Here is a 57,671-nt window from a genome sequence, read left to right on the forward strand (position 1 = left end):
CGCGGCCTGAAAAGCGCGCCGCACGTTGCGGCGCCGTTGGGCGGCGGCAAGTCCGGCCTGGGGAGGCGCGGGTTTGACGCGGTGCAACAGCTCCGGGCGCAGGGGCAGGCCCGTCAGGCGGTGCAGGGCCTTGGCCAGCTCGTGGGCTTGGTTGAAGCCCCGGCGGCGCAGGTGGGCCGGATGCTGCGGCACGGCCAGCAAGGCGTCGGGGCGGGGCAGACAGCGGGAGGCTTCCAGCAGGCAGGCCCCGAGCAGCGGGGCCAGGGAAAGCTCGCCCCCGAATTTCAACCGCAGCAGGGCGTCGCGCAACGCGCCTTCGTAAAGGCCGTAACAGGCCAGGCCGTCCCAGGGCGGGTCTTCCTGGAGACATTGGCCGCAACGGCTGAGCGGGGCGGGCCGGGACGACGCATCCGCCGTCTGTTTGCCCGTCCCTATCTCCACCGGGGGCAGGCCGCACCGGGGGCAGCGTGGGCCGTTATACGGCAGGAAAAGCAAACAGCATTCCGGGCAGAGCGGCGCGGCGGCCCCGCCGGGGCCGGTGGCCGGGCTTGCGCCGGAAGCGGTTTCAAGGGGCGAGAAGGGGCGCAGGCAATGCGCGCAACGGGTCTGGCTCAGCCCGAGGGCCCGGCACCAGCGCCGCAGAAAACCGGGAATCACGCACTTTGCCCGTCATCTGTCCGGGCTTCGAGCCGTTGCGCCCAGTGACGGCCCCAGGCGCGCAACGCGTCGCAGACAGCCGGGCGTGCCGCCAGGTCTTCCGGCGTGTCCAGGCCGCGCAGCAGGCGTTTTTCCTGAATTCGGGCGTCCTGCGGGGCCAGAAAATATTTGAGGGTCAGCAGCGCGCCCGTGAACAACTGCCCGCCGCGCGGCCTGCCGGCCGACAAAGCCGCCAGCACCGGTTTGACCGGGGGCCGGGGCAGCCCTGCCCTGGGGCCGTGATCGTAGGCCCGCGCGGCCCAGAAGCGTTGGCTTCGGTCGATGAAGCCCTTGAAAAAAGCGGGCAGAGCGTAAAAATAGATGGGTGCGGCCAGCAGCACCAGGGGTGCGGCCTGGAACAGGGCAAAGAGTTCCTCGGCCTGATCGTCGCCCCTGGCCAGCACGCAGGCATGGGGCGGCCTGGCGCAGGCCCCGCAGCCGATACAGGGCGCGATTTTGTACCGGCGCAAAGGCTCTAGGCGTACTTCGGCCCCGGCCTCGGCCGCGCCTTCGGCAAAAAGGCGGGCCAAGCTGTCGGAAACGCCGCCGGGCCGGGGGCTGCACAGGAGCGCCAGAATCTGGTTCACGCCCGGAACTCGCCGCAGAAGGGATTGTTTTTGCGTTCGTCGCCGATGCTGGTGGCCGGGCCATGGCCCGGATAGACAGTGGTGTCTTCCGGCAGGGTGAAAAGCACATCCTTGATGGAGCGCAGCAGGGTGGCCTGGTCGCCGCCGGGGAAGTCCGTGCGGCCCATGGAGCGGTAAAAGAGGGCGTCGCCGGTAAAGACCAGCTTTTCCGCCGGGAAGTACAGGGATACCCCGCCCGGCGTGTGGCCCGGCGTCTCAAGCACCCGGCACTCCATGCCGCCGAAGCTGGCCGATCCCGTGGGCATGGGCAGGCTGTCGAAAGGCGGCACCGGCGGGAAACCCCATATGCCGCCCTTGCCGGATTCGGTCTCGGCCAGGCTGTCGTCGCCCGTGGGGGCGTAAACCACTGCCTTGGTGACTCCGGCCAGTTCGGCCACGCCGTAGAGGTGGTCGAAATGTCGGTGGGTGAGGCAGATGGCGGCCAGGGTAAGTTTGTGTTCCGTCAGATATTCAAGCATGGGCGCGGGCTCGCCGCCCACGTCCACAGCCACGGCCTGACCGGCGGCGTTGTGGATAAGGTAACTGTTGGTCTGCAAGGGCCCCAGAGGGAAGGTGGCTACAGGCATGTGATGTCCTCTGCAAAATAATATAGTATGGCCGCAATGCTATACCACGGGGGCAACGCGGGCAAGAGGCGGAACAACGGGAGAAACAACGGGGGAATGCGGGAGCGCGGCCCGGCGGGAGGCGAGGGTTTCAAGATATTCTCTAGACAATCGGCCACCCCCCGGACTACACTGAAAAGATGAAGCAAATTCCGCAGGATCTGAATCTCGCGCGCGGCGATCTGATGGACATGGAAGGCCTGTTGTGCAGCGGCTTGGCCGCCTTTTTTACATTCAAAGGGCACGCCCTGTATTTTCCCACGCAAAACCCGCCGGACGCGCCGCAGTTTTTGCCGCGCGAGCGTCGTCTTCTGCTGCCGCTGGTCTGGCGGGAGGAATTGTTGGGCGTGCTCATGCTTCACGGAGTACGCGCGCGCGAAGTACGGCCGCTTCTGCCCGCGCTGCCGTCCGTGGTCGCGCTCTGCCTGGAAAACCTGGCCCGCTCCAGGGCCGCGCGCACGGACGCGGTTACCGGCCTGGCGACGGAAGACGCCCTGTATGCGCGCATGGAAGATGAGGCCGCGCGGGTGCGCGCTCACCTGGATGATCCGGCCCAGCCCGACGGCAGGCCCGCGCCCCTGCACCGCCTGTGCATGGGACTTGTGGTGCTGCGTCTGCGCAACGGCGAGGAGATGGCCCGCCAGATCGGTTTTGCCTTCAGTGAAAAATTTCTGCGGCATGTGGCCGAGGCCTGCCGCGCCGGTCTGCCTTCGGATGTACTGGCCGCGCGCGTGGGCCGGTACGAATATGCTCTGCTGTTGTCCGCCAGCGGACGCGGGGCCTGCCACAAGCTGGCCCGCGCCGTTCTGGGCCGCATGGAAGCCGTGAGCCTGCCCGGTCCCCTGACCCGGCAGCCGGTGCGCCCCCTGCTCTGCGCCGGACACGCGCTCTATCCCCAGGACATGCAGGGGCCGGAACTGGTCTTGCCCATGTTCGAGCAGGCCCGCCAGCTTATGGCCCGGGCCCGCCTGGCCGCCGACGTGGCCGCCCAGGGGCAGAGCGGGGCCGGTCTGGGCGGCGAAAGCCGGATCATGCCCTTTGCCCGCATCCTTCAGGACGGCGGCGTGGTGCTGGAAAATCTGCCTCTGGGCCGTCTGCGGATCAGCTTGGGCAGGCAGGCCAAGGCCCGTGAGGGTCTGCGTTTCGCGGTCTGGTCCGGCGGCGCGCGGGACGCGGCCTGCTATAAAGGCGAAATCGTACTGCTGCATGTCCGGGAACTGGATGCCGTGGCTGAAATCCTGCATCTGGAGGACGCGGCCGTGATTCCGGAGCCGGGCGACAGCTTGGCCCTGCTGGACGGACTGCCTGTTCTGAGTCCTTCGGATATGGAAAATGCTCTGGAAGGCATTTCGGATGTTCCCGGCCTTGGCTCTGAGGAAAAAACGCCGGGCAGCGAACCCCGGACGGAGCAGGCCGCCATGGCCCCGGCACAGCCTGCCGCGCCGGGGAAGAATGCGTCGGCGGACGCCCCGTCCCGTGCCGCAACGGAGCGGGAGGAGCAGGGCGCGCAGGGCGATTTACACGGTCACGGCGACTTTTTGAAAAGATTCGCGCGTGAGCGGGAGCAATGCGCGCGTTTTGCCTTGGTCATCGCGCGCCTGGCTCCCAGCGGCGCGCGCGCCGGTAGTGAGCCCGAACGCGGCATGCGCAAGGCGCTGGAGCTCTGGCGGGCCCTGCTCGCGCCGGTCCGGGCCACGGCGGCGGAAGACGCCGGGCGTGCCGAGCCCTTTGGCGGGCGCTACGGCAGCAACAGCCTGATTTTCTTTCATCCCGGCCGCGCGGCTGAGGATCTGCTGCCTGTGTACGCCCAGCTCTGCGAAGGTTTGAAAAAGCACGGTCTGGCGACGGCCGCCGGACTGGCCGGATATCCTTTTTTGCAGTTCCGCAAGGCGGAAATGCAGGATTGCGCGCTCAAGGCTCTGGAATACGCGCTGCTCCTGCCCGAGCCCAAGGCGGGCCTTTGCAATTCCCTGGCCCTGAACATCAGCGCGGACAGGCGCTACAGCCTGGGCGACGTCTTCGGCGCGGTGGAGGAATACAAACTGGCTCTGCTGGCTGACGAGGGCAACGCCATGGCCTGGAACTCACTGGGCGTGTGCATGGCAGCCCTGGGCCGCCAGCATGAAGCGCGCCGTCATTTCCTGGAAGCTCTCAAACACAGCCCGGACGAGGCCCGCGCCGCGCAGATCTGCTACAATCTGGGCACGGTCTGCCAGAATCTGGGCGAACGGCGCGCCGCCGCCCGCTATTACCGCCAATGCGTCAAAATTGCGCCGGACCATCTCTTTGCCCATATCCGCCTGGGCCAGCTCTGCGAGCAGGGCGGCCGACGCGGCGAGGCGCGCCGCTTTTACGAGCGGGCCGCCGCCATTGAGGACGCCCGGCCCGGCACGCCGAGTCCGGCCCGGCGGCATCTGGCCCGGGTGGCCGCGCGCCAGAAACGGGGCGGCGAGGCGCGGGAGCTCCTGCACGAAGCCCTGCTGCGCAATCCCAATGACGCGGCGGCCATGTTGTTGTTGGCTAAAATCTATCTGGACGGCAATGAAGACCCGGCCATGGCCGAGCTGCTGGCGCGCAAGAGCGCGGGCCTGCACGACCGGCCGGAAGCCTGGCAGACCCTGGCCCGCGCCCTGCGCGCGCTGGATCGTGAGGATGAGGCGCGTGTGGCCGACGCGCGGGCGTTGCTGGCCTGAAACCACAAACGGGATATGGATTGCTTCTTTTGTAAATCCAGCACCTTGTTGAACCATGCGGCGACGGGGAATGGTTGGAGCCCAGAGCGTTTTTTCCGTGAAAATCCGCACCGCGAAATTATCGCAAGGCGAATTTACTTCGCCGTTAAGCGATAATTTCAAGCGTAAAATACTCTCCCGACGGCGCGCCGCCTTCCCGGCTTGTGTCGACGTTCCGGTGAACGGCTGTGATCCGGCGGCCCGCGCGGTGTTTCCTCTTGACAGAACCGTGCGGGCCGTCTATGTAAAAAGTGCATGGTGAAAGCATACGCACCAAAAACGTGTCTTCAGCCATAGCGCGAGCCGCCCCGTGGGTTCGCCCGTCTTGCCTTTCCGGGCGTATTCCTTACGCCTCTTAAAGAGATTCCCGCAATATACCGTTCCTGTCGGCACCGCGTTGCCGCAGTGATCGCGTGTTTGCGGCCTCAACGAAATTGTCCGCCGGATTTTCCGCGCCGGACGCGTTTTTCAGGCGCGTTTCGGCCGTAGCCGCGGATGTTTCCCCTCTCTCTTTCTGCCGCTTCCCTTACCGATTGCGCGGCGCTGATGCCGTTGCGCTCCGCATTTTTTGCGCGGGCGCGGCGGTGCCGGTTTTCCGGCGGCGCGCGTTTTGCATACCGGAACAAATCGCCAAGCACTGACGGGACGGCCTCTGGGCCTTTCCCCGCGAACCAACGAGGCAAATACAATGGCAGATATCATCCTTACCCGTCCGCAAGCGGGACAGCATACAGTTCTGGAAAGTGTGGCCGATTCCCGCCTGGTCCTGCAATTCCCTACGGATCAGGCTACCATGGAGCGCGCGGGAGACAACCTCGTCTTCAGTTTTGACGACGGCTCCAGCATTCAGCTTACCAATTTCTACACCCAGTATTCCCAGGAAAGCATGCCGGACTTTGAAGTGGACGGCACCCTGGTGGCCGGGGCGGACTTTTTCAGCGCCTTCGGTCCAGACCTGATGCCCGCCGCCGGTCCGGCGGCGGGAGCCGCCGCCCGCGCCGCCCGCTATAGCGACTTGGGCAACAGCGACCTGCTCGACGGCATCAACCATTTGAACGAGCTGGACTGGGGCATGAATCTGGACCGGCCCTCTGCCGAGGACGTGGACGCCCTGGGCGTGGTCAGCCCGGACGCCGGGGAGACCAACGCCGCGCCCGTGATTTCCATCAGCGGCACGGTGAGCGTGGTGGAAGCCGGTGTATTTGTGGGCGGCAACGATGCCAAGGAGGGCGTTCCCACGGCGAGCGGCCAGGTCAATGCCTATGATCCCGACGGCGACGCGCTGCATTTTGCTTTCGTGGCTCCCGACGGCAGCCTGGTTACCAGCATCACCACGGCCTACGGAACCATCACCATCAATCCCGACGGCACCTATACCTACGTACTGGATAACGACAAGGCCAACGGCCTGGCCGAGGGCGATGTGGTGAACGAGAACTTCACCGTCCAGGTCAGCGACGGGCGCGGCGGCACGGCCACCACGACCGTTACTGTGAACGTGGTGGGCAGCAATGACGTGCCCACTCTGGAACTGGGCAAGGACCACCTTACCGTCACCGACGACGGCGCGAACGCGGCGGAAGGCGCCATCACCGACGGCGGCACGGCCCTGGGCGACGACCCGGACGCGGGCCATGACCTGCACTACAGCTTCGGCACGGACGGCGACGGCAATCCCATTACCAGCATTACGGACGAATACGGCACCCTGACCATTGATCCGGATACCGGCGAATACACCTATACCCTGGACAAGAACAGCGAAGCCGTTCAGAAGCTCAGCGGCGACGGCGACGACGTGACCCAGCGCGTGACCGTGGTGGTTACGGACGAACACGGCGCGCATGCCGAAGTCCCGCTGGACATCACCATCAAGGGCGCCAACGACGTGCCCGTCATCACGGCCGTGACCGAGCACGTCAAGGATATGGGCGTGTTCGGCGAAGACGCCGCGTCAGCCAATAGCGCCACCAAGGATTACACCGGCGGTGAAGGCCATATTCCCGGCGGCGAGCATCGTCTCGGCTTTGAGGGACAGCTTCAGGGCTTTGACCACGAAGGGTCGGACCTGACCTACGGCGTGGTCACCTCCGGCATCGTCGCGGGCGGCGAGCTGACCCTGACCAATCCCGACAATGCCGATGAAACGACGACGCTCAAGGTTCTCAGCGTCAGCACCGACGACGCGGGCACGACCACCATCGTCACCGAAGCGGGCACTTTTACGCTGGACGCCGACGGCCATTACAGTTTTGAGCTCAATACCGACGCGGGCGGCTTTGTGGACGCCATGGGCCAGGGCGACAAGTGGAACCTGACCTTTGATGTCAGCGCCTCGGACGGCGAACTGACCGGCAACAGCAGCCTGACCATCTGCATTGAAGGCACCAACGAGGCCCCGACCATCAGCTGGAGCAAGGTGCATGTGCGCGAGGACGGCGTGGCTCCGGGCGGCAACGAATCCACCACGCCCGACGGCAAGGACAACGGTTTTGTGTTTCCGGATCACCATCGCGTCGAGGTGGAAGGCACTCTTCAGGGCAGCGACCGGGATAATGACGCCCGGCTGACCTACGGCATCGACGTGAACGGCAGGGAAGGCGGCATCAACGAGTCCGGCATTACAGTCAATATGTATACCGGCTCCGGCGGTAACCGCCAGCCTGTTGTCGGGGCCGACGGCAAGCAGGTGACGGAATCCCTGCTCATCAACAGCAGCACCATGTCCACCGACCCGGCGACCGGCCATGCCGTCCAGACCATCGAAACCAACTACGGCACCCTGACCCTGGACACCGTGACCGGGGACTATACCTTTGTTCTGAATACCGAAGCCGCGAATCATCTGGCCCAGGGCGAGAAGTTCGACTTTCACTTCACCACGACAGTGACGGACCAATACGGCGCGCAGGGCCATCACATGCTGGGCGTGACCGTGGAGGGCACCAACGATCAGCCTACCCTCACGGTGGACAATGCCAAGCTGGAAGTGACGGAACATGGCGCGAATTCCGGCAATGAGTATACCAATACCGACGGCGGCCAGGCCACGGGCGCGGATGTCGACCACGGCGCCGAACTCCATTACAGCTTCGGCAACGACGCGGACGGCAATCCGATCACCTCGGTTCCCGACCAGTACGGCACCATGCACATTGATCCGAATACCGGCCGCTACTGGTACGAGCTGGACAACAAGTCGCCGGAAACCCAGAAGCTGGCCGAAGGCCAGAAGGTGGACCCCACGGGCGGCAACGGCTACACGATCCGGGTGACTGACGAGCACGGCGCGTATTCCGAAGAACATGTCGAGGTGGAGATCACCGGAAGCAACGACAATCCCTATCTGGTGAACGGCAGCCAGGTGAACGTGGTGGAAGCCGGCGTGGTGCCGGGCGGCAACACCGCCACGGACGGCAAGGAACGGAGCGAGACCGGCCAGAACGTCATCAAGGATTGGGAAGGCGACGAGCTGACCTATTCTCTCAACGCAAACGCGTCCGACACGCATAATCCCGGCGCCTGGCAGGGCGAAACCGGCACGGACGATCAGGGCTGGCTGACCTACAAGACCGACATCGGCGTCTTCCATCTCGATCCCGCCACGGGCAAGTACTATTTTGTGCTGGATAATGACGCGCAGACGGTTCAGGAACTGAACGCCGGGGAAACCATTCAGCGTTACATCCACTTCACCGTTTCCGACGGCAAGGGCGGCACGCTGGAAACCTGGGCCACGGCCAACATCAAGGGCACTAACGACCAGCCCGAGCTGACGCTGAACCAGCCGGACCTGGGCGTGACGGAAGACGGCACGTTGACCGCCTCCGGCACGGTCGGCGTGACCGACCCGGACCAGGGCGGCGCGAGGGGCGAGAGCTTCACCTTCGGCATCACGGCCAATGATATGGAACATACGGATCAGGGCCACACGCCCGGCATGTCTTCCACTATGGACGGAACCTACGGCACGTTGAGCATTGACCCGAAGACGGGCGAGTATACCTATACGCTGAACAACGGCAGCGAGGCCGTGCAGGAGCTGCGCACGGGCGAAACGCGCACCGAAACCTTCCACGTGGTGGTCAAGGACTCGCAGGGCGCGTTCGACATCAAGGAGGTCACCGTCACCATCCACGGCCAGGACGACGCCATCCGTCTTGATTCCACCGACGCTCAAGTCGTCCAGGTCACCGAAGACGGGGTGAACTTCAATACCAACGTGGACAACCACGCGTCCCAGACGGCGGGCGGCACGTTTGAAGTCACGCCGGTGGACAATCCCGTGGACGAAAACGGCGTCAACCATCTGGTCTACGGCTTCACCGACCCTGACGGCACGTTCCACGCGGGCTCCGTCGACGTGATACAGGACGGCAAGCTCTACGGCACCCTGACCATCGATGCCGAGGGCCACTATACCTTTACCCTGGCGGACAACGCCGACGTCAACGCCCTCAACGCGGGCGAACTGCTCAAGCTGGCCGGTTACGATCTGGCCGTGCGCGACGACCGGCATGCCGACGACATGGTCACCAGCCAGAAGCTGGATCTCTATATCCACGGCACCAACGACCGGCCCTATTTCACCGTCGATGGGGTGGAGAGCAGCGAAATCACGGCGGACGGGCTGGTGGAAAACGGCAACACGGTCATCTCCGGCCAACTGGTTGCCGACGACCCGGATGCCGAGCACAACCCCGGCGACCTCAGCTTCAGCATCGAACATGACGGCAAGCTGGTGCAGGTCGTGGAGGGCAAGTACGGCGTGCTGGAACTGAACCAGGACGGCTCGTACAAGTACACCCTGACCCATCCCGAATTGCTGGAATCCCTGAACGCGGGGCAGAAGCTCTCCGAGCAGGATATTCTGGCTCAGGAAGACTTCAACATTCGCGTCACCGACCCGCAGAACGCCTCTACCTCGGGCAAGCTGGTCATCGACGTCACCGGCTCGGCGGACAATCCGGTCATCACCGTCAGCGGCGAGACCTCCATCCGGGAAGACAGTGGTGAGGACGTCAACCACGCCGCCCAAGATCCGGCCATCCACGGCCAGCTCGGCCTCGACCATATCGTGGATGCCGAGGATACGGGCCATGCGACCTGGAGCAATGAAGGCCAGACCGCTTTCGCGGACGGGGCTGACGGTCAGCCGCTGGGCACGCTCACGGTCAACCCCGACGGCAGCTACACCTATACCCTGAGCGAAAACGGCTCGGCTCTCGTCCAGGCCATGAACGACGGCGAGTCCAAGTACGAAACCTTCAAGGTCCAGGCGGTGATTGAGGGCGGCAAGACCGTTGAACGGGAAATCACCATCGAGATCAAGGGCACCAATGACAAGCCGGTCCTGACCGTGGGTGAGAATCACGAGGCGGCCTTCATCGGCAAGGTGCAGCAGGACGTCTTTGAAGACGACGGCCAGACCTCCGACACGGACCATCCGGGCGTAATCTTTACCGGCACCCTGCCCAAGGACGCCATGAGCGACGTGGATGACCAGACCGGCCTCCGTTACATGCTGGTGGGCGAGGACGGCAATCCCGTCACCGAGCTCAAGACCGACTACGGCACCATCACCCTGACCTATGAAACGGCGGCGGACGGTACCATCATCACCCACTACAAGTATACGCTGGATAACGAAAGCACGGATCTCGACACCGCGCTCAAGGCCGCGCAGGAAGCGGGAAAGGATTTGCTCGACCACGCTCAGGTCGTGGTGGTGGACCCGCACGGCGCCATGTCCGAGAGCGGCCATGATATCACCATCACCATTGATCCGGCTGATCCCGGCCAGGGCGGCGGCGAATATCCCGGCCACAGCCTGGAATTCGACGACAGCAGCATTCTGCACGGCTCCGTGTCGGAAGACGGCAGGGATATAAGCGCCACCGATCATGTGGAGACGACGACCTTTGAAGGCAGGCTTGAGGCCAAGTGGGATGATGGAACGGATGCTCCGGACCGCGTCTTCGGCATCCAGGGCTCGAACGGCCAGCAGGTCCAGAGCAGCGCCGCGGACGGTGGCGCCATCCATGTGGACGGCCAGTACGGCTATCTGATCATTGATCCGGTCACCGGCAAGTACACTTACACCCTGTATAACGGCGAGGACGGCAAGCCCGGCCTGGTGCAGAGTCTGGCCGACGGCGAAAAGGTCACCGAGGACTTCACCCTGATGCTCAACGGCCAGGTGGTGAGAGTCGGCGGCTCGGACGCCAAGATCACGATCGACATCTACGGCACCAATGACGCCCCGGTCATCACCGGCGCAACAGATGCGTCCATCGGTGAGACGGGCCACGACGGCCTGACCAGCGACATGACGGCCACGGGCACGGTGACGGCCACGGACATTGACCACGCGCTGGACGCGGACGGCAAGCCCACCGGCGGCACGGAATCGGTGACGTATTACTTCGTTGACCAGGACGGCAACCATGTCACGTCCATGCCGACCGAGTACGGCACCATTGAAATCAACCCCGACGGCACGTACACTTTCCATCTGGATACGAACAAGCTGCCGCAGGATCTGGTACAGAACTATCCCGGCGGCATCGTGCATCTCACCGCCGGTACGCATCTGAGCGAGACCTTCCAGGTGGTGGCTTACGACGGCAAGGACTACAGCGAGCCGCAGGATGTGACCGTCACCATCGACGGAACCAACTATGGTCCGGAAGTAACGGCGACCGACGTGACCCTGGCTGTGACCGAGGACGGAACCCTGACGGACAGCGGCATGTTGCGCGGCCTGTTCCATGACGACGAGGGCATGGGCAACCTGACCTTTACCGCCACTGCCGAGGACGGCAGGAGCGGCACGGTGGTGCAGGGTACGTACGGCACCCTGCAACTGGTGAACGGCGAGTATGTCTACACCCTGAACAACGCCGATCCGGCCGTGCAGGGCCTGGACGCCGACCATCCGGGCACGGACACTTTCCATATCACGGCCACGGACGAACACGGCAAGACCAGCACCGTGGAGATCACGGTGAACGTCACCGGCAAGGATGACGCGCCGGTGCTCTCCGTGGACAAGGTGCTGACCGTGCGCGAGGGCGACAGTGACAGGGCCGGCGACAGCGGCCAGGCCACAGCCTATGATGCGGACAGCGTGGATCAGTCTGACGGCGCGCTGCGCTACGGCCTGAAGGTGCCCACGGACGCCGACGGCAAGCCCCTGCACAATGCGGTGCTCAATGACGACGGCAGCATTACCAATGACTTCGGTACATTCAGGGTCAACCAGGACGGTACGTACTCCTTCGACCTGAATAACGAGTCCGATGCCGTGCGCGCCCTGACCTCGGGCAGCCTCACGGAAACCTCGGTGATTCTGACGGTGACGGACAGCCAGGACAATGAGACCAGCCTGAACGTCAAGGTGGACATTACCGGCACCAATACCGCGCCGGACCTGACCATTGATCTGGAGCCCAACGTCGACAGCCCGGTGGTGGAAAACGGCGCGGACAGCGCGGATTCGTTGTCCGGCTCATTCATTGCCAAGGATGTGGACGGCACGGTGACGTCCGTCACCGCTACTGACGGCAGCTACGGCAAGGTGGAACTGGTTCGTGGTGAAGACGGCCAATGGACCTACAAGTACACTCTGGACGAGCGGGCCGAAGTCCTGGGCGAAGGTGAAACGAGAACCGACACCTTCACCGTGACGGTGACGGACGCGGAAGGCGCGACCACGGAAAAGACCGTGACCGTGCATATTGAAGGCACCAACGACGCGCCGGTCATTGATACGGCCACGGCGGCCAATAATGCCGGTTCCCTGAACTTCCACGACGTGGATGCCAACGACAGCCACACCCTGTCCGTGGTGATCGGCGACCAGGAATACCCGGTTGGGGAGGGCGGCGTCGTGACCATCGACGGCAAGGGCACGTTCAGCTTTACCGAAAACGCTGACGGCAATTGGACATACAGGTTCGAGGCCGACCCCGCCGTGCAGGCCGGTATGAAGGAAGGCGACAAGGAGAACCTGAGCTTCCAGATCAAGGTCAGCGACGGGCATGACAGCGCCACGTCCAAGAATCTGACTGTGACCATCGACGGCACCAACAAGGCTCCGCAGATCGGCCAGGCGGCCCTGGTGCTGGGCCTGACCGGCCTGGTGCCGGACGCGGACTTCAGCATCACGTCCAACGACACTAACGCCGACCAGCACGACAACAGCCTGCCGACGCATGACGTGCCGGTTCACGGCCAGGAGCAGGGCGACGCGCTGCACTATGACTTTGCGGATATGAACGCCCAGGGCGACGTGCAGGGGACGTTCGGCACACTGCACTTTGACGCGAATACCGGCCAGTACAGCTATACGCTGGATACCTCGGCGGATAACCTCAAGGATCTGGCCGCTGCTCACGCCGAAGGCCATGACCTGACCGAACACTTTGATTACACGGTGTCCGACAACCTTAACGATCCCGTCTCGGGCCATGTGGACGTCAGCCTTGCCACACCTTCACCCAGCGCCGGCGGCAACCTCGGTGACGCGCATGCCGACGCCGCTCAGGTGCTGTTCGGCGGCGAAGGGGCGGAAACCCTGCACGGCGGCGAGGGCGACGACATCCTCTCCGGCGGTCAGGGCGACGACATCCTGTATGGCGGAGCGGGCAGCGACTACCTCTACGGCGGAGCCGGAAACGACTTTCTGGACGGCGGCGACGACACGGCTGTGGACCACCTATACGGCGGCGACGGCAACGACATCATGATGTATCACCCCAATGACGTCATTGACGGCGGTTCCGGCATGGACGTGCTCCTGGTAGGCAGCGACAATATGGATTCGCTCTTCCAGGGCGGGCAGCTTGATTCCAACGTCACCGATGTGGAAGTGATCATCAGCGGCGAAGACGTTTCGAATCTGACCAATATGGACGCCTTGAGCAACATCGGCATCACTGTGAACGATAGCTCGCTGTCGCTGGGCGACGGCTGGACCAAGGCGGACGATGCCCCTGACGGCTACCACGCCTATACCAACGGCGACGTGACTGTGACCGTGGGCTCGGACGTGCATGTGGATACGATGCAGGCGCAGACCGAGCAGGCTATGACCCAGGTGCAGATGGAAAACAGCTAAAAAACATACAGCCGGACAGCGTCCGGTATAAACAAGGCCCGTGCCGGGATTCCCGGCACGGGCCTTTTGCATAAGGGGCTTTAGCCAGTTGAGCGAGCGTTTGCGAGCGAAACAGAAATCCACCCGCTATGCGGGTGGAAATAATTTGTTATACAAAAAACACCTTTCCCATACGATAGAGTTGTTCAAGCCCATCGTAATTTTTAAGGGAAAGGTGTTTTTATATGGGAACTCGAGTTCAAAGTTTAGCCCACACAAAATGGTTGTGCAAGTATCACATTGTCTTTTCTCCAAAATACAGGCGGAAAATAATATTTGCCAACATTCGAGAAAGTATCGGAGAAATTCTTAAGGACTTATGCAAATATAAAGGTGTTGAAATTATCGAGGGCCATCTCATGCCGGATCATGTGCACATGCTGGTGAGTATTCCTCCAAAAATCAGTGTATCAAGTTTCATGGGGTACCTGAAAGGAAAAAGCTCATTGATGATTTTCGATAAGCATGCAAACCTGAAGTACAAATTTGGCAATAGGAAATTCTGGGCGGAAGGATATTTCGTCAGTACGGTAGGACTCAATGAGGTAACGGTCAAAAAATACATTCAGCAGCAAGAGAAGCATGATATTCTGCAAGATCGAGTAAGTACCCGAGAATACCAAAACCCCTTCCAGGGGTAAGCCAAAGCGGCAAGGGCACTGGGCTTGAACAAAGTGAAAGCCAGCGCCTTTAGACGCTGGCCGGTAACAAGCCCTTATAGGGCTGGAGCAAACCACCCGCTATGCGGGTGGTTTTGATTTTGCGGCCTGAGGGCAGCGTCAGCCTTACAAATGTCGACCTGCTGACAGCGTTTTTCAGAGTCGGCTCCTAAACTTCGAAGAGCATTTCCAGATCTTCCCTGGTCAGCGACTTCCAGGTGTCCTGGCCCGGAATAATGGCTTCGGCCACGCCGCGCTTGGCTTCCTGCAGCTTGAGGATCTTTTCCTCCACCGTGTTCTGGCAGATCAGCTTGTAGGAAAAGACCTGGCGGGTCTGGCCGATGCGGTGGGTGCGGTCCGTGGCCTGGCTTTCCACGGCCGGGTTCCACCACGGGTCGTAGTGGATGACGTAGTCGGCGGAGGTCAGGTTCAGGCCCGTGCCGCCCGCCTTGAGCGAGATCAGGAAAATGGGAATGTCCGGGCTGTTGTTGAAGCGGTCCACCTGATCAAAGCGGTCCTTGCTGGCTCCGTCCAGGTAGCAGAAGGGCACCTGGGAGAATTCCAGCCACTGCTTGATGATTTGCAGCATCTGCACGAACTGGGAGAAGACCAGCACCTTGTGCCCGCCTTCCACTATTTCCAGGACCATGTCCTTGAAGGCGTCGAACTTGCCCGAGGGCAGATTATTGGAAAAGCCGGGCAGGTCCATCTTGAGCAGGCGCGGGTGGCAGCAGATCTGGCGCAGCTTGAGCAGGGCGTCCAGAATGGACATCTGGCTTTTGGCCAGGCCTTTCTGGTCCACATCGGCCAGCACCTGGGCGCGCAGCTTGCGGGCCAGGGCTGCGTAGAGCTCGGCCTGGGCTTCTTCCAGGGCGCAGCAGGTGACGCTTTCCACCTTGGGCGGCAGGTCTTTGGCCACCTCGGCCTTGGTGCGGCGCAGGATAAAGGGCCGCACGCGGGTGCGCAGATAATCCAGGGTTTCGGCGTCGCCGTCCTTGATGGGCTTGACGATGCCGCGCTGGAAGGCGTGCTGCGAGCCCAGGAAGCCGGGCATCAGGAACTCGAACAGGGACCAGAGCTCGAAGAGATTGTTCTCAATGGGCGTGCCCGAGAGGCACAACCGCATGCGGGCGTTGATCCGGCGCACGGCGCGGGCCGTGATGGTGTTGGGATTTTTGATGTTCTGGGCTTCGTCCAGAATCACGGTGTTGAACTCGTACTTTTCCATCTCCTCCAGGTCGCGCCGCAGCAGCGCGTAGGTGGTGATGACCAGGTCCGAGCCCGCGATGTGCTTGAACATGCCCTCGCGCCGCGTGCCGTAGATGGTCAGGCGCTTGAGGCCGGGCACGAATTTCTCCGCTTCGCGCTCCCAGTTGGGCAGCACCGAGGTGGGCACCACGATGAGGTTGGGGCCTTCGTAATGGCTTTCCACCATGTACTGGATAAAGGCCAGGGTCTGCACGGTCTTGCCCAGGCCCATTTCGTCGGCCAGGATGCCGCCGAAGCCGTATTCCGAAAGGAAGTTCAGGTAAGACAGGCCCTGCGCCTGGTAGGCGCGCAGATTGGCGTCGAGGCCCTTGGGCGGGTCGATGGGCCGCACCTCGCGGAAGGAGCGGATTTTCTCGCGCAAATTGTTCCAGAAGGAATCCGTGGCCGCGCCGGGCAGGTCTTCCAGCAGGCTGTCCAGCACCGGGGCCTCGAACTGCTTGAATTTCTGCTGCGGGGGCTTGCTGGGGTCCAGGCCCAGGGCCGTGAGCTTGTGCGAGAGCTTTTCCAGCCAGGCTTCGGGCAGGCTTGTGTAGGAGCCGTCCTTGAGCTGCACATAGCGTTTGCCGCGCGACCAAGCCTTCCAGATCTTTTCCAGGGGCAGGGTCTGGCCCTCGTAGTCCACGCTGATGTCCAGGGAAAACCACTTTTCTTTTTCGTTGCTGGTCACCTGGGCCGTGATGGTGGACTTGGCCGTGCGCATCTTGTAGCGCGAGAGGGCGCGTTCGCCGTAGACCCGGTAGCTTTCCACCAGCTTGGGGTAGGAGTCGAGCAGAAAGGCAATGGCTTCCTCCGGCTCCAGAAACCAGAGTTTGCTGGAACGGGCCTGGAAGTCCATGCCGGAAAGCTCGTTCATGAGCTGGGCTTCCTCCTCCTGATGGCGGCGCACCAGGCAGGTCTGGCCTTCATAGCTGTAGCTGCCGGTCTGGAAATCCGGGTTGGGCCCGTTGAGCGTGAATTCGCCGTGCTTGGTTTCGTAGATGTTGTCGATTTCCAAGGTCAGCAGGCTGCCTTCCTCGTCCAGAAAGAGCTTGGGATTGTAGGTGGCGGGCTGGAAAACCGGCTCCATGAGCTTGAGGAATTCCTGCGGCTCGTAGAGTTCCGAGGCGGGCAGGCGGGTCCAGACGCGGTCCAGGAATTCCGAGATTTCCTCATGCGGCACCACCGGGCGCTCGTAAATCAGGTTGCGCACCAGGGACGGGTAAAGCCCGGTCTGCACGGGGTAGAAATTGTGCTGGTAGCAGACCCAGAGCGGCATCTGGCCGTGAAAGGTGATGGGCGCGTCCTCCAGGTTGGCTTGCCCGGAGACGCCCTGCCCGGCGGAATTGCCCGCGCGGATGGGCAGAGGCGGGCGGCCTTCGCGTTTCAGCAGCACTTCAAAGCTGAAACCCGCATCGTCCAGATTGGGCTTGAGCTTGAGGGCGAAGGGCGTGCTTTCGATGCGGCAGGGTTTGTCCGTATCCTTCCAGAGCAGGTAATATTCCTTGCGCACGGACCAGAAAAACCAGGAGGTCAGGCCGTCGGGGATTTCCACCCGATGGCCGTAATAGTCGAGATGCTGGCCGATCTGGCGGGCCACATGCGGCAGCTGGGGCGAAAATTCGCACCAGTCCGGGTTCTGGATGATCTGCTCCAGGGTCACTTCGTTGTGCACGCTGGACAGTCCGGATTTGTTCTGCCTGCCCCGGAAAAAGGAAACCAGCAGCCGCCCCTGCTCCGGCGCGAAACGGAAGATCAGGTAATGGCGGCCCGGCTCGGGTTCCATGTCCGTGGAGAAGAAATTCCGGAAGCTCTGCTTCCAGTCCGTGGTGGGCGACGGGGTTTCCTCGGGGTCGCCCTGTTCCTTGCGTAGCTCTTCAATGAGGCGCAGGGCCAGAGCCGCCACATGCCGGCAGATGCCGGTGAAGGCGTCCGAGCAGTTGCACTGGTGGCGCGTGCTGCGGTCCGTGATGGTGAAACTCAGGCTCGGCGTATAGACCTGGAGATCTTCCCCCTGGATCACGCCCTGCACGTCCCAGGTCTCGCCTTCCTGAATATTTATTTTTTGCACCCCGCCTTCGGACAGGATATAGTAGGCGGCGTCACGGATATATTCCGGCACGCTGTCGTGCAAAAACGCCTGACACATTTCACGGACGACGCTTTGTTCTGATCGGCTCATGCATCCCTCAAGATAGTCCCGCGCCGGGCGTTCCCCCCGGAGCCGCCTGACGCAGGGCGCTGTTCTGACATTTGTGACAACTAGCACAGGTTACAGGATGAAAGCAACCGCAAGCGCGCAAATTATGAAAAAAATATTCCTGACCGCGATGGTCATGATGCTGCCCTGGCTGGCGGCCCTCAATCCGTCGGCGGCCCGTTCCGCAACAGCGGCGGAAGACCCGTCGCAGGACATGCCGATGGAGGACGCGCCCCATGTTTCGTCTTCCGGCAAGGGCGAATCCCCGGCCTACGGCGACCGCATTCTCTTCGGCAGCATCGGCGAGGCCTCCAATCTGATCCCCTACCTGACCTCGGATTCGGCCTCGCATGAAGTGGCCGACATGCTCTATGTGGCCCCGTTGCGCTACAACAAGGATTTGCAGCCCGAGCCCTGGGCCGCCGAATCCTGGAGCATGGAAGAGGGCGGACGGCTGATGCGCTTCACCCTGCGCAAGGGCATTCTGTGGGAGGACGGGCAGGAACTCACCGCCGAGGACGTGGCCTTTACCTATAAGCTGGTCATTGACCCGGCCACGGGCAGCCCCTATGCCGAGGATTTTCTGCGGATCAAGGAATTGCGCGTGCTGGACCGCTATACGTTTGAGGTGCGTTACGAGCAGTTCTTCGCCAGGGCCGTTTCCTCCTGGATGAGCCCCATTCTGCCCAAACACATTCTGGAAGGGCAGAATATCCGTGAAACCCCCTTTGCCCGCAAACCCGTGGGAGCCGGGCCCTACCGCCTGAAATCCTGGGAACCGGGCAGCCGCATCACGCTCACGGCCTCGCCCACCTATTTCGACGGCAAGCCCCACATCAGCGAAGTGGTCTACCGGATTATTCCGGACAGCGCCACCATGTTCATGGAAACCCGCGCGGGCCGCCTGGACGTCATGGACCTGAGCCCCCTGCAGTATCTGCGCCAGACCTCCGGCCCGCTCTGGGAGGAGCAGTTTCATAAATACCGCTACCTGGCCTCGGTCTATGTTTTTCTGGGTTTCAACCTGGAGCATCCCTTCTTTAAGGATGTGCGGGTGCGCCGGGCCATATCCATGGCCATCAACCGCGACGAAATCGTGAAGGGCGTATTGCTGGGGCAGGGCGTGCCCGCCTTCGGGCCGTTCAAGCCCGGCTCCTGGGCCTATCATCCCACGCTCAAGCCCGTGGCGCAGAATGTGGCGGCGGCCCGCGCCCTGCTGGACGAGGCCGGTTTCAGGGATACGGGCGGCGACAACGTGCTGACCAAGGACGGCAGGCCCCTGGCCTTCACCATTCTGACCAATCAGGGCAATGAGCAGCGTATTCTCACGGCCACGGTGATCCAGTCCCAGCTCCGGGCCGTGGGCATCGACGTGCGCATCCGCACTGTGGAGTGGGCGGCCTTTATCCGCGAATTCGTGAACAAGGGCCGTTTCGACGCTGTGATTCTGGGCTGGACCATCACCCAGGACCCGGACATCTTTCAGGTCTGGCATTCCTCGCAGGCCCATGACGGCGGCCTGAATTTTACCCACTACAAGAACCCGGAGCTGGACCGCCTGCTGGAAGAGGCGCGCTCCACGCCGGACCAGGCCGTGCGCACGCGGCTGTACGCGCGGGCCCAGGAAATCCTGGCCGATGACCAGCCCTACTGCTTTTTGTTCGTGCCTTACGCCCTGCCCGTGGTGCAGCGGCGCTTCATGGGCATCAAACCGGCTTTGGCCGGAATCATGTACAATTTCGACAAGTGGTGGGTGCCCAAGGCCTTGCAGCGCTATGAGGTGGTGGAGTAGGGGCGACCGGCAGGCGGGTTGCGGCGGGCTGTCCGCGACCGCGAGGCCAGACGCGCGGGCCGGGCGCGGCCGGGGCTTTTCCGCCGTTGACAAGGCCGCTCTTGTCGGAACATAGTCAAAAAAGTGTCTCATCCCGCTCATTTTTCACAGCTTGGCAGGGCTGACCCATGATCCGCATTCAGGAAATTCTCGACAAAGTGGCGGCCAACAACCAGAACGCAGATCTGGAGCTGATCCAGAAGGCCTATGTGTTCGCCGCCACGGCCCACGCCGGGCAGACACGCCTTTCCGGCGAGCCCTACCTCTCCCATCCCCTGGCCGTGGCCGACACCCTGGCGGAAATGGGCTTTGACGAGCCCACGGTGGCCGCGGGCCTGCTGCATGACACCGTGGAGGACACCAAGGCCACCATTGAGGAGATAGACGAGAATTTCGGTGAGGAAGTGGCCGACATTGTGGACGGGGTCACCAAAATCAGCATGATCCCGTTTGAAAACAAGGAGGAAGCCCAGGCCGAGAATATCCGCAAGATGATCCTGGCCATGAGCCATGACATGCGCGTGCTGATGGTCAAGCTGGCCGACCGCCAGCACAACATGAGCACCCTGGATTTCCAGAAAGCCCACAAGCAGAAGCGCATCGCCCAGGAAACCATGGACATCTACGCGCCCCTGGCCAACCGCCTGGGCCTCTATATGCTCAAGCGCAACCTGGAGGACCTGAGCTTCAAATATCTGCGGCCGGATGTTTTCAACCAGATCGACCACTGGCTGGACAAGCATCAGGTGGTGGAAAAGCACATCATCGACAAGGTGGTGGGGCTGATCCAGGATCTGCTGGCTTCCAACCATATTCAGGGCCAAGTCTACGGCCGCATCAAGCACAAGTACAGTATTTACAAGAAAATGCAGTCCCAGTCCCTGACCCTGGATGAAATGCACGACATCATGGCCTTCCGCGTGCTGGTCAAGGACATTAAGGATTGTTACGCGGTGCTCGGCCTGGTGCACTCGCAGTGGCGGCCCGTGCACGGGCGCTTCAAAGACTATATTTCCATGCCCAAGGCCAACGGCTACCAGAGCCTGCACACCACGGTCATCGGGCCCGAGGGCGAGCGCATCGAAATTCAGATCCGCACCGAGGACATGCACCGCCAGGCCGAGCACGGCGTGGCCGCGCACTGGCTGTACAAGGAAAAAGGCCGGGTCAACAGCAAGGATCTGGAGCAGTTCTCCTGGTTGCGGGAAATTTTTGAACGCCAGGGCGACGAGACGGACTCGCGCGAATTCATGCACGCGCTGAAAATGGACCTCTTCAAGGACGAGGTCTACGTCTACACCCCGGCCGGGGACGTCAAGGAGCTGCCCGAGGGAGCCACGCCCTTGGATTTCGCCTTTCTGATCCACACCAAGGTGGGCCAGCACTGCGCCGGGGCCAAGGTCAACGGGCGGCTCATGCCTCTGAGCACGGAGCTGAAAAACGGCGATATCGTGGAAATCGTCACGGACCCGGCGCGCAATCCCAACCGGGACTGGCTCAAGCTGGTCAAGACCGCCAAGGCCCGCAGCCGCATTCAGCGCTATTTGCGCACGGAGGAGCGGGCCCATGCCGTGGCCTTGGGCCGCGACATGCTGGAGAAAGAAGGCCGCAAGGTCAGCCTCAATGTGGGCAAGGCCCTCAAGGAAGGTCATCTGGCCTTGGTGGCCCAGGAAATGAATTTCGAAAGCGTGGACGACCTGATCGCCGCCGTGGGTTACGCCCATTTGACTCCGCGCAAGATTTTGAACCGCCTCTATGCCGTGCTCCACCCCAATGAGGCCGCCCCGGCCGCGCCCGCGGCCCCCAGCGTCAAGGAGAGCAAGGAAGAGGCCGTCCGCAAGACCGAGGGCGTGGGCATTTCCGGCGTGGACGGCGTGTTGATGCGCTTCGCCAAATGCTGTAACCCTGTGCCGGGCGACCCCATCATCGGCTATATCAGCCGGGGCATGGGCGTCAGCGTGCACCGGGCGGACTGCCCCAATGTGGCCAATATGGAGCCGGAGCGCCTGATCTCCGTGCACTGGGACGGCGCGGAGGAAAAACCCTACGAAGCCGGTATCTTCATCATTGCCAAAAACGTGCAGGGCGTGCTGGCGGAAGTGGCCCAGGTCCTGGCCAAAAACAATGTGAACATCACCGGCCTGAACATGGACAATATGGTGGACGGCCGCGCCAAGCTGCGCTTTACCGTGGAAGTGCGCGACGCTACACAGCTCTACCAGCTCATCGAGGCCATCCGCGCCCTGCCGTCCATCCTGGAAGTGGTGCGCGACACTGAGGATGTGTGAGGAAAAGTAAAGTGCATTCTTTTCTTTGAGATTATAGGTATTATAAGCACATTCCTCTTTAGCAATATGACTGTTGATCTATGCAACCCTTATTCTGTTATGGGAGGGCTGCACGCCCGTTTTCGCGGATATTGATCCCGATACGCTCTGTTTGGCGCCGGAGGCGGTGGAGGAGGCCTTGGACGTGCATCCTGACGTGGCGGGCCTGCTGCCGGTGCACGTCTACGGCAATGCCTGTGATGTGGATAGGCTGGAGCGGCTCTGTATAGAGCGCGGCCTGACCTGCATGTATGACGCGGCCCATGCTTTCGGTTCGACGCTCAATGGGCACACCCTGCTTGAGTTCGGGAATTACGCGGCATGCAGCTTCCACGCCACCAAGCTCTTCCATACGGTGGAAGGCGGTTGTTTGGTGACTCACAACATAGAGGACCAACGCCGCGTGGAGCTGTTGCGCGCCTTCGGCCATATCGGCGACGAGCACCTGACCTTGGGCATCAATGCTAAAATGTCGGAACTGCATGCTGCCATGGGGCTCTGCCTGTTGCCCTTGTTGGCGGAAAACATCCGCCTGCGGGAGGAAATCTGCACGCGCTATGATGCGCTGTTGACGTCAACAGCGGCGCGGGGGCGCCTGCGGCGACCCCGTCTAGCCTCCGGCTTGTCCTACAATTACGCTTACTATCCGATAATTTTCGAAGACGAAACTCAGTTGTTGCGAGTCAAAACCGCGCTGGAGGCAAAACATATCCATCCCCGGCGTTATTTTTACCCCGCGTTGACGGAACTCTCCTATCTGCCTCCTGTGTCCCGCGTCCGCTGCCCTCAAGCCGAGGATCTGGCCCGTCGTGTGCTCTGTTTGCCGCTGTATGCCGAGCTGACGCCTGAACAGGTCGAAAACATTTCGGATATTGTCTTGCGGCAGTTGTAAACAGTGACCTCGGCAGATATCTTCCAACGCATAAGGCCGTCCCCCCGTGGGACGGCCTTATGTTTGTGCGCGGGAAGGAATCGCACACGTAGAGGGGCGTTAACCGTTTACCGGAACATGTAAGGCATGAACTGCTCTAGAAGGTATAGGCAAAGACGAGTTGGGCTTTCCAGGCGTCCTGCTTCTCGTAGGAGTCTGGCATATAGCCTTTCTTCCAGGTATCGTCGTCAATCATGTTGACGATGTAGCCCAGTTCCAGGTTGGCTTCCAGGTTTTCGTAGATCTGCCAGGAGTTGACCAGGTTGAATTCCAGCAGGCCGTCGTTGGTGGTCAGATACGGGCCGTCGTTGGTGCCGTAACCGGAGCTCCAGGCCGTGGAGCTGTCCATGTACTTGACCATGGAGGGACTGTTGGTGCCGCCCCAGTAGGCCACGCGGAAAGTGTGTTTGAGATCTTCCACAAAGCTCATATCACGGATCTGCAGACCCACGCCCCAGGTGCCCGCGTAGCTCAGATCGCGGTCATACCATGCCCCATTGGGGGCCCAGGCCAAGTTGCCGTCGCCCATGAAGGAGGTGAAGTTGCCCGCGGCCGCAATGGAAGGCATGCGTTCGGAACCGTTTTTCACGTCGCCGTCGTCGCCCGATGCGTACCAGCCGAAGATGCCGGGAACACCCCATTCCATCTTATATTCAACGAGGGCCTTGGCCAGGAAGCCCTGACGCTCGGTGCTGCCGCGCTTCCAGTCGCCGGAGCCGAAGCGTTTTTCCACGTCAAAGCGGCCCATGGCTTCCACGTAGCCGTAATTCAGATCCAGCTCAAAGTTCCAGGGATCCAGAGCCGTGATGGCGATGGGCAGGCCGGCCCAGAACATGGAACCGTAGGCCTTGCTGGTGCTCCCCAGACCATTGTGATTGAAGCCCGGATACAGTCCGTTAAGGGTATAACTCAGAGCGCCGTCCGCTGTGCCCCACTGGTTACTCCCGGCTCTGCCGGGCCGGGACCAGGGGTTGCTATTGTCGTCGGCATCCAGGCCGTCCAGAGCGTTCTTGCCCATCATGCCGTACATGACCCAAGGCGTGATTTCAAAACCGTCGAAGGTCAGCGGCAGGCTCAGGGCGAAGAGGTCGATGTTGTCCAGGTAATTTGCTTCCCGGCGATTGTCATTGGCATCCAGCCAGCCCGAGTAGTTATCGTTGACCGGGCGCATCCAGAGGGCGGTGAGCCCCACGTTCTCGTTGAACTTGTAGTTGGCCACAACGGCGGCCACATCGCCGTCCATGACGGCGGAGCCGCCGGCCACGTTGGGCAGGGCCACGGCCTGAAGGCCCATGCGGAGCTTCAGGTCGGTCTGGGGCACCATCCAGTCGATATAGGCGTTCTTCAGCTTGATAACACCGTTGCCGTCCGCGCCCAGTGCGCCGCCTTCGTCAGCCTTGCCCCAGGTCTGGTCGCCGATCTCAAAGAAAACGGTGCCGGACAGGGCTTCGGAAGCCACCGCGTCGATCTGCAGACGGACGCGCTGTGCGGCGGCGAACTTGTCGTCGCTGTCAGCCTTCTGTTTGCTGGCGCCTTTGTCATTCATTTTGCTGATCAGCGAGTCGTCGCCGGCGCCGAAGCCCACCAGCCATTCGCCTTGGGCCTTGAAATCAATGGCCTTGGCGCTCCCCGTCGCGCCCAGAAACAGGCCTGCGGCCAGCAGGGCCACCATGCACTGTTTCTTGAACCTTCCCGGATTTTTCCTTTCTTTGCTCATGCCTCTCTCCTCAGGGCTATGGTTTATGCCGCCCGCCTTCCGGCGCTTCCCTTGGCTGTCCGGACCCGGCAGCGTTGTTGCGTTTATAACAATAACACGATTTTATAAAATGTAACAATAATTATTTCCCACAATCCGCCCGGGAAAAGCCCCAATCCTTTCCGGGGCGGATATTACGCGGTCTTGGACTCGGAACGCGCCTTCTTGTGCCCGCAACGGCAGTGCGCGCAGTTACCCCGGCAGACGTGCCCTTCAGGCTTCTTTTCCGGCACAAGCAGCACCTTGTTGCCGCTGACCGCCAGCGCAAAGCCGCTGTTGCCCTTGAAAACAATTTGTTGCGGCTCGTAATCGGCATGCAGAAAAGCGGCCTTGAGCGCGGCGGCTGCGACAGGGTTCGGCTGTTCAACCTCACGGACATCAATGAAAATACGCTTGCATGATTGATAGTAGCGTTGCAGAAGATTTATCAAGACACTGGCTTGCGGTGGATCAAAACGTGAATTAAAGCGGATGTGAAGATTGTCATGGCTGAACCTGTGGCTGACATCCAAAGATTGCACGGCTGTGCAGGCAGAATCCATATTTTTTCTCCGCGTTGCATGTGTGGATGGCTGACTTTTGCACAGGTCGGGATTCCTGTCAATAGAATTGAAATTCGTTTTCAAAAAAAATTATATATACGGATGGCATTTGCGTGGAATTTGACGCAAACTGCGCCGATCCTTCTTACCTCGAGAGCAGAGCATGAACCGACGGCGACAAGCAGTGGGGAAATTTTACGGCCTTCTGGCCCTGACCGCCGCCATTTGGGGCATCCAGCCGCTTTTCATCAAACTGGCCGTGCGCGAAATCACGCCGGTGAGCCTGACCGTGGTGCGCTTCGTGCTGATCAGCGCCACTATTTTTCTGATCATGCGCTGGCGGCACAGAACGCCTTTGCTGCCCCCTCTCTCGGCGCTCTTTCCGCTCTTTTGCATGGGCGTATGCGGCGTGGCCGTGAACAATGTGGCCCAGTTCACCGGCCTGCAGTATTCCACTGTGGGCAATGCCACCCTGATCGCCTCCACCACACCGGCGGTCACGGCCCTGTTGGCCGTGCTTTTTCTGCGTGAGCGGCTTTTGCCCATCCAGTGGCTGGGCATTGTCATTTCCCTTTTGGGCGTCCTGGTGCTCATCAGCAAGGGCTCGCTGGCGATCCTGCTGCGGATTTCCTTCAATTACGGCGATCTGCTTTTTTTCTTCGCCCAGTTGGGCTGGGCCGCGTATATGCTGATCGGCTTCCGGGTCATGCACCATCTTTCGGCACTGGGCACAACGGCCTGGGCCGGCGTGTTCGGGGCGCTGACCACCCTGGTCTACGGCCTGATCACGGATGAACTGCACTACGCGCCGCTGTCCCCGGCGGGAATGGCCTATATGGCCTATATTATCTGGATGGGCGGAGTTTGCGCCATGGTTTTCTGGAATCTCGGCGTCAAGATGGTCGGGGCCAGCTTGGCCGCCGTTTTTCTGAACATCATGCCCCTGGTGGGCGTGGCGGCGGGTGTGATCGTGCTGGATGAGGATTTTTACTGGCAGGAATGCTTCGGAGCGGGGGGCATTTTGTCCGGCGTTTATCTGCTTACCCAGGCGCGGCAGATCCTGCACCGCCGCAATGTCCGACGCAGAGCCCACTACAGGGCGGCGCGTCAGCGCATGCAGGCATAAAAAGCGAGCCGGTCGCGTATGCAACCGGCTCGTGTTTTTTATGTATCCTTGGGCTTGCGGCTTATCCCGCCGTGATGCCGCCGTTTTCCACGGTAAACAGGGCCGCGCCCGGCGCGGCGGCGCGCAGCACATCCACCATATGCGGCTGGCAGGTGAAGTAGAGCAGCTGATGAGCCGGGCCTTCCTTGCCGTCGGCCAGTTCCGCGAAGGCCCGCGCTGTGCGTTCGGCCCGTTCCGGATCGAAGTTGACCAGCACCTCGTCCATGATCACGGGCAGGGGCGCGGCATGGGCCGCGTGGTTTTTGATGTAGGCCAGGCGCAGGGCCAGATAGGCCTGTTCCTGCGTGCCGCGGCTCAAGGATTCCGGCGGCATCGGTTCGCCCTGGTCGGGCAAAATGCTCAGGCTCGAATTTTCCAGCGAGGCGCTGATGCCCCGCCAGCGGCGGCCCGTGATGCGGGCGAAGATGTCCGAGGCCTGGCGGATGACCTCCGGCTGGCGCTCGCGCTCAAAAATGCGCTTGGCGTTGAGCAGGATTTCGCGGGCCAGGGCCCGACGGCTCCAGGCCAGAGCCATACGCTCCATGCTTTCCAGCAGCAGTGCTTCCTGCTGGCGCAGTTCCGCCAGATCGTCGGTCCGGGCCAGGGCCGTAACCTTGGCGCTCAGACCGGCCACGGCGGTGGCCAGCTCCTGTTCCTCGTCCTGGATGCCGTTGAGTTCTTCCTGAATGGCGGCGCTGCGTTTTTCCTGGCTCTCCTGTTCCTCTTCCCGGAAGGAGGCCAGAAATTCCGGCAAGGGCAGGGTATCGGCGGCCAGACGCAGGGCGTCCTCCAGGTCCTGACGGCGGCGGGCCAGATCCCGCTGCTCGTCGCGCAGGGCGGCCAGACGTAAAAAGTCCTCGGCGTCCCGCGCCCCGGCCAGAGCCAGCAAATTACGCTCATTGTTGCGGGCTTCGCCGAGGGCCGCCTCACCCGCGCGCACGTCGTCCTCCTCCTCGGCCAGCAGGCCGGAGAGGCGGGCGCGCTCGTCCTGGGCCTGGGCCATGCTTTCGGCCGAGGCCAGGGCGGCGTCCAGGCTGGCCAGCCAGTCCGGAGCGGCGTCCGCATCCTGAAGCGGATCCCGCGACAGGGAGGCCAGCAGGGCCGCCAGTGGTTCGCGCAGGGCCGCCAGTTCCGCGCGGCCTTGTGCCAGTTCGGTGCGGGCACGCTCCAGAGCCGACTCGGCCGCCAGGCAGTTTTCCATGTACTTGAGGGCTTCGCGCACGGTTTCCGGGTCCAGATCCTCGCCCAGGCCGAGCCCCTTCAGGCAGCGGCTCCAGGTCTCGCGGGCCGCTCCCAGACGTTCTTCCGCCGCGCGCAAGTGTTCCAAGGCCTCGTTCTGGCGGTTCTGCGCCCGTTCCAGCTCGTTTTCATGATTCTGGAGGGCGGCCGCCGCCTTGATGCGCTGTTCACGCGCGGCGTCGGCCTCACGGCAGGATTCCAGCACTTGGCGCACGCATTCCACCAGAGCTGCGCAGTCCGCCTCTTCCGTCAGGCGTTCGGCCACGGCGGGCACGGCGCGCATGCGCTCTTCCAGACCGCGGAGATCGTCCTCCAGGGCGCGCAGTTCAGCTTCGGCGGCGGCCACGCCGCCAAAAGCCAGACGGGCGGATTCAGCCCTGGCGAAAAAGGCGGCCGCGCTTTCCGGCGACGGCACATTGCTGACGCGCTGGGCCAGCATGAGCTCATGCCAGCGGCGGCGGGTCTGCTGGACAGCACCTTCCATTTCGTGGGCCTTGCCCTGCAGAACGCCCACCTGAGTCTTGGCCAGGCCCATCTCGCGTTGCAGCGCCTCCATGTCCCGGAGGGAGCGTTCTTCGTTGAAACACTGCTCGCGTTCGCGCTCCAGAAGCATTTCCGTGGCTTCCAAGGTGACGAGATCCATACTCTCCACACCCGCAGCGGCGCAGAGCTGGCGGGCCTGCTCGCCCAGTTCGGCCACGTGCAGGGCGCAGGTCTCGCGGCGGCTCTGCAATTGCGCCATTTCCCGCTGGTGGCGCTTGGCTTCGGGACCGCTGCGCGGCAGGCCCCCGGCCAGAAAGCCCACGCCGCAGGCCAGTACCAGATAGCCGGACCAGAGGCTGACGGGCAGGGCCAGCGCATCCGTGAGCGGGAAGCTGGTCAAACCCCAGCGCCAGTAAGCCAGCAGAATGCCCACACCCGTTGCGATGAGCGCCGCGCCGACCACGATCAGCGGCAGACTTTTGACCGGCGAGGGGGCCTGTTCGCTGTTGATCCTGTTGTCCAGCTCCTGAAGGCGTTCGCGCTCTGTAGCCATGCTGGCGGACAGAGCCCGCAGAGAGCGCAGGGCCGCCGCGCGGGCGTCCAGAGCCTCACGGCTGGGGCCGCTGGCATGGCGCTGGGCCTCGCGCAATTCATCCATGCGGTTCTTGAACGCGTCCACCTGTTCTCCGGCCTGTTGCACGGCCTGGGCGGCTTCACCCGCCTCGCGCAGGCGTTCCTGCACCTCGCCGGCCAATGCCAGGGCTTCCTCCTGGCGAGCCAGCAGGCCCTCAAGAATCTCACGCGGTCCGTTGTGAGCGGAAGTTCCGCCGTTGCCGCCGCCATTGTCGCCATTACCGGATGTCCCGCTTGGGGCCGCCAGGCGCAGAGGATCATAGGCTCGTGCAAATGTGGTGCGCGCATTGTGCAGAGCGCGCTGACGGCCCGGCAACTGGCGGCGGTCTTCCTCCAGCCGGGCCAGGGTCTGGCGCAGATCGTCGCGGGCCTCGTCGTCCAGGGCGGCCACGGGCGCGGGGAGCATGGTCAGAGCGTTTCGGGCCGCGGCCACATCCCGCTCGGCGCATTCCACATCGCGGTTGGCCTTGGTCAGAGCGTCCACGGCGGCCTGATGGGCCGAATCCGCCGCCGCCATTTCGCGGGCCTGTTTTTCCAGATCTTCGCGGGCAAAGAGAGAGCGGTCCGTGGTGCGGATGCGCTCGCAGCTCCAGCCGGGCCCCAGCCGGGTCAGCTCACGGTTCAGATCCGCCTCGGCCCGGCGGCAATTGTCCTCCTGGCCGGACAGCAGGCTCTGGGCCTGGCGGTAACCGCTCTTGCGCTCGGAGAGACGGCGCAGCTCGGGCAGGGCGTCCAGCAGGGCCTGATTCACCTGTACGGCGTCGCGCCGTTCGCGCAGGCGGGCCAGTTTTTCCCGGTGCGCGGCCAACTGGCGTTCGCAGGTTTCGCGGGCCTGCTGGGCGCGGGCCAGGCGCGCCGGACCGTCTTCGGGAAAGCTTTCGCTCACCGGGGTCAGGCGTTCCAGCCGGACACCGGCCATGCGCCATTCGTCCCATTGCCGCCAGACGCCCAGACGGCGCTCCAGCAGGCGGCGCTCCTCTTCCAATTCGCTTTTATGGCGGCGCAGGTCGGCCAAGGCCGTTTTTTTGCGCGAGAGCTCCAGGGCCAGGCCGTCAAAGCCCGCGCATTCCGCGGCCACGTCCTCGATTTTGCCGCGCAGCTCTTCCAGTTGACGGATGGCCGCGTTGAGCGCCGGTTTGCTGCCGCCGCTCTTGAAAATGTCCTCGGCCTGCCGTTCCAGGATCTTCAGCACGTCGCCGGGCGCGCGCAGGCCCGGGCCGAAGCTCGCGCCGTACAGGGCGTTGCGCACGCCCTCGGCGCTCAGGCTTTCAAAGCTCTCCAGCTCGCTCAGGCTGAAGCCGAAGACATTGCGGTAGACCTCGCGGCTGACGCCGAAGAGCAGTTGTCGCAACAGTTCGGGCGGCAGCATGCCGCCGTCCGCCTCGCTCAGGGTCAGCATGCCGCCGCCCGAACCCGGCCGCCGCGTCAGATGCAGGGGTTCCCGCTCGTCCGCGCGCAGCACGAGGCTGCCTCCGGCCTGGCCGCCGCGCAGGGGCGCATAGCTGCGTTTGGCCTCGCGGCTGCGGGGATCGGGGTAGCCTGTGAGCATGGAGCGCAGGAATTCCAGGCAGGTGGATTTGCCCGCTTCATTCCGGCCCAGAAAAATGGACAGGCCCGGCGGCAGATTCTCCACCTGCACGCCGGAAAAGATGCCGAAGCCGTCGATGCGGAAGGATTCAATATACATCAGCGGACCTCCAGCAGATCCATGCAGAGGCGTTCGGCCTCCTGCAGCAGGGCCTGCATTTGCGTCTCGTCGGGCTGGGCCAGCACCTTGCGCAGACGGTTGTGGCCGAACAGCGGAGCCAGAGCCGGACCGGCCACTTCCTGCAGGACTTCCCGGCTTTCGCGCATGCGTTCGGCCAGACGCATGGCTTCGCCCAGCAGATCCTCGCGCTGCAGGTATTCGGAGCGTTCCGTAAGGGAACGAGTTTCCACCCGTAGGTCCTTGAGCCAGACTCCCGGCGTGCCCGAACTCAGATGGCGCAGGCGCTCGGCCAGATCCTCCTGATTGGCCGCGTCACGCAGCAGGGCATCCAGACTGGTGCGTCCGCTCAGGGTTACGCGGGCCATAAGGGCCTCGCAGCCAGGATCGGCGGCTTCCGCCGCTTTCTCCAGGCAGTGGTTCAGGCGGCGTTCCACCTCGTCCAGATGGTCCACGCCGTCCAGGTCCAGGTCCAGCTTCTCCCACTGCACGGGTCCCAGGCGCAGAAATGTGGAGGCACAGGCGTAGGCACCGCCTCTGGGCGCGACCGTGACCAGCAGGCAGCCGCGCGGACCCGGCTCATTGACGTGCAGGCCCTGAGCATTGCCGGGATAAGCGACAAAGGGCGTCTCCGAAAGTACGCGGCGCTCGTGCACGTGCCCCAAGGCCCAGGCGTCCAGACCCCCGGCCTTGAGATCATCCAGGGAGCAGGGGGCGTAGCGGTCGGCCTTACTCTCGCCTTCCACCGTGCAGTGCAGCACGCCCAGCTGGAAGCAGTCATACCGCGCGTCGCGTTCGAACAGGCGGGCCAGATTGCGGCCCTCCCTGGCCCGGGCGTGGCTGATGCCGTGGATAACGGCCAGCGGTCGGCCGTCTTTTTCCAGAACATGCCGTTCCGGTTCCGGGCCGAAAACCGTGACGTTGTCCGGCCATTCCACGGCGTTGAGGCGCGAGTCCAGCGGGTCGTGATTGCCGTGGGCCAGAAATACGCGGATGCCCAGTCTGTTCAGACGGTCGCAGCCGTCGCGCAACTTGAGCTGGGCTTTGACGCTGTGGTTTTCCTGATTGTAGATATCGCCGGCCAGCACCAGAAAATCTGGCTTTTCAGCCTCGCAGAAGCGGAAAAGGCGCTCCAGGGCCGTGAAGGTGGCTTCATGCAGCAGGCGCGCCAGATGGCCGCCCTGGGCGGTCTCGCGCGAAAGGCCCTGAAAGGGCGTGTCCAGATGCAGATCGGCCGCGTGGATGTAGCGGATGGCGTCCATGCGCAAAGCCTCGCTTGCGGATGATGAAAAGGTCGTATGTAGGGAGTAATAGCGGTGAAAAATCTAGACTTTTTCAAGCATTATGACAAGCGCGACGGCCATCTGCCCGGAATTTTTCCGGAATATTTCAATGACGAAAAATAGTTCGCTGTAACGGTGGGAGAAGAAAGGGGATGGCGGGACGGGCTATCTGCCGGCTTGGGCCCGCAGACGCAGGCATTCCTCGGCCAGTTGGAGCAATTCCGCGTCTTCGGGGCGTTCCTTGAGGCCTTTGCGTACATGCCCCAAGGCGCGGACATATTCGCCCGCTTCAAGCATGGCTTTGGCCATCATGGAAAAGACGGAAAATTCGTTTTTATAGTATTTGAGGGCCTCGGCAAAGCTGGCGTCGGCTTCGGAGCCCTTGCCCTGGTTCAGGAGCAGCTTGCCCTCCTTGATGCAGCGGTCCAGATTGAGCTTGCGCTGGAGGGTGGTTTCGTAATCCTCCTGGTTTTCCTGGCCCCGCAGTTCCTTGTACAATTTGATGAAAAAGATGAGCAGCTCGCGTTCTTTGCCCGGCTGGTAGCTCAGGGGCTGGCCGCACTCTTTTTTATACTGGGGATCCGAAGTCAGCACGGTCAAGGCGTTGCGGAAATCGCCGCGCAGGTCCGTGGGCGCGGTCTGCCCGCCCAGTTCCTTGAAGGCGGCGATGGTCAGATACACGGCGCGCGGGAAGTCACGGCGCTGACAGCTGGCCTTGGCACGGCCCAGATTTTCGCGGATTTTGCGTGCGTTCATGACGGATTTTCGTAATGACCTTTTTCATTAGAGCAATTTCAAAGTGGAATTGCTCTGGCGGCTGCGTGAGCAGGCGCCCGTCGCGAGCGTCAGCCGTTGACGGCTATGCCGCCTTGCGGATGACGACAGCATAACTAAGCGCCGAAGTGAACGTCTTAAAAACTTTGAGAATGCACATTCTTAAAGCTTATCCGCTCTAGTATGCCGGATTCGCCCGCCGAGGGCAAGTGGCGGAACCGCCTCTCGGGACAGTCGCGGTCCTGTGTTCAAGGCGCGCCGCCGGACCGACCATCCTGGCCGTGCCGCGCCAGACCGGCTTTGAGGGCCTGCGCCGTGGCCGGATCCGGCCGGAAGGACATGAGATGTTCCTTGAAGCTGCGGTTTACGGCGGCCAGATGCGGAGCCAGATCCCGCCGGAATTCCCGGTATTCCCTGCGTTCGGCCACACTGACCCGGCAGCCGTCGGCAATATCGAGAATTTCATAGCGGCGCATGGGTCTCAACGAGCGCACACCCGAGGCATAGAGGATTTTGTTCAGAAAGAGTTTGCCCGGCAGCAGATTGTCCGTGACCACCAACTCCCGATGCAGCCGCCGCTTGTCGATACCCCTGGCGGCGTAGGTGGTCTGCGCGTCCTCTTCGGGCAGATTTTCGAAATAATCCGGACCGTGGTAGTAATACTGCGGAAAGCCCGCGCAGCTCATGCGCAGGCCGTAATCGCCGTCTTCGCCGCCGTAAAGGCCGTATTCCTCGTTCCAGAAACCCAGTTCGTCCGAAACCGCTTTGGGGATCAGCACGGCCTGGCCCGGCAGATTGCCGGGGCACACGCCCAGCATGCCTTCCGGCGTGGCTGTCGCGCCGGGATGGCGGCGCAGCATGTCCAGATTGAAGGCTCCGCCCAGATTGGATTGCGGCCTGCCGTGCCGCCAGAGAGCCAGCAGGCCGGGCAGCCAGCGCGTCCGGCGCATGGCCGTGTCATTGTCCAGCTTCATATAGATGGGCGCGGGCACCAGTTCCCAGCCCACATTGGCGGCGCAGGCCACGCCCATGTTGCGGGGCAGGAGGAAAAGATGGTCGATGACGCCGCGCTCCCGGAACTCCAGAAGCATGCCGACCAGATCTGGATCGCTGCCGTTGTCCACCACTGTGATGTCAAAGGGCACTTCCTGCGAGGTCCGGCGCAGGGCAAGGAGTGTCTCCCGCGTGGCGCCGGGGCGGTTGAATACCGGAATGGTCACGTTGCAGACCGGCGCGACGTCGGACGGATGGCTCTGGAAGTCCTGCTCCATTATTGCTCCTTTGCGAGCGCATGCTGTGCGCGCCGTTCAAGCCTGTTAGCGTAAATGGTAGAAAGAAGGCCCGCAGGCGTCAAGGGCGCATGCTCGCGTGAAGCGCATTGACTGGATTGTGGCGCGTTGGTAGGCTTGCGCGCGAAATCCGACAGAAAGGAGCACCATGGCGCGCGTACTTTACGGCATTCACGGCACCGGGCATGGGCACGCCATGCGGGGCCTGACCATTGCCCGTCGGCTTTCCGGCCATGAATTTCTCTTTGTGGCCGACGATGACGCCCCGAAAATCCTGGAGCCGGAATTTCCTGTCCGGCGCCTGCCCAATCTGGGCACGGTGTTCAAGAACTACAAGGTGGATCTGGGTGCCACCGTCACCCGTGCCGTGCCTCTGCTTTGGCACCGGCGACGTTATATCGACCGGGTGCTCCGGCTCATGGACGAGTTCAAGCCCGACGTCTGCATGACCGACCTGGAGTATTTCGTGCCGCGCGCCGCCGAAGAGGCGGGCCTGCCCTGTCTGACGCTGGACCATCAGCATATCATCACCTGCTGCCGCCACAATCTGCCGCCGGATATGTGGTGGGACAGTTTCGTGCAGGGCCTGACTCCGCGTTATCTGTTCCGGCCCACGGCGGAAAACCTGATCATTTCCTTTTACGCGCCGCCCGTGCTCCCGCGCTACAAGGCACGCGTGGCTCCGCCCATTCTGCGCGACAGCGTGCTGGCTCTCCATCCCCGCGACGAAGGGCATGTGCTGGTCTATCAGAGCAATTCCACCCACCGGAAGCTGGTGGACTTTCTGCGCGCGGCCACGGACAAAACCTGTTATGTTTACGGCTATGGCCGTACGGAAGGCCGCGAGGGCAATGTGGTTTTCATGCGCAAGAGCGAAGAGGGATTTTTGCGGCTGCTGGAGGGCTGCTCCTACGTGATCCAGGGCGGCGGGCACACCCTGATGAGCGAGGCGCTGCACCTGGGCAAACCCATCCTGACCCTGCCGCTCAAGGCCATGGTGGAACAGCGTTTCAACGCCCTCTATGTGGAACGCCTGAACTACGGCATGCGGGCGGACATGCTCAGCCTGGAGCCGGAATTGCTGCGGCGCTTCGAAGCCCGGCTGCCGGAGTTCAAGGCGGCCATCGCGGCGGGAAACTTCTGCGGCAACGAGCTGGTTTTCGGCCTGGTGGACCACTTCATCCGCCACGGCAATCTGCCGCTGCAGGGCGCTCCGGCCGTACTGGAGGGATAGAGCAATAACCTTGAGAGTGCCAATTCTTAACTTGATCTGCTTCCGGCCTTCCACCGCTGAGCGGAGTTGTAACGCCTTGTCCGATGTTTAACCCTGTCTGGGAGGCGAACGTGAAAAATCCCGAGCAGACCTTGGGCAAATTTATCGACAGGCAAAGTACCGCCTTCATCGGCTCCCTGGATGCCGACGGCTTTCCCAATATCAAGGCCATGCTGGCCCCTCGCCAACGGGAAGGCCTGCGGGTTTTCTACTTCACCACCAATGCCTCGTCACTGCGCGTGCGGCAATACCGCCATAATCCGCAGGCTTGCGTCTATTTCTGCGACCGGCGTTTTTTCCGGGGCGTGATGTTCCGTGGCGGGATGGAGGTGCTGGAGGATCTGGAGAACAAATCCGCGATCTGGCGCGAGGGCGACACGCTCTATTATCCCCTGGGCCTGCTTGATCCGGATTATTGCGTATTGCGTTTCACCGCCGAGTCCGGACGCTTCTACAGCAAGTTCAGATCAGAGGATTTTGCATTGGCCTGAGTGTCGCCCGGCGGGATTATACGCCGAGATAGGCGCTGCGCACTTCATCGCTTTGCAGAAGATTGGCGGCCGTGTCTTCCATGACGACGCGGCCGTTTTCCATCACATAGCCGCGGTGGGCGACGCGCAGGGCCTGATTGGCGTTCTGTTCCACCAGAAAGACCGTGGTGCCGTCCGCATTGACTTTGCGGATGATGGCAAAAATCTGTTGGATGATGATGGGCGCGAGACCCAGGGAGGGCTCGTCCAGCAGGAGCAGCTTGGGGCGGCCCATGAGCGCGCGGCTGATAGCCAGCATCTGCTGCTCGCCGCCGGACAGGGTGCCCCCGGCCTGGCGACGGCGTTCGGCCAGAATGGGGAAGAGGCTGAACACGTAGTCCATGTCCTCTTTGACGCCCTGGCTGTCCCGGCGCAGAAACGCGCCGAGATCCAGATTTTCGCGCACGCTGAGGTCCGGGAAGATCAGGCGGCCTTCCGGCACTTGGGAAATGCCCATGGAGACGATTTCATGCGGCGGCAGCTCGTGGATGGGCATGCCGTTCCAGAGAATTTCACCCTGGCGCGGCCTGTTGATGCCGCAGACGGTCATCAGGGTCGTGGATTTGCCCGCGCCGTTGGCGCCGATCAGGGTGACGATCTCGCCGTCGTTCACGCGCAGGGAAACGTCGCGCAGGGCCTGAATGTTGCCGTAATAGGTGTCCACATTGCGGAGTTCAAGCATCGCTTTCTCCCAAATAGGCCTTGATCACGCGCGGGTTGGCGCGCACTTCCCCGGGCTTGCCCGAGGCGATGCAGGAACCGTATTCCATGACGTAGATGCGGTCTGAAAGAGACATGACCATACTCATGTCGTGCTCGATGAGCAAAATGGAAAGGTTGCGGGCGTCACGGATGCCGCGCACCAGAATTTCCAGTTCGTGGGTTTCCTGGGGGTTCATGCCCGCGGCCGGTTCGTCCAGCAGCAGCATGCGCGGTTCGGTCGCCAGGGCGCGGGCGATCTCCAGGCGGCGTTGCGCGCCGTAGGCCAGGTTGCGGGCCCGCTCATTCCAGAGATCCTGCAAATGCAGGCTTTCCAGCAAGGCATAGCTGATGTCGACGCTTTCCTGTTCCTCGCGGCGGGTTCGCCCGTTGCGCGACAGCGCGCCCCAGATGCCCGCGCGGGTGCGGCAGTGGCGGCCCACCATGACGTTTTCCAGCACGGTCATGTCGCTGAACAGGCGGATGTTCTGAAATGTGCGGGCCATGCCCATGGCCGTGATCTTATGCGGTTTCTTGCCGTTGAGCAGATATTTTTCGCCGTCGGCGTCATAGAGATACATCTTGCCTTCGGTAGGCGTGTAGATGCCGGTGACACAGTTGAAAAACGTGGTCTTGCCCGCGCCGTTGGGGCCGATCAGGGCCACGATCTCATTGGCGTCCACATGCAGGTCCAGATCGCTCAGGGCGCGCAGCCCGCCGAAATCCTGGGAAAGACCCGAAACTTCCAGAACCGGCGTCATGACCGGCCTCCGTTGTGGGCCCCGTGCAGGGCGCTGATTCTGTAGCGGCGGCGCTCGCCGCTGATCAGGCCCTGGGGCCGGAAAATCATCATGATCACCATGATCGCGCCGAAAATCAGCATGCGGTATTCGGAAAAAGCGCGCAGATATTCCGGGGCCAGAATCAGGATCATGGCCGCGATGGCCACGCCCGCGATGGAGCCCATGCCGCCCAGCACCACCATGGAGAGAATCATGGCCGACTCCATGAAGGTGAAGCTGGAGGGATTGATGTAGGTGGTCTTGGCCGCGAAGATCACGCCCGCGAACCCGGCCCAGCAGGAGCCCAGGGCAAAGGCCGAGAGCTTGACCCGGGTAATGTCGATGCCCATGGCCTCACCGGCGATCTCGTCCTCGCGCAGGGCCTGCAGGGCCAGTCCCACCCGCGAATTTTTAAGTCGCGAGATCACGATGATGGTGATGACCACCGCCGCCAGCACCAAGTAATAAACATAGGTGGTGGAAGTGTTGATGTCCATCTCCATGCCGAAGAAGCCGGGCCGGGGAATCTCGCTGATGCCGCGCGGCCCGCCGGTAAGACTGGTCCAGTTCTGGAGGCCCAGGCGTACTATTTCGCCGAAGCCCAGAGTGACGATTGCCAGGTAGTCGCCGCGCAGGCGCAGCACGGGAAAGCCCAGGGCCAGGCCGAAAAGCACGGCCATTACGCCGCCCACGGGCAGACAGGCCCAGAAGCCCCAGCCGAAGAACTGGTAGAGCAGGCCATAGGCATATGCGCCCACGGCGTAAAAGGCCACATAGCCCAGTACCAGCTGGCCCGCCAAGCCCACCACGATATTCAGGCCCAGGGCCAGCATGACGTAGAGCAGGGCCGAGATCATGATATTAGTCTGATAAAAGGAGCTGACCAGCGGCATGACCAGCATGAACAGGGCCAGGACAACCAGCCCGCCCGCCTTGAGCCGGGGCCGTCCGGCCAAGAGATGCAGGCCCGCGCCGAGGCCTTCGGGCAGAGCCACCAGGGGCAGCCCCTTGGCCTTGCGCGAGAAACACCAGTCCCAGATGACGGCCAGGACGAAAACGCCAGCGCCCAACCAGAGAATGCGGTCGAAACGCCAGGTCACGCTGTTCTCCAGCGTGTTGAGCTTGATGCCCATGACCGGCAGGGTCAGCGCCATGAACCAGATTGCCGTGAGCACGGCCTTGAATACGCGCCGCATGGCTACACCTTCTGTACCTTGGCTTTGCCCAGAATGCCGTCGGGGCGGAAAATCAGAATCAGGATCAGAATGCCGAAGGCCAGAATATCCTCGTAGTTGCCGGAGAAATAGCCGGTGGTGAAGCTCTCGGCCAAGCCCAGCACAAGGCCGCCCACCATGGCCCCGGGGATGGAGCCGATGCCGCCGAGCACCGCCGCGGTAAAGGCCTTGAGCCCGGCGAGGAAGCCGATGCCGAAGTTGACCTGGCCCATGTGCGAGGCGATCAGCACGCCGCCCAGCGCGGCCAGTCCCGAACCGATGATGAAGGTCAGGGAAATGATCCAGTCGGCGTTGATGCCCAGCAGCAGGGCCATCTTGCGGTTCTGGGCCGTGGCCCGCATGGCTTTGCCCATGCGCGTGAAGCGGATGAAGAGCGAGAGGGCCACCATAGCCAGGGTGCTGACCAGCAGAATCAGAAAGTCGCTGGGGCCCATGACGTAGTTGACGTATTCCAGAAATTCCATTTCCGGCAACAGGCGGGGAAAGGGCACAAAGTCGGAGGTCTGGGCCAGCAGCACGTAGTTTTGCAGAAAAATGGACATGCCGATGGCTGAAATCAGCGGGGAAAGGCGCGGCGCGCCGCGTAGGGGCTTGTAGGCCACTTTTTCCAGGGTGAAGCCGTAGGCCGCGCACCAGATCACGGCGGCCAGCGCGGCTATGATCAGGATGCCCGCGGCCGGGAAGCCGTAGACGCCCAGAACACCGGCCACCAGCAGGGCCGTAAACGCGCCGAGCATATAGATTTCACCGTGGGCGAAGTTGATGAGCTCGATGATGCCGTATACCAGAGTATAGCCCAGAGCAATCAGCGCGTAGATGCTGCCCCTGGTCAGCCCGCCGAAAAAGAGCTCTATGAAAAATTGGATGTCCATGCTTTCCCGCGCGCGGGCATGGGCCCGCCAGATTACCGGCCTGCCGGCTGCCTGGTGAATGCTGATGCGCGCGCAGGCATCATCCCCGCGCGCAAGCGCCGCACGCGGCGGGCGCAAGAGCAGACCTGAGGCTGCCGCGTCGCCGCGGGGCGGAAAAGGGGGCGCGGCGTCCCGCGCCCCCGCCAGTGCTACTGAAGCGTGAGGCTGTGGTCCAGCTCCACGAACTTGCCGTTTTTGACTTGATAGATGGAGAGCGCCATGCCGGCGGCGTCGCCCTTTTCATTGAAGCTGATCTTGCCCAGCGGGGTGTCCACCGGGTTGGTGCGCAAGACTTCCTTGATTTTGGCCGTATCCGTGCCGCCCGCCTTTTCAATGGCGGCCAGCAGGCACTGGGCGGCGGCATAGGCGTTATAGTAACCGAAGCCGGGCTCGCTGCCGTAAGCCTTGACGTGGGCCTCACGCGCCTTCTTGTATTCGGGCAGGGTGCTGGTGTCTTTGGGATAGGAGGCATATACGCCTTCGCTGTCCTTGCCGGTCATTTTAAGGAAGGTCTCGTCCTTCACGCCGTCGGGGCCGATGAACGGGGTCGTCAGGCGGTCGCGGCGCATCTGCTGGATCAGCTTGGAAGCCACGGGCTGGTAGCCGCCGAAAACCACGATGTCGGGCTTGGCGCGGCGCAGTTTGCGCACCACGGCGGAGAAGTCCACGGCGTCAGGGGTAACGGCTTCAAAAAGCACGGTTTCCGCGCCGCCCTTTTCCATGAACACGCGGTTGTTGTCGGCAAAACCCTTGCCGTAGTCGCCGTTGTCATGCAGGTAGGCGACTTTTTTGGCCTTCAGCTTGTTGAGCATGAAGTCGCTGGTCAGCCGGGCCTGGGCGTTGTCGTTGGCCACGGTGCGGAAGAAGAGCGGATGTTTGCCGTCTTCGGTCAGGCCGGGCGTGGTGGCCGTGGGGGACACGGCGATAAGATTGGCGTCCTGGAACAGGGGCAGGGCGGCCTTGGTGGGGCCGGAACAGATGGGGCCGATGACCACGGCGACTTTGTCGGAAATCAGCTTGGTGGCCGCGTTGGTAGCCATTTCAGGCTTGCACTGGTCGTCCTGGGAGACCACTTCCACCTTCCCGCCGAGCACGCCGCCCTTGGCGTTGGCGTCGTCAATGACGAGCTTGGCGGCGTTCAGGCTGGGCACGCCGTAGGAGGCCAGATCGCCGGAATGGGCGCCTTGGACGCCGATTTTAATGGGATCCGCGGCCAACGCGGGCGCGGTCATCGCCACGCAGAAAGCCATTGCCGCAAGCAAGGTCATGCCTCTTTTCATCTGCCCCTCCTCCGGAAAAAATGTGCGTGCGGAGCGCGCTCCGCATAAGAGCGTTGACAAAGTCAACGCGACCAAAAATCAGAAGCGGGTCACGGCGTTGCCGTGCGTCAGCTGCCCGAAGGGTACCCGGCAGCGCCGGGCATTCTCCCTTGGCCGCAACGCGGCTTAGGGAAACAGGCAGCAACGCAGCGACTGATTTTTGTGCCTTTCCGCCCGGCAAGTTTTCCTGAAAACGAGCCGATGGCGGCGCAAACACCGCGTAAGCGGAGTTTGTCATCAGTCTGCATATAGATAAGGCCTTTCTATTGCATTATTGCGCGGATTCTGTCAATGCGCTTCGCGCCCGCAAGCGGCTGTTTTCGCCGCTTTGCGGAAAATGCCCGGCCTCGGGGCATTCCGCGAAAGCGTGACGCTCAACTTTTTTTCTTGTGGCTGGAGCGCAGATGGATGCGCATGGGCGCGTGGCTGATGCCGAAGAGTTTGCGCAAAGCGCGTTCCAGGTAACGGGTATAGCTTTCGGGCACACGCTCGGCGTCGCTGACGAAAAAGACGAAGGTCGGCGGCGCGGTTTCGGCCTGGGTAAGGTAGAAGAACTTGGCACGTACCCGTTTGACCACCGGCGGCTGATGGCGGGTGAGCACCTCTTCCATGGCCCGGTTGAGCCGGCCCGTGGGGATGCGCACCTGGCATTCCTCATGAATCTTCCGGGCCAGGGGCAGGATCTTTTTGAGGCCAGTGCCGGTCCGGGCCGAAACCGCCAGGATGGGCACATGCCCGCAAAAGGCCAGTGTTTCGGTTATGTTTTTTTTGAGGGCGGCCAGGGCGGCGGCCGGTATCAGGTCACATTTGTTGATCAGAACCATGAAGGGAGTCTTGCGTGTGTCCAGCATGTCCATGAGCCGTTTGTCCTGCTGGCTGACGCCTTCGGTGGCGTCCAGGGTGAGCAGGGTCACGTCGGCCTTGGTGCTGGATTTGATGGCCGCGTTGACCGAATATTTTTCCACGCTGTCCGTGATTCTGGTACGGCGGCGTACTCCGGCGGTGTCCACAAAGACGTAATCCTGCCCGTCGCGCCTGAAGCGCACGTCCACGCTGTCGCGTGTGGTGCCGGCCACGTCGGAGACGATCATCCGTTCTTCCCCGGCCAGAGCGTTGATCAGGGAGGACTTGCCCGCGTTGGGCCGTCCCAGCATGGCTAGGCGCAGGGCCGGGGGCGCCGGGGGTTCGACGGCGCCTTCGGGCAGCAGGGCGGCCAGATCCTCGCACAGGGCGTTGATGTTGTAACCGTGCTCGGCGGAGACGGGCAGCAGGGGAAAGCCCAGGCTGTGGAACTCGGCCATCTGCAGGTCCTCGCGCTCCTCGCCGTCCACCTTGTTGACCACGCAGAGCGTGGGCAGGCCCATGCGCCGGATATGCGCGGCCAGATGTTCGTCCAGGGGCAGAAGGCCGTCGCGCCCGTCCACCACGAAAGCCACGGCGGCGGCCCCGGCCAGGGCGGCCTCGGCCTGGGCCAGGATGTCCCGCTCAAAGCCGCGGATGCCTTCGGGGCCTTCGGTCACGGCGGCGTGCGCGTCCAGGGTGATGCCGCCGGTATCCACAATGCCGAAGGAGGGCAGGTCCTTGCGGCGCACCACGCCTTCCATGCGGTCGCGCGTGACGCCGGGCCTGTCATGGGTGATGGCCCGGTTGCTGCGGATCAGACGGTTGAACAGGGTGGATTTGCCCACATTGGGGCGACCCACCAGAACGATATAGGGCAGGGTTTCAGACATGGGTTAACCTTATATGATTTGGTGAACAGGCTGAGGGCAAAAGCTCAGGTCCACCAGTATCGGATGACGTGAAAGAAAATCGGTGCAGCAAAACACAGAGAGTCCACGCGGTCAAGCATGCCTCCGTGTCCCTGGATGAAGGTGCCCCAATCCTTGACCTGGCGGTCGCGTTTGATGGCCGAGAGGACAAAGCCGCCGCAGAAGCCCGCGACGGATATCAGCAGGGCGATGATCAGGCCCTGCCAGAGGTTGAATGGCCCCAGAAAAGAAAGCGCCCCGCCCAGAAGGGTGGCGAGCGTTATGCCGCCCACGAGGCCTTCCACGGTTTTGGAAGGGGAAATGGCAGGTGCGAGCTTGTGGCGGCCCAGGGCTTTGCCGCAGATGTATTGAAATACGTCGCTGGCCTGCACTACGGCTATCAGAAAGACCACCAGGCCCATGCCCATACCGTCGGGCAGAGGCAGTAGAAGCAGGGCCGGGATGTGGGAGATGCAGTAAACGCAGAGCATGATGCCCCACTGCACACGCGCCACCCGGTCCAGAAAATGGGAGCAGTCACCGCTGAAGGCCGTGAAGCAGGGCAGGAGCAGAAAGGCGTATACCGGGATCAGGATGGAGTACAGGCCGTACCAGCCGTAGAGGATCAGGCCGTACTGGAGTGGCAGAAAGACGAAAAAACTCCAGATGAGCGCCCGATGGTCGCTGGGGCGGGACGGAGCTAGAGTGGCGAACTCGCGCAGGGCATTGAAGGAGACGAAGATGAACAGAGTCGTCACCGCCCACGCGCCCAGCCAGACCGCGAAGCCGAAAACCGCGATCATCGCCCACCATGCCCGGTTGCGGGCCTGGAGATTCGCTATCCATTCCGGCACATCGGGGCCGTGCCGCCGCGCGAGCCAATAGCCGGTCAGGGTGCTTGCGGTCAGAAAAAGCAGAGTTCCCAGCAGCAGGGTCAACATGGCGGCCTCATGAGGTGGAGAGTTCCGCCCGGGAGGGGGCCAGATCAAGCAGGGCAGCGGCGGCCCGGCGCAGAAAAAGTTTGTGGTGCTCACCTGTTGTGCAGGGCGGCAGCGCTTCGCCCATGATCAGACTGCACAGCAGCGGCAGGGGCAGCCATTGTCCCTTGGGCAGCACGCGGTTCAGATTGTCCAGCCAGACGGGCACTAGATCCACGTCGGGGTGGGCCTGTGCCAGGCGGTGCAGGCCGTTTTTGAAGGGCAGCAGGCGGGCCTCGCCTTTGTTGCGCGTACCTTCAGGGAAAAAAATCAGGCTGTCGCCCTGTTCCAGGGCCGCATGCAGCGGGGCTAGGCTGCGCTGCGCGTCTTCCCGGGAGAAGTGTTCCGCAGGACGCGGAACCAGGACGGCGTTGAATATCTCAAGGGCGAAAAAACGCCGCATCCGGCTTTTATTCCAGTAGTCCGCAGCGGCCACGGGACGCGTGCGCATGCGCGCGGCCCGCGGCAGACAGGCCCAGATCAGCAGGGCGTCCAGGTGGCTTGTATGATTTGCGTAGTAAATGCTTTGCCGCCGTGAAGCGCGTGCGTGGGGCCAGAGGCAGCGGACGCCCGTCAAACCGCGCAAAAAGCAGGCCAGCAAGGCCATTTTTTGTTCCTGCCATGCCATCACGGTATTTCCTCGCAGTGACGAAGGCCTTTTGGATCCGCTTGTTTCAGCACCGCTATAGAACTTTTATTTTAGTCTATTTCCGCGACAGCCGCAATGCGGATTGCGCCGCTGTCAACTGTTCCGGATGTCGTGCCACTTGGGGCCGCGCGCGGCGCACACGTGTCAGCGCGGCGTCCAGATCGGGGCTTTTTCCCCGCCAGGCAGGGCGTCCACATGAGCGCGGACCGGGTACGCCCGAGGCCGCGCTGATCCCAGGCGAAGATGCGCTAGTCAGGCAGATCCGGTTCGTCAGCCGGAGGAACCGCGCGCCCTCAATGCTCGTGCCTGCGGTACATCCGCACCACCGCGCCTGTTGCGGGTTCAGTGGCGGTGGAAGAACTGAAAGCCGTCGTGCGAGATGAAAAATGTTCTTCCTGCGGGCGCATGTCTATCCCCGGCGCTTTGCGTGATGATCAGTTCGGGGTGGCGCTCCGGGCTTCGGCAATACCATGCCGGACGCGATTGACACAGGTCAGGCAGAGCAGAAGCGAAAGGATGGGAAACACCCATGGAAAAACGGCAGGCAGCGGCAGGCAGGCCACCAGAAGGCCCAGCAGGCCCACAACAGCGGCCCGGTCGCTTTTGCCGAGAGGGCCGTCGTAGCGGCGGGACGCGCCCGCCAGCGGTCCGATGATGCCGGCTGTTTCTGTGAATGCGGCCAGAAAAATGAACAGCAGCACCCAGTCCGCGCCGAAATCCGGCAGGCGGACAAAGGGTAGGTACAGGGCCGCGTCGGAAAGGATATCAGCCAGTTCGTTGAGATAGCAGCCCAGGATGCTTTTCTGGCCGTACTCGCGGGCCAGGATGCCGTCCACGGCGTTGAGCGCCATACGGACGGGCAACCAGAGCGGCAAAAGGATGAAAAGCACCGGGACGGGCCAGACAAAGAGCACGCCGCCCAACAATAGGGAAAGCGCCAGAGCGAGGCAGGTCACCTGATTGGCGGTAACTCCCTTGCGCGCCAGACGCGCCGCCAGAGGGCGCAGCAGGTTCTGAAAGGCTGGTTTCAGTCCGTAGATGCTGGGCATGTCTCTTCCTCCCCCACCCGCGCCGGAAATGCGGTGCCGTCCATCATGACTTCCGGCAGGACGCCCACGGCATGCTCTGCGTCCCAGTCCGGCAGGCAGGCGAAAATCCGCCCTCCGGGCAGGATCACGCGCAGGGCGTGCAGGTACATGGGCCCCCCCCCAACGCGCTGTTCCGGTGGTCCGTATTTGACGTCGCCCAGCACGGGATGCCCCAGGCTCGCCAGCTGCACTCTGATCTGATGCGTCCTGCCCGTGAACAGGCGGATCAGCAGCAGGCTTTCGTTCTCACATATGCGCAGGGGCCGGGCCAGGCACAGGGCTTCCAGGGCGCGTTCCTCCCCGGCGGCGGTGAGCACGGCCCGCATCTTTTCAAAGCCGCGTTCCAGGCCCTTGCGCAACTGGTGACGCAGCAGGCGGGCTTCGGGCCAGGGCCAGCGCCCGCGGACCCAGACCACGTATTCCTTGATCAGGCTCCGTTGGCGGATGGCCTCCTGGAGCTCGCGCAAAGCCGAGAACGTGGCGGCCACCAGCAGAATGCCGGAGGTGTCCTTGTCCAGCCGATGGGCGGGCGTGGGTTTGAAGGCCGCCTGGGCGTAGTGGTCGGCCAGGCGGGTAGCCAGACTGTCACTGTGTCCGGTGCCCGGATGCGTGGGGAGACCGGCGGGCTTGAACAGTGCCCAGACCGGGCCTTCCGCGCCCACCACGGGCGGCAGGGGCGCGGGCGCTTCCAGAGCCGGGGGGCGCACCGGAGGCTCGGGGACCGCGTCCGTGGTCCTGGCCGGCGCGGCTCCGCTCTGGGCCGCCATTTTCAGGGCAAAGGGCGGCAGGCGGACCACATCGCCGGTCTTTACGCGCACAAAGGGTTTGCAGCGGCCGCCGTTGAGGCGCACTTGGCCGGTGCGGATCCAGCGGTGCAGCAGGGTCGGCGGCAGATTGAGCCGCCGTTGCAGGAACTGAAGTATTTTCTGCCCGCTTTCCGCCTGGCCCACCATGGGGCTGTCCTGACTGTCAGGAGCGGGGTCGGGGTCTGAAGGGGTATCGTCCGATGGCATGACCGGATTGTGGCCCAAAGGCGCGCCCGCCGTCAAGAGGGCCTGCGCACCGGGCCAGGCAATCGAATGGACGGGATGAGCTTTGTGCCCAAAGCAAAAGAGAAAAATACTCTTGCGTCAGCCTTTCTGTAATTTTGCGGTTATGTTACAAAATCCGCCTTTCCCGCGCGCGGCGCGTCAGATGTAGCGGCAGTCCTCAAGGCAGACTGTGACGTTTTTATTGCGCTCGATCCATTCCTTGATCTTTTCATGAGCCGCGCCGCGCTGGGCATGCTTCTGGCGCAGCATTTCCCTGTCCGCCTCCACCAGCGTCCGGGAAAGCGGCATGTCCTTGGTTTCCGCGCTGGCACAGCCGAAAGCCAGGAGCAGGGGCATGGCGTCGGGCGCGCTGTTGTGCTCCTCAAAGGTACGCTGAAGCTCAAGCAGAATTTTCAGGGCGGTTTCCTCGGGGCAACTGGGGAGCAGAATGGTGAATTCGTCGCCGCCCATGCGGGCGATGCAGTCCGTGGCCCGCAGGGAGCGGCGCAGCAGCAGGGCCGTGTCCGCCAGCAATGTGTCGCCGGTGGCGTGGCCCAGATAGTCGTTGATCAGCTTGAGACCGTTGACGTCGCAGGCGATAACGCTCACCGGGCGGATATGGTTCTGCTCGATGCGCTCCACTTCCATATTGAAAAAGGTGCGGCTGCGCAGGCCGGTGAGGGCGTCGTTTCTGACCATATCCTCCAGTTTGGCCCTGTCGCCCTGGGTGGTGGTGATGTCCGTATGCAGGCCCACAAGACGCGTGGCCCTGCCGTTGACGTCGCGATGGGTCACATAGCCGCGTCCCAGTATCCAGGCCCAGGTGCCGTCGGCGCGCATTATCCTGTAGGTGCATTCAAAAGAATCGCCGTAGCGCGGCGACTCCACCAGAGCCGCCTGCGGCGGCACGATTTTGTGGATGTCGTCCGGATGGATCTTTTTTTTCCAGGTTTCAAGATCACCGGCAAACTGTTCCGCCGTGTACCCCAGCATGGAGAGATAGCGCGGGCTGTAATAGACTTCATCGGTGGCGGCGTCCCAATCCCAGAGGCCGTCGCCCGCGGCGTTGATGGCCAGGAGCAGGCGGCCCGCGTCCTGGGAGCTGTCCCGCGCGGGAGCGCTGGCGGCGTCGATGCGTTGCAGGCTGCCGGCCAGCTCTTTGGCGTGGCCGTCGGCATCGCGTTCCAGGACGGTGCCGTGCAGGGCGAAGCGGGCGTATTCGCCGTTTTCCAGGCGGACGCGCAGCACGTCCTCAATGCTGTCGCCCCACTGGGGCAGTTCCAGGGTGAGCTGATAGCGGCAGCTCGAGGCTGCCCCTTCTTCCGGGTGCAGACGTTGCCGCCATTGTTCCGGGCTGATGACCATCGGCCGGGGATCGGCATAGCCGAGCAGGGCGCAACAGCGGCTGTCCATGCGGATAGTCCGCTCCGTCAGGGAGCACTGCCAGTAACCCGTGTCCGGCGTGCTCGTGCCGGTAGTCACGGAGGGGCGGTAGGCCAGGGTCTCGGAGACGCTGTACTGGCCGACGCCGCGCACGGCGCGGCCTTCATTATTTCGCTCCACAATCAGCAGGCAGGCGCGCACAAGTAAGTCGTCAAAGGGGTAGACAAGTTCCAGCATGGGCCCGCTGGCCCCGCTCAGCACGCCTTCCAGCAACTCGTGCAGCGAAGGCAGGCAGTCCGGCGGGATGTGCGCCGCAAAAGCCGCCATGGTGGGCGGAACATCTTTTCCAAGACGCAGCTTGCGGCGGGCGCCCTCGCTCAGAAAAAGCGCGTCCGTGGGAATATGCCATTCCCACAATGGGTCGGGCGAGCCGAGTTGTATCTGGCAGCCTGTGGGGCGGGGCAAATGGACCATGGCAGGAACCTCTTCCGGCTTTGGAGGGCAGGATAACGAAAGGGCCACTTTTTATCGTAAACTTCCGCGTCGGGCAAGCCTTCAGAGACGCTATTTCGCGGAACAGGACGATTGCCGCAGCAGCGGCGACTATAGGACTTATATCTCAATACTATGCGTAAAAGGCGTTTGAGTCCAGAAAATAATTACAGGGCAGCTGATAAGACGCCGGGCGCGGCAGGGGGCCGCTTGCGGGCATCGGCAGCAGCTATGCGGTGTTAGAACATTTCAAAGTTGAAATGCGAGGCGGCGGGGATTCAGCCGAAAACCGCGGTGCTCGGCTGAATGAATCTTTAAAACGCGAGGCGTTTCAAAGGGAATCCACTCTAATGTTCATGGGGTTCGTTGCCCAGCGGATGCGCGTGCATATGGGCGTGGGCGAAGGAAGGGGCGCAGGAGGTGAGGCGTCCGTCCAGAATGGTCAGATATTCCGTGGAGGTCTGGGCCAGAAAATCCCAGTCGTGGGAAATGGTGATCCGGGCTGTGGAAAGACCGCGCAAGATGTCAATGATCCGTTGGCGCGCGTCGTTGTCCAGACCGTTGGTAGGCTCGTCCAGCAGCAGGGCCTCGGGCCGCATGGCCAGCACCGTGGCCAGGGAGATCAGTTTTTTTTCGCCGCCGGACAAACGGTGGGTGAGACGCTGCTCAAAACCCGCGAGCCCCAGATTTTCCAGGGTTTCCAAAGCCCGTTGGCGCGCCTCGTCGGGCGTGAGCCCCAGGTTGAGCGGGCCGAAGGCCACGTCTTCCAGCACGGTGGGAAAAAAAAGCTGGTCCTCGGCGTGCTGGAGCACAAAACCCACTTTGCAGCGCAGCTCGCGGAAGTCTTTTTCTGCGCTCAGGATGTGTCCGTGAAAACGGATCACCCCTTGTTGCGGCCGGGCCAGTCCGGTGATGCAGCGGAAAAAAGTGGTCTTGCCGCTGCCGTTGGGGCCGTAGAGGCCGACTTTTTGCGTGGGGAAAAGGGAGAAATTCACATCGCGCAGCACCGTGCGGGCCTCGCCCTCACGGGCGTAGGCGAAGTGCATCTGCTCCAGGCTGAAGATGGCGGATTCGCAAGCGCCGGAAAGAGGGGTGTCAGACATGCGGGCCTCCTTCATACTCCGTCCAGACAATGCCCGCCAGGCAGAGCAGCAGACCCAGAGCGAACAGCGCGTCCACGGGGCGGGCGCGAAATACGGCCACGGACCGGAAACGGCCCTCGAAGCCGCGCAACAGCATGGCCTCGCGCACGCGCAAGGAGCGCTCGTAGCTGCGTACCAGCAGGAGACCCAGCAGGGAGGCCAATGTGCGGTAGGTGTGCAGGTTGGTGCGCGGCGTAAAGCCGCGCAGGCGCGCGGCCACGTTGAGCGTCTGCCATTCCGTGGCCAGCACGTGTACATAGCGGCCCGTGAACAGAAAGAGAAAAACCAGTTTCCGGGGGCAGCACAGCCGTTCCATGGCATGGCCCACGGTGGGCGAATCCATGTTGGCGACCAGGGCCAGAAAAACGCAGACAATGGCGTTGGATTTGATGCTCACCAGCAGGGAGAGACGCACGCCCTCGACGCTGACGGCAAAGATGCCCCATTGGGCCAGAACCGCGCCCGGGGTGGTCCAGGGCGTCACGCACCAGAGAAAGAGAATAAAGAGGTTTACTGTCGCCAGCCGTCGCAACAGGGGCAGCAACGGAGGACGGGCAACCGCCAACAGAACCGCCCCCAGGGCCAGACCCAGCCAGCAGGCCGTCAGATTCTGCAAAAGGGCCAGACATACGGCGGTCAGTGCGGCGAGCGCCAGGCGCACGCGCGGGTCAATGGCCTGGAGGGGCGACGGTCGGACAAAGGGCTGGTCGAACACGATGCATTCTTTGTATGCGAATTCTCAATAAAAGTCGCGTGCCGCGATTGGTATCCGCCGCTTGCGGCTCCCCGTCGCATGTTTTCAGTGCGCACGGCAAAAGCCGTCCGTACTGATCGTTAGAGCAGATTACCTTTGAGATTGTACAATTTCAAAGTGTTGAGGACGCCCGCTCCGGTATTTAGCTAGGCTGTCCTCTACACGCGGCGTCCCTTGAAGTAAAGGCCTATGCCCACCAGCCCCAGAATCCAGCCGATGCCGCCGATAATTTCCTGAATGCCCGGTCCGGCATTGACCTGGGCCGCCAGATCGCGCCGGATGGGTCCCAGCTTGGCGTCCAGAGCGGCGTTGACGATGGCGCGCACCTGGTCCGGCGTGGCGCCTGAAACGGCCTGAGTCGCCGGGACGGAAGGCGCGGCGGTTGTGGCAGGGGCCGCCGCGCCCTCAGTTTTTTCCGTCCCGTTCACCTTTTCCGCGGGGCTTGCCGTGGGTGCGGCCGCGCCGGAAAATTCGGAGGCGTCCATGCCCCATTCGTTCTGATGCCCTTCACCGGCGTTGATCCGGATGCGCAGGCCGTGGCCTTCGCGCGCCGCCTGCGGCACGGGGAAGCTGAACCGTCCCGCGTCGTCGGTGTGGCCTTGCAACAGTTCCTTGCCGTCCACCGCGTCAAAGACGGTAATCAAGCCGTTCTTGACCGGCGAACTGCGGTTGAAGCCGCATTCCACAACCACGTCGCCGCCTTCCAGCCAGGCGAAGATATTGACCCTGTGGGCCAGGGCCGGTGCCGGAGCCAGCAGCGCTGCGGCCAGCACGGCCAGCAGCAGGAGCGGTAAAAGCGCGGCCGCCGGGCGGCATGGGGCGAGGAAGGGAGCGTTGTTCATGGTAAATTCCTTCGGATGCGGCGGGTTCAGGCGTGCACGGTCTGGAGCATCTCGGGCCGCACGCGCGCGATAAAGGACACGGTGAACATGGTGATCAGTCCTTCGGCCAGCATGATGGGCAGATGGGCCAGAAGCAGCAGTTGCGCGGCGGCCCAGAAGCCTTCGCTGGTAAAGGCCAGGGCCAGGGCGGTAAGCACGGCGGCCAGGGCCACGCCCAGCGCTCCGCCGCAGAAGGCGGCCGCGCGGATGCCCGCCGGGCCGGGCCAGATGTGGGCGATGCCCCGATAGCAATACCAGGCCAGCACGCTGGAAAAGCCCATGGTAAAGGTGTTCACGCCCAGCACCGTGAGGCCCCCGAATTGGAAGAGCAAAGCCTGCAGGAGCAGCGCCACCAGAATGGCGGGAAAGGCCGCCCAGCCCAGTAGTACGCCCACCAGGCCGTTGAGGATCAGATGGACGCTGGAAAAACCCACGGGCACGTGGATCAGTGAGCCCACAAAAAAAGCCGCTGAAAGAATGCCCACAGTCATCAGCCGGTCATAGTCCAGCCTGCGCAGGCCGATGGCCGTGCCGACCGCCGCCAGGACCGCACCCGCGCCGAGCACGGCGGGGGAAAGAACGCCTTCCGCGATATGCATGCTGTTTCCTTGAAGCAATCCCGCGCCGGGCCGGGGGAGGGAGTGTTCGGCCCGGCGCGGGATTGCGGCACATCTTTAGAGCAACGCCTGAAATGCTCGTCCGCGACAGGGCAAAGCCCGCCTGCCAAATCCTTCTAAAAACCGACTCTGGAATTATTTGGTCTTGGGAGCCACGAATTCCAGCCAGAGCACCGCGCCCAGCTCAATGGGCTTGGGCTCGCCCTTGTAATCCAGCTTTTCCTTGGCCGTGTTCAGGGCCGCGAAGCCCCACCAGCCAGCCCAAGGCACGCCGTAGGAAAACACGCCGTTTTCATCGGCTTTGACCACCTGGGTGACGAAGTATTCATTGGGCGCCGTATGTCCCTTGGTCTTGTTGTAGCTTTCCACTTCCACTTCAGCGCCGGGCACGGGCTTGCCGTCCAGCAGCACGCGACCCTGGAAGACGTTGCCCGCATAATTGCCGAAAGGCCGGGTCAGGGGCACGATTTCCGTCTTCAGGCCCAAAGGCTCATCCCAGCCTTCCTCGCCACCGAAAGCCGCAACGGCGGTTTTGGTATAGTGGATGATGTAAGTATCTTCGGCGGGTTCGAAATAGGGCTCGGGTTCCACGGCAAACTGGTAGACGCCGGGCTTCTTGATCTTATAGGCGGCCTGCCAGGCCTTATGGCCCATGACGGTGGCGGGCTTGAGGCTTGCCTTGAGGTCTTCGCTCTTGCCGTCCAGGGTGACGGTAAAGGCCTTGGGCGCGGCCATATCCATGCCCTGCATTTCCATGGGATGGGAGAAGGAAATATCCAGTTTCAGATCAGCGTCTTTTTTCTCCGTCACCGTGGCGGTGGAGGGAATGACCATGCCGAAATGCGCCTCGGCCTGCGCGGCGACGCAGAACAAGAGGGCCAGGCTTGCGCAACAGATTTTCCACATAGTTTTGTCCTTTATGGCTTGTGATGACGGCGGATACCGACTCAGACCCGCCCGCGTGCATATGCGAATCTATAGGTAACACAAATTTTGAAAAAGTAGCAATAGATATTTGAAGCGAATCCGCACGCGCGGAGGCTACGGCGGACCGGCGGGACGCCGCACTGGTGGTCATTCCGGGCGGTCCCAATCGGCGTGGGGCTGGAGGATAGCTATCCTTTTTTGCGTTGGGAGCCGGTCCTGGCTGAAACCCGGCCGGCCTCGGGTTCCTTTTTCCAGCGTCGGCCGGTAGGAGATCGCGTAAAAAAAGCGCCCCTTGCGGGGCGCTTTTCACTACTGCGGCTGCTTCGCCTATTGCGGAAGCAGTTTGGGGAAGTCGGCGCTTTTGACGTTCTTTTTGATGAAGTCCAGCGCTTCCTTGTGGTTGCCGGCCAAAGAGGTGACCATGAACACGTCGCCCTGGGTGGCGACCCAGGCCTGGCAGGGCACGCCCTGCTGGGTGAAGTTGAAGGTGTACTGGCCGTTCTTTTCCACCGGGGGCTTTTCCGCCTTGAACTGGGTGGCGAACATGCCGGCAATGGTTTTGGCGTCGGAGCCGCTGCTGGGGCCCACCACCATGGTTACGGAAACGCCGCTCGTGGCTTTGGCAAAGATGGCGCTGGTCATGCCCTGATTTTCCGTGGGCGGCATGACGGCCTTCCAGCCGTCAGGCACATTGACCGTGAAATATTTCGTGCTCAGCTCCTCGGCCATGGCGGGCAGGGCCAGCAGCATGACGAACACAAAGGCCACACATTTTTTCAACATGAAGATTTCTCCTGCGAATGATGCGCCTGCAAATCGGCTGGCAGTCTGTGCTGCGCGGCAGCGGACAAAACATTTTGTTCCGCGCCAAGGCCCCGGACGCCGGGCCTTGCATAAGTTTATCCAATGCCTGTTCAAATGACAAGATAAGCTCTCGCGTATCTGATTGCGAAAAAACGTGCTTCTTTGCTGTCTCATGGCGGTTGCGCCGCCGAAAAGCCTACGGGTTTTGTGTGTCTGATTTTCCAAATGAGACCTTGGCCCATGCCGGGGCCGTCTGGTTCAGGGCTGTCCGAGACCGGCGGCCTCCTTGCCCAGGGAGAAGCCCTTGCCCAGATCTTCGCCTAGGCCCCAGTAATTTCTGCTCACGGGCGCGTAGAGCAACGGGGAGATCAGAGCAGGGTCCGGCCTGCCCTTGGCGTCCAGGCAATCCTCGCGGATCTTCACGTCCAGGACTTCGCCGATGAAAAAGGTGTGCGTGCCCAGTTCATGCTGCTCGCGCAGGCGCAGTTCCAGCACGGCCGGGCATTCGGCCACATAGGGCGCGTCCACCAGCTCGCCTTTGACGGGCGTGAGGCCCAGGAGGTCGAACTTGTCCGTATCCCGCCCGGAGCGCATCCCGGCGGCGTCGGCCTGTGCGGCCATGGCGGCGGAGGGGATGCTGATGGTAAAGGCGCGGCGTTCCTGCAGGGCGGCATGGCTCCAGCGTTCGCGGGCAATGCCCACGCCGATGCAGGGCGGGCGCGAGCAGCAGATGCCGGACCATGCGGCGGTCATGATGTTGGGCCGCCCGTCCCGGTCATAACTGCCGACAAGAAAGGCGGGCGCGGGCAGGGCAAAGGGCAGTGCTCCCAGAGATGCGAACATGGCGGACTCCTTGGGCTGATGGGCTGGAAACAAAGCGGCCCGCGCATGGCGGGTTATTAAGTATGTTATGCTTTGGCGGAACGGAGGGCAAGACGTCCCAGGGCCTGCCCCGCCGGTTCGTTTCCGGATGACAGGCGTTAGCCTCTGAGGGCCTGGCCCAAATCGGCCAGGATGTCGTCGATATGCTCGATGCCGATGGACAGGCGCACGGTGTTGGGCCTGATGCCGGTTTCGGCCAGCTCCACCGGGCTGAGCTGGGCATGGGTGGTGGATGCCGGATGGATGACCAGAGATTTGACGTCCGCCACATTGGCCAGCAGGGAAAAGATGCGCAGCCGGTCGATGAAGGCCCTTGCCTCGGCCGCGCCGCCCTTGACTTCAAAGGAGAAAATGGAACCGCCCCCCTTGGGAAAGTACTTTTTGTACAGGGTGTGGCTGGGACTTTCCGACAGACTGGGATGATTGACCCGCTCCACGCACGGATGCGCGCGCAGAAAATCCACCACGGCCAGGGCGTTGTGCACATGGCGTTCCACGCGCAGGGAAAGGGTTTCCAGCCCCTGCAAAAAGAGAAAGGCGTGCAGGGGAGCGATTGTCGCGCCCATGTCCCGCAACAGCACGGCCCGTGCCCGCGCGGCAAAGGCCGCCGCTCCGGCGGCCTGTACGAAGCTCAGGCCGTGGTAGCCGGGGTCCGGCTCGCTGAACTGGGGAAACTTGCCCGAAGCCGTCCAGTCGAAGCGCCCGCCGTCCACAATCACCCCGCCCAGAGCCGCGCCGTGGCCGCCCATGAACTTGGTGGCCGAATGGACCACGATGTCCGCGCCGTATTCCAGCGGGCGCAGCAGCCAGGGCGTGGCAAAGGTATTGTCCACGACCAGGGGGATGCCGTGGCTGTGGGCCAGAGCGGCCAGGGCTTCGATGTCCACGATGTTGCTGTGGGGATTGCCCAGGCTTTCGATATAAATGGCCCTGGTTTCGGGCCGGATGGCTTCGGCAAAGGAGCCGGGCACGTCCGGGTCCGCGAAGGTGGTCGTAATGCCCCAGGTTTTCAAGGTGTGGGCCAGCAGATTGTAGGTGCCGCCGTAGAGGGTTTTTTCCGCCACGATATGCTGACCCGCTCCGACCAGATTGAGCAGTGTGCAACTGACCGCCGCCGCGCCGCAGGACATGGCCAGAGCCGCAACGCCGCCTTCCAGGGCGGCCACGCGTTTTTCGAAAGCCTCCTGGGTGGGGTTGGTCAGGCGGCCGTAAATGTTGCCGGGCTCGCTCAGATTAAAGCGGGCCTCGGCGTGGTCACAGTTGCCGAACACATAGGACGTGGTCTGATAGATGGGCACGGCCCTGGCGCCGCTGGCCGGATCAGCCTGTTCCTGACCGGCGTGAACTTGCAGGGTTTCAAAGTGCAGGGGACGGGTGGCGCTCATGGGCTTGCTCCGGAAAAGGCGGGTTTGGACGGAAATCAAATGCTTAAATCTTATTAAATAAATAAGAATTATTTTCTCCGGAACCCGGCGTCCTGTCAAGAAAAAAGCGCGATACTCCCGGCTTCCGGGCGTTGCGGCCAGGAGGTCTGAGGCGTAGACTTCGCTTGGTGGATCATTCAGAAGCAAGCGAGGTCATATGAAGGCGGAAATCATCTCCGTGGGCACCGAGCTTTTGCTCGGCCATACCATCAATACCGACGCGGCCCATGTGGCGCGCGAACTTTCGGCTCTGGGCGTGGATCTGCTGCACGTTCATGTGGTGGGCGACAATGCCGGGCGTCTGGAAGCCGTGCTGCGCGAGGCGCTCACGCGCAGCGATCTGGTCATCACCACCGGCGGCCTGGGACCCACGGACGACGATCTGACCAAGGAAACCGTGGCCCGCGTGACCGGCGCGCCGCTGGAGGAAGACGCGGACAGCCTGGAGCGGCTCAAAGAGTATTTCGGCAGCCGCCCCATGGGCGCCAATCAGCGCAAGCAGGCTTTTTTGCCGCGCGGGGCCGTGGCCTTTCCCAATGCCGTGGGCACCGCGCCGGGCTGCGCCGTGCCTGCCGGGGACGGCAAGTTCGTACTTTTGCTGCCCGGCCCGCCGTCAGAGTTGCTGCCCATGCTGCGGACGGGCGTGACGCCCTTTTTGCAGCGCTACGCCCACGGGGCCATCGCTTCCTTCATGGTGCGCACCTTCGGCATCGGCGAAGGCGCGGCGGCCATGCGCATCAAGGACCTGACGGACGGGGCCAATCCCACGGCCGCCACCTACGCCACCGAGGGGGAAATGTTCGTGCGGGTCACGGCCAAGGCTGACGACCCCGCAGCCGCCGAGGCGCTGGCCGCGCCTCTGGTGGCGGCTGTGCGCGAACGTCTGGGGGACGTGGTTTACGGCGTGAATGTCGCCGGCCTGGAAAGCGTGGTGCTGCCGGAGCTGATCCGGCGCGGGCTGACCCTGACCACGGCGGAATCCTGCACCGGCGGCCTGCTGGCCAAGCGGATCACGGATCAGCCCGGCGCGTCGGCGGTGTTCGGCACGGGCCTGGTGACCTATGCCAATGAGGCCAAAACCCGTTTGCTGGGCGTGCCCGGGGACATGCTGCGCGCGCACGGGGCCGTGAGCCCGGAGGTGGCCCGCTGCATGGCTGAAAACGCGCGCACGCGCTACAACAGTGATTTCGGCCTGGGCATTACGGGCATTGCCGGACCGGACGGCGGCACGCCCGAAAAGCCCGTGGGCCTGGTCTATATCGCCTTCAGCGCCGAAGACGGCGTCCGGCTGCGCGTCATGCGCCCCCAGGGCCGCTATCTCGGCCGGGACTGGACCCGCAACCGGGCCGCCAGCCACGCTCTGGACCTTTTGCGGCGTTATCTTTTCGGCCTGTCCCCGGATCTGGAACAATAGGGCCGCACTCCCTGAACTAAACGGCTTTTTTTCAGCGCGGGGCGGTCTCCGTACTTCGGAGACCGCCCCGCGCTCGTTCATGTCCGCTCAAAAGCCAGATTGCGCGACACCACCATGAGCACGCCGAGCATGACCAGCACCAGGGCCGTGCCCATGAGCAGGGCATAGTCCTCCATTTGCAGGATGGCGTACAACAGGCTGTACAGGGCCGTGAGCAGCAGCCCCACGCTGAAGCCCTGCCGTACGCTGCGCAGGGCCGCACCGGCGTACAACGCGATCATCAGCACCGTGCAGGCCGAGGCCGCCGCATAGGACGGCAGAAAGGTGAAATGCTCGGAAAGCGAAAGCAGCACCAGATAAAAGACCACCATGGCCAGACCCACCAGGCCGTATTGCACCGGGTGCAGGCGGGCATTCAGGCTCAATTCGAAAATGATGAAGGCCAGGAAGGTAAGTCCGATGAACAGGATGCCGTATTTCACCGAGCGTTCTATCAGATGGTAATGGCTGGCGGATTCGTACAAGGCCACTCCGGCGGCGAAGGAGGTGAAGCGGTCCGGCCAGGTTTTGAGCGTGCCCAGATTGGGGTAGGAACGGGCCAGGGAGGGAATGTCCCAAACCGCCGTGAAGCCTGTGGCGGAAACCTCGCGCTTCACGGGCAGGATGTCGCCCCTGAAGCTGGGGTGCGGCCAGGGCGAGTTCAGGCTGACGGCCGTGACGCCGCCCACGGGCGTGAAGGAAATGCCGCTGCTGCCGTTGAAAACCAGCTCTTGGGAGAAATCATACTGTTTGACGTCCGGCGAC

At 62.6% G+C, this 57,671-nt stretch carries 41 protein-coding genes (2 of these 41 cut by a window edge); 11 read left to right on the plus strand and 30 right to left on the minus strand.

The features are described 5' to 3' along the window. The 3 genes in view from HMPREF0326_RS11835 to HMPREF0326_RS11845 are tightly spaced (each overlapping or abutting the next) and all read right to left on the minus strand, a layout consistent with a single transcriptional unit that may run on beyond the window. On the minus strand, window positions 1–657 hold the 5' portion of the coding sequence (locus HMPREF0326_RS11835) for a ComF family protein (RefSeq protein ID WP_020990566.1). The gene continues 147 nt to the left of window position 1, outside the view; 657 of the gene's 804 nt are visible here — the first part of the coding sequence; the start codon lies at window positions 655–657; the stop codon falls past the left edge of the window. Next, window positions 654–1,283, minus strand: coding sequence for a flavodoxin family protein (locus HMPREF0326_RS11840; RefSeq protein WP_008685055.1), 630 nt, complete (start codon window positions 1,281–1,283; stop codon window positions 654–656). Before HMPREF0326_RS11840 ends, HMPREF0326_RS11835 begins: the two co-directional genes overlap by 4 nt. Next, window positions 1,280–1,909 (minus strand): MBL fold metallo-hydrolase, encoded by a 630-nt coding sequence (locus HMPREF0326_RS11845; protein ID WP_008685054.1) that lies wholly within the window; start codon window positions 1,907–1,909, stop codon window positions 1,280–1,282. The genes HMPREF0326_RS11840 and HMPREF0326_RS11845 overlap by 4 nt, the downstream gene beginning before the upstream one ends. A 179-nt stretch (window positions 1,910–2,088) precedes the next feature. Between HMPREF0326_RS11845 and HMPREF0326_RS11850 the strand changes: the two genes are divergently transcribed. From HMPREF0326_RS11850 to tnpA, 4 genes are all read left to right on the plus strand, one after another. Next, window positions 2,089–4,641, plus strand: a complete 2,553-nt coding sequence (locus HMPREF0326_RS11850) for a tetratricopeptide repeat protein (protein WP_020990567.1) — start codon at window positions 2,089–2,091, stop codon at window positions 4,639–4,641. A 70-nt stretch (window positions 4,642–4,711) separates the two neighbouring features. Further along, the gene (locus HMPREF0326_RS16260; protein ID WP_008685051.1) at window positions 4,712–4,942 is read left to right on the plus strand and encodes a hypothetical protein; all 231 of its coding nucleotides are present in this window, start codon (window positions 4,712–4,714) and stop codon (window positions 4,940–4,942) included. 426 nt (window positions 4,943–5,368) lie between these two features. Beyond that, entirely contained in the window at window positions 5,369–13,801 is an 8,433-nt protein-coding gene (locus tag HMPREF0326_RS11855) for a VCBS domain-containing protein (RefSeq protein ID WP_008685050.1), read from the plus strand. A 224-nt stretch (window positions 13,802–14,025) separates the two neighbouring features. Next, on the plus strand, window positions 14,026–14,481 hold the full coding sequence (gene tnpA, locus HMPREF0326_RS11860) for an IS200/IS605 family transposase (protein WP_008686514.1): 456 nt from the start codon (window positions 14,026–14,028) through the stop codon (window positions 14,479–14,481). Between the two features lie 187 nt (window positions 14,482–14,668). Here tnpA and HMPREF0326_RS11865 read toward each other — a convergent pair whose 3' ends face one another. Further along, complete coding sequence (locus HMPREF0326_RS11865; protein ID WP_008685049.1) at window positions 14,669–17,926, minus strand: DEAD/DEAH box helicase; 3,258 nt, start codon at window positions 17,924–17,926, stop codon at window positions 14,669–14,671. A 124-nt stretch (window positions 17,927–18,050) separates the two neighbouring features. Here HMPREF0326_RS11865 and HMPREF0326_RS11870 point away from each other — a divergent pair, with 124 nt between their 5' ends. From HMPREF0326_RS11870 to HMPREF0326_RS11880, 3 genes are all read left to right on the plus strand, one after another. Then, window positions 18,051–19,736, plus strand: coding sequence for an ABC transporter substrate-binding protein (locus HMPREF0326_RS11870; RefSeq protein WP_008685048.1), 1,686 nt, complete (start codon window positions 18,051–18,053; stop codon window positions 19,734–19,736). 167 nt (window positions 19,737–19,903) lie between these two features. Further along, window positions 19,904–22,063, plus strand: a complete 2,160-nt coding sequence (locus HMPREF0326_RS11875) for a RelA/SpoT family protein (RefSeq protein ID WP_008685047.1) — start codon at window positions 19,904–19,906, stop codon at window positions 22,061–22,063. 73 nt (window positions 22,064–22,136) lie between these two features. Next, window positions 22,137–22,994 carry a DegT/DnrJ/EryC1/StrS family aminotransferase gene (locus tag HMPREF0326_RS11880; RefSeq protein ID WP_008685046.1) on the plus strand — a complete coding sequence of 286 codons (858 nt, stop codon included), beginning with the start codon at window positions 22,137–22,139 and terminating at the stop codon, window positions 22,992–22,994. 136 nt (window positions 22,995–23,130) lie between these two features. On the opposite strand, the gene HMPREF0326_RS11885 is transcribed toward HMPREF0326_RS11880, so the two are convergent. Together HMPREF0326_RS11885 and HMPREF0326_RS11890 are read right to left on the minus strand one after the other, a co-directional pair. Then, complete coding sequence (locus HMPREF0326_RS11885) at window positions 23,131–24,750, minus strand: outer membrane homotrimeric porin (protein ID WP_008685045.1); 1,620 nt, start codon at window positions 24,748–24,750, stop codon at window positions 23,131–23,133. A 173-nt stretch (window positions 24,751–24,923) separates the two neighbouring features. Then, window positions 24,924–25,310: a squalene cyclase gene (locus HMPREF0326_RS11890; RefSeq protein WP_232224960.1), complete on the minus strand. Its 387-nt coding sequence runs from the start codon at window positions 25,308–25,310 to the stop codon at window positions 24,924–24,926. A 205-nt stretch (window positions 25,311–25,515) separates the two neighbouring features. Between HMPREF0326_RS11890 and HMPREF0326_RS11895 the strand changes: the two genes are divergently transcribed. Next, window positions 25,516–26,457: a DMT family transporter gene (locus tag HMPREF0326_RS11895; RefSeq protein WP_232221555.1), complete on the plus strand. Its 942-nt coding sequence runs from the start codon at window positions 25,516–25,518 to the stop codon at window positions 26,455–26,457. A 61-nt stretch (window positions 26,458–26,518) separates the two neighbouring features. On the opposite strand, the gene HMPREF0326_RS11900 is transcribed toward HMPREF0326_RS11895, so the two are convergent. From HMPREF0326_RS11900 to HMPREF0326_RS11915, 4 genes are all read right to left on the minus strand, one after another. After that, entirely contained in the window at window positions 26,519–30,538 is a 4,020-nt protein-coding gene (locus HMPREF0326_RS11900) for an AAA family ATPase (RefSeq protein ID WP_008685042.1), read from the minus strand. Beyond that, window positions 30,538–31,818, minus strand: a complete 1,281-nt coding sequence (locus tag HMPREF0326_RS11905; RefSeq protein ID WP_009302263.1) for a metallophosphoesterase family protein — start codon at window positions 31,816–31,818, stop codon at window positions 30,538–30,540. The genes HMPREF0326_RS11900 and HMPREF0326_RS11905 overlap by 1 nt, the downstream gene beginning before the upstream one ends. 186 nt (window positions 31,819–32,004) lie before the next feature. After that, window positions 32,005–32,595: a tetratricopeptide repeat protein gene (locus HMPREF0326_RS11910; protein ID WP_008685040.1), complete on the minus strand. Its 591-nt coding sequence runs from the start codon at window positions 32,593–32,595 to the stop codon at window positions 32,005–32,007. A 266-nt stretch (window positions 32,596–32,861) separates the two neighbouring features. Next, a complete protein-coding gene (locus tag HMPREF0326_RS11915; RefSeq protein ID WP_008685039.1) occupies window positions 32,862–33,884 on the minus strand; it encodes a glycosyltransferase in 1,023 nt (340 codons plus the stop codon). Window positions 33,885–34,050: 166 nt separating this feature from the next. Between HMPREF0326_RS11915 and HMPREF0326_RS11920 the strand changes: the two genes are divergently transcribed. Beyond that, on the plus strand, window positions 34,051–35,136 hold the full coding sequence (locus tag HMPREF0326_RS11920) for a glycosyltransferase family protein (RefSeq protein ID WP_008685038.1): 1,086 nt from the start codon (window positions 34,051–34,053) through the stop codon (window positions 35,134–35,136). A 110-nt stretch (window positions 35,137–35,246) separates the two neighbouring features. After that, entirely contained in the window at window positions 35,247–35,666 is a 420-nt protein-coding gene (locus HMPREF0326_RS11925) for a pyridoxamine 5'-phosphate oxidase family protein (RefSeq protein WP_008685037.1), read from the plus strand. A 16-nt stretch (window positions 35,667–35,682) separates the two neighbouring features. Here HMPREF0326_RS11925 and HMPREF0326_RS11930 read toward each other — a convergent pair whose 3' ends face one another. The 19 genes from HMPREF0326_RS11930 to HMPREF0326_RS12020 form a co-directional block, all read right to left on the minus strand. Beyond that, window positions 35,683–36,387 carry an ABC transporter ATP-binding protein gene (locus tag HMPREF0326_RS11930; RefSeq protein WP_008685036.1) on the minus strand — a complete coding sequence of 235 codons (705 nt, stop codon included), beginning with the start codon at window positions 36,385–36,387 and terminating at the stop codon, window positions 35,683–35,685. Further along, window positions 36,380–37,165 carry an ABC transporter ATP-binding protein gene (locus tag HMPREF0326_RS11935; RefSeq protein ID WP_008685035.1) on the minus strand — a complete coding sequence of 262 codons (786 nt, stop codon included), beginning with the start codon at window positions 37,163–37,165 and terminating at the stop codon, window positions 36,380–36,382. Before HMPREF0326_RS11935 ends, HMPREF0326_RS11930 begins: the two co-directional genes overlap by 8 nt. After that, window positions 37,162–38,382 carry a high-affinity branched-chain amino acid ABC transporter permease LivM gene (livM, locus tag HMPREF0326_RS11940; protein ID WP_008685034.1) on the minus strand — a complete coding sequence of 407 codons (1,221 nt, stop codon included), beginning with the start codon at window positions 38,380–38,382 and terminating at the stop codon, window positions 37,162–37,164. The genes HMPREF0326_RS11935 and livM overlap by 4 nt, the downstream gene beginning before the upstream one ends. A gap of 2 nt (window positions 38,383–38,384) precedes the next feature. Then, window positions 38,385–39,293, minus strand: a complete 909-nt coding sequence (locus HMPREF0326_RS11945) for a branched-chain amino acid ABC transporter permease (protein ID WP_009302267.1) — start codon at window positions 39,291–39,293, stop codon at window positions 38,385–38,387. A 188-nt stretch (window positions 39,294–39,481) separates the two neighbouring features. Beyond that, complete coding sequence (locus tag HMPREF0326_RS11950) at window positions 39,482–40,612, minus strand: branched-chain amino acid ABC transporter substrate-binding protein (protein ID WP_008685029.1); 1,131 nt, start codon at window positions 40,610–40,612, stop codon at window positions 39,482–39,484. Between the two features lie 413 nt (window positions 40,613–41,025). Further along, complete coding sequence (gene der / locus HMPREF0326_RS11955; protein ID WP_008685026.1) at window positions 41,026–42,384, minus strand: ribosome biogenesis GTPase Der; 1,359 nt, start codon at window positions 42,382–42,384, stop codon at window positions 41,026–41,028. 44 nt (window positions 42,385–42,428) lie between these two features. After that, window positions 42,429–43,343, minus strand: coding sequence for a phosphatidate cytidylyltransferase (locus HMPREF0326_RS11960; RefSeq protein ID WP_008685025.1), 915 nt, complete (start codon window positions 43,341–43,343; stop codon window positions 42,429–42,431). A 7-nt stretch (window positions 43,344–43,350) separates the two neighbouring features. Then, a complete protein-coding gene (locus HMPREF0326_RS11965; RefSeq protein WP_009302274.1) occupies window positions 43,351–44,007 on the minus strand; it encodes a lysophospholipid acyltransferase family protein in 657 nt (218 codons plus the stop codon). 455 nt (window positions 44,008–44,462) lie between these two features. Then, complete coding sequence (locus HMPREF0326_RS11970) at window positions 44,463–45,077, minus strand: CDP-alcohol phosphatidyltransferase family protein (RefSeq protein WP_008685022.1); 615 nt, start codon at window positions 45,075–45,077, stop codon at window positions 44,463–44,465. Continuing rightward, on the minus strand, window positions 45,056–46,147 hold the full coding sequence (locus tag HMPREF0326_RS11975) for an RluA family pseudouridine synthase (RefSeq protein ID WP_232224949.1): 1,092 nt from the start codon (window positions 46,145–46,147) through the stop codon (window positions 45,056–45,058). The genes HMPREF0326_RS11970 and HMPREF0326_RS11975 overlap by 22 nt, the downstream gene beginning before the upstream one ends. Before the next feature lie 159 nt (window positions 46,148–46,306). Further along, window positions 46,307–48,004, minus strand: coding sequence for a sensor domain-containing diguanylate cyclase (locus HMPREF0326_RS11980; RefSeq protein WP_020990570.1), 1,698 nt, complete (start codon window positions 48,002–48,004; stop codon window positions 46,307–46,309). 365 nt (window positions 48,005–48,369) lie between these two features. Beyond that, the gene (locus HMPREF0326_RS11985; protein WP_008685016.1) at window positions 48,370–49,125 is read right to left on the minus strand and encodes an energy-coupling factor ABC transporter ATP-binding protein; all 756 of its coding nucleotides are present in this window, start codon (window positions 49,123–49,125) and stop codon (window positions 48,370–48,372) included. Further along, window positions 49,118–49,879 (minus strand): energy-coupling factor transporter transmembrane component T family protein, encoded by a 762-nt coding sequence (locus HMPREF0326_RS11990; RefSeq protein WP_008685014.1) that lies wholly within the window; start codon window positions 49,877–49,879, stop codon window positions 49,118–49,120. Before HMPREF0326_RS11990 ends, HMPREF0326_RS11985 begins: the two co-directional genes overlap by 8 nt. Window positions 49,880–50,076: 197 nt before the next feature. Further along, on the minus strand, window positions 50,077–50,760 hold the full coding sequence (locus HMPREF0326_RS11995; RefSeq protein WP_008685012.1) for a hypothetical protein: 684 nt from the start codon (window positions 50,758–50,760) through the stop codon (window positions 50,077–50,079). Window positions 50,761–50,786: 26 nt separating this feature from the next. Beyond that, a complete protein-coding gene (cbiM, locus tag HMPREF0326_RS12000; protein WP_020990571.1) occupies window positions 50,787–51,398 on the minus strand; it encodes a cobalt transporter CbiM in 612 nt (203 codons plus the stop codon). Window positions 51,399–51,551: 153 nt separating this feature from the next. Next, on the minus strand, window positions 51,552–52,322 hold the full coding sequence (locus tag HMPREF0326_RS12005) for a DUF4198 domain-containing protein (RefSeq protein ID WP_008685009.1): 771 nt from the start codon (window positions 52,320–52,322) through the stop codon (window positions 51,552–51,554). Between the two features lie 348 nt (window positions 52,323–52,670). Continuing rightward, a complete protein-coding gene (locus HMPREF0326_RS12010; RefSeq protein ID WP_008685008.1) occupies window positions 52,671–53,126 on the minus strand; it encodes a hypothetical protein in 456 nt (151 codons plus the stop codon). A 279-nt stretch (window positions 53,127–53,405) separates the two neighbouring features. Then, window positions 53,406–53,990: a flavin reductase family protein gene (locus HMPREF0326_RS12015; RefSeq protein WP_008685007.1), complete on the minus strand. Its 585-nt coding sequence runs from the start codon at window positions 53,988–53,990 to the stop codon at window positions 53,406–53,408. 137 nt (window positions 53,991–54,127) lie between these two features. Next, window positions 54,128–55,414 carry an O-acetylhomoserine aminocarboxypropyltransferase/cysteine synthase family protein gene (locus tag HMPREF0326_RS12020; RefSeq protein ID WP_008685006.1) on the minus strand — a complete coding sequence of 429 codons (1,287 nt, stop codon included), beginning with the start codon at window positions 55,412–55,414 and terminating at the stop codon, window positions 54,128–54,130. Window positions 55,415–55,610: 196 nt separating this feature from the next. On the opposite strand from HMPREF0326_RS12020, the gene HMPREF0326_RS12025 reads away from it, so the two are divergent. Beyond that, the gene (locus HMPREF0326_RS12025) at window positions 55,611–56,867 is read left to right on the plus strand and encodes a competence/damage-inducible protein A (protein WP_008685005.1); all 1,257 of its coding nucleotides are present in this window, start codon (window positions 55,611–55,613) and stop codon (window positions 56,865–56,867) included. 77 nt (window positions 56,868–56,944) lie between these two features. On the opposite strand, the gene creD is transcribed toward HMPREF0326_RS12025, so the two are convergent. Beyond that, window positions 56,945–57,671 carry the final stretch of a cell envelope integrity protein CreD gene (gene creD, locus HMPREF0326_RS12030; protein WP_020990572.1) on the minus strand. Its footprint extends 875 nt past the window's final position, so the window shows 727 of its 1,602 coding nt (coding positions 876–1,602); its start codon lies beyond the right edge, outside the window; the stop codon is at window positions 56,945–56,947.

Origin of the sequence: Desulfovibrio sp. 3_1_syn3 (assembly GCF_000145315.2) — a bacterium.
In the GTDB taxonomy this organism is placed as follows: domain Bacteria; phylum Desulfobacterota; class Desulfovibrionia; order Desulfovibrionales; family Desulfovibrionaceae; genus Desulfovibrio; species Desulfovibrio fairfieldensis.

What these genes read in the sequence shown, in the direction of transcription:
- HMPREF0326_RS11900 (WP_008685042.1), bottom strand. Translation starts at nt 30,538, where the DNA reads ATGTATATTGAATCCTTCCGCATCGACGGCTTCGGCATCTTTTCCGGC.
- HMPREF0326_RS11945 (WP_009302267.1), bottom strand. Translation starts at nt 39,293, where the DNA reads ATGGACATCCAATTTTTCATAGAGCTCTTTTTCGGCGGGCTGACCAGG.
- HMPREF0326_RS11985 (WP_008685016.1), bottom strand. Translation starts at nt 49,125, where the DNA reads ATGTCTGACACCCCTCTTTCCGGCGCTTGCGAATCCGCCATCTTCAGC.
- HMPREF0326_RS11995 (WP_008685012.1), bottom strand. Translation starts at nt 50,760, where the DNA reads ATGAACAACGCTCCCTTCCTCGCCCCATGCCGCCCGGCGGCCGCGCTT.
- HMPREF0326_RS11850 (WP_020990567.1), top strand. Translation starts at nt 2,089, where the DNA reads ATGAAGCAAATTCCGCAGGATCTGAATCTCGCGCGCGGCGATCTGATG.
- HMPREF0326_RS11855 (WP_008685050.1), top strand. Translation starts at nt 5,369, where the DNA reads ATGGCAGATATCATCCTTACCCGTCCGCAAGCGGGACAGCATACAGTT.
- HMPREF0326_RS12010 (WP_008685008.1), bottom strand. Translation starts at nt 53,126, where the DNA reads ATGTTGAAAAAATGTGTGGCCTTTGTGTTCGTCATGCTGCTGGCCCTG.
- HMPREF0326_RS11875 (WP_008685047.1), top strand. Translation starts at nt 19,904, where the DNA reads ATGATCCGCATTCAGGAAATTCTCGACAAAGTGGCGGCCAACAACCAG.
- HMPREF0326_RS11965 (WP_009302274.1), bottom strand. Translation starts at nt 44,007, where the DNA reads ATGGCATGGCAGGAACAAAAAATGGCCTTGCTGGCCTGCTTTTTGCGC.
- HMPREF0326_RS11980 (WP_020990570.1), bottom strand. Translation starts at nt 48,004, where the DNA reads ATGGTCCATTTGCCCCGCCCCACAGGCTGCCAGATACAACTCGGCTCG.
- HMPREF0326_RS11910 (WP_008685040.1), bottom strand. Translation starts at nt 32,595, where the DNA reads ATGAACGCACGCAAAATCCGCGAAAATCTGGGCCGTGCCAAGGCCAGC.
- tnpA (WP_008686514.1), top strand. Translation starts at nt 14,026, where the DNA reads ATGGGAACTCGAGTTCAAAGTTTAGCCCACACAAAATGGTTGTGCAAG.
- HMPREF0326_RS11905 (WP_009302263.1), bottom strand. Translation starts at nt 31,818, where the DNA reads ATGGACGCCATCCGCTACATCCACGCGGCCGATCTGCATCTGGACACG.
- HMPREF0326_RS11865 (WP_008685049.1), bottom strand. Translation starts at nt 17,926, where the DNA reads ATGAGCCGATCAGAACAAAGCGTCGTCCGTGAAATGTGTCAGGCGTTT.
- HMPREF0326_RS16260 (WP_008685051.1), top strand. Translation starts at nt 4,712, where the DNA reads ATGGTTGGAGCCCAGAGCGTTTTTTCCGTGAAAATCCGCACCGCGAAA.
- HMPREF0326_RS11920 (WP_008685038.1), top strand. Translation starts at nt 34,051, where the DNA reads ATGGCGCGCGTACTTTACGGCATTCACGGCACCGGGCATGGGCACGCC.
- HMPREF0326_RS12015 (WP_008685007.1), bottom strand. Translation starts at nt 53,990, where the DNA reads ATGTTCGCATCTCTGGGAGCACTGCCCTTTGCCCTGCCCGCGCCCGCC.
- HMPREF0326_RS12025 (WP_008685005.1), top strand. Translation starts at nt 55,611, where the DNA reads ATGAAGGCGGAAATCATCTCCGTGGGCACCGAGCTTTTGCTCGGCCAT.
- cbiM (WP_020990571.1), bottom strand. Translation starts at nt 51,398, where the DNA reads ATGCATATCGCGGAAGGCGTTCTTTCCCCCGCCGTGCTCGGCGCGGGT.
- HMPREF0326_RS11950 (WP_008685029.1), bottom strand. Translation starts at nt 40,612, where the DNA reads ATGAAAAGAGGCATGACCTTGCTTGCGGCAATGGCTTTCTGCGTGGCG.
- livM (WP_008685034.1), bottom strand. Translation starts at nt 38,382, where the DNA reads ATGCGGCGCGTATTCAAGGCCGTGCTCACGGCAATCTGGTTCATGGCG.
- HMPREF0326_RS11970 (WP_008685022.1), bottom strand. Translation starts at nt 45,077, where the DNA reads ATGCCCAGCATCTACGGACTGAAACCAGCCTTTCAGAACCTGCTGCGC.
- HMPREF0326_RS11935 (WP_008685035.1), bottom strand. Translation starts at nt 37,165, where the DNA reads ATGACGCCGGTTCTGGAAGTTTCGGGTCTTTCCCAGGATTTCGGCGGG.
- HMPREF0326_RS11845 (WP_008685054.1), bottom strand. Translation starts at nt 1,909, where the DNA reads ATGCCTGTAGCCACCTTCCCTCTGGGGCCCTTGCAGACCAACAGTTAC.
- der (WP_008685026.1), bottom strand. Translation starts at nt 42,384, where the DNA reads ATGTCTGAAACCCTGCCCTATATCGTTCTGGTGGGTCGCCCCAATGTG.
- HMPREF0326_RS11915 (WP_008685039.1), bottom strand. Translation starts at nt 33,884, where the DNA reads ATGGAGCAGGACTTCCAGAGCCATCCGTCCGACGTCGCGCCGGTCTGC.
- HMPREF0326_RS11885 (WP_008685045.1), bottom strand. Translation starts at nt 24,750, where the DNA reads ATGAGCAAAGAAAGGAAAAATCCGGGAAGGTTCAAGAAACAGTGCATG.
- HMPREF0326_RS11960 (WP_008685025.1), bottom strand. Translation starts at nt 43,343, where the DNA reads ATGTTGACCCTGCTGCTGGGAACTCTGCTTTTTCTGACCGCAAGCACC.
- HMPREF0326_RS11870 (WP_008685048.1), top strand. Translation starts at nt 18,051, where the DNA reads ATGAAAAAAATATTCCTGACCGCGATGGTCATGATGCTGCCCTGGCTG.
- HMPREF0326_RS11930 (WP_008685036.1), bottom strand. Translation starts at nt 36,387, where the DNA reads ATGCTTGAACTCCGCAATGTGGACACCTATTACGGCAACATTCAGGCC.
- HMPREF0326_RS12020 (WP_008685006.1), bottom strand. Translation starts at nt 55,414, where the DNA reads ATGAGCGCCACCCGTCCCCTGCACTTTGAAACCCTGCAAGTTCACGCC.
- HMPREF0326_RS12005 (WP_008685009.1), bottom strand. Translation starts at nt 52,322, where the DNA reads ATGTGGAAAATCTGTTGCGCAAGCCTGGCCCTCTTGTTCTGCGTCGCC.